Annotated in this window: 49 protein-coding genes and 1 riboswitch (2 of these 50 running past the window's edge); of the genes, 32 read left to right on the top strand and 17 right to left on the bottom strand. The window is 71.9% G+C overall.

What is annotated here, in order from left to right; all coding sequences use genetic code 11:
• Together J1M46_RS06855 and J1M46_RS06850 are read right to left on the bottom strand one after the other, a co-directional pair.
• Window positions 1-2,726: the 5' portion of an AAA family ATPase gene (locus J1M46_RS06855; protein ID WP_206447138.1), read on the bottom strand. It extends 277 nt beyond the left edge of the window; 2,726 of the gene's 3,003 nt are visible here — the first part of the coding sequence; the start codon lies at window positions 2,724-2,726; the stop codon falls past the left edge of the window.
• Window positions 2,723-3,877: an exonuclease SbcCD subunit D gene (locus tag J1M46_RS06850; RefSeq protein ID WP_206447137.1), complete on the bottom strand. Its 1,155-nt coding sequence runs from the start codon at window positions 3,875-3,877 to the stop codon at window positions 2,723-2,725. Before J1M46_RS06850 ends, J1M46_RS06855 begins: the two co-directional genes overlap by 4 nt.
• 110 nt (window positions 3,878-3,987) lie before the next feature.
• Between J1M46_RS06850 and J1M46_RS06845 the strand changes: the two genes are divergently transcribed.
• The 9 genes from J1M46_RS06845 (at window position 3,988) to gcvP (ending at window position 14,610) form a co-directional block, all read left to right on the top strand.
• The gene (locus tag J1M46_RS06845; protein ID WP_206447136.1) at window positions 3,988-6,816 is read left to right on the top strand and encodes a Na+/H+ antiporter subunit A; all 2,829 of its coding nucleotides are present in this window, start codon (window positions 3,988-3,990) and stop codon (window positions 6,814-6,816) included.
• A complete protein-coding gene (locus J1M46_RS06840; protein ID WP_206447135.1) occupies window positions 6,813-7,301 on the top strand; it encodes a Na(+)/H(+) antiporter subunit C in 489 nt (162 codons plus the stop codon). The genes J1M46_RS06845 and J1M46_RS06840 overlap by 4 nt, the downstream gene beginning before the upstream one ends.
• On the top strand, window positions 7,301-8,809 hold the full coding sequence (locus J1M46_RS06835) for a Na+/H+ antiporter subunit D (protein ID WP_206447134.1): 1,509 nt from the start codon (window positions 7,301-7,303) through the stop codon (window positions 8,807-8,809). The genes J1M46_RS06840 and J1M46_RS06835 overlap by 1 nt, the downstream gene beginning before the upstream one ends.
• Window positions 8,806-9,336 carry a Na+/H+ antiporter subunit E gene (locus J1M46_RS06830; RefSeq protein WP_206447133.1) on the top strand — a complete coding sequence of 177 codons (531 nt, stop codon included), beginning with the start codon at window positions 8,806-8,808 and terminating at the stop codon, window positions 9,334-9,336. The genes J1M46_RS06835 and J1M46_RS06830 overlap by 4 nt, the downstream gene beginning before the upstream one ends.
• Complete coding sequence (locus J1M46_RS06825; RefSeq protein ID WP_206447132.1) at window positions 9,336-9,710, top strand: monovalent cation/H+ antiporter complex subunit F; 375 nt, start codon at window positions 9,336-9,338, stop codon at window positions 9,708-9,710. Before J1M46_RS06830 ends, J1M46_RS06825 begins: the two co-directional genes overlap by 1 nt.
• Window positions 9,707-10,090, top strand: a complete 384-nt coding sequence (gene mnhG / locus J1M46_RS06820) for a monovalent cation/H(+) antiporter subunit G (protein ID WP_206447131.1) — start codon at window positions 9,707-9,709, stop codon at window positions 10,088-10,090. The genes J1M46_RS06825 and mnhG overlap by 4 nt, the downstream gene beginning before the upstream one ends.
• A gap of 29 nt (window positions 10,091-10,119) precedes the next feature.
• Window positions 10,120-10,206, top strand: a riboswitch (glycine riboswitch).
• 62 nt (window positions 10,207-10,268) lie between these two features.
• Entirely contained in the window at window positions 10,269-11,396 is a 1,128-nt protein-coding gene (gene gcvT, locus J1M46_RS06815) for a glycine cleavage system aminomethyltransferase GcvT (protein WP_206447130.1), read from the top strand.
• A gap of 2 nt (window positions 11,397-11,398) precedes the next feature.
• Window positions 11,399-11,758, top strand: a complete 360-nt coding sequence (gcvH, locus tag J1M46_RS06810) for a glycine cleavage system protein GcvH (protein WP_206447129.1) — start codon at window positions 11,399-11,401, stop codon at window positions 11,756-11,758.
• The gene (gcvP, locus tag J1M46_RS06805; protein ID WP_206447128.1) at window positions 11,758-14,610 is read left to right on the top strand and encodes an aminomethyl-transferring glycine dehydrogenase; all 2,853 of its coding nucleotides are present in this window, start codon (window positions 11,758-11,760) and stop codon (window positions 14,608-14,610) included. The genes gcvH and gcvP overlap by 1 nt, the downstream gene beginning before the upstream one ends.
• Window positions 14,611-14,676: 66 nt before the next feature.
• On the opposite strand, the gene J1M46_RS06800 is transcribed toward gcvP, so the two are convergent.
• Window positions 14,677-15,447, bottom strand: a complete 771-nt coding sequence (locus J1M46_RS06800; protein ID WP_206447127.1) for a CPBP family glutamic-type intramembrane protease — start codon at window positions 15,445-15,447, stop codon at window positions 14,677-14,679.
• 176 nt (window positions 15,448-15,623) lie between these two features.
• On the opposite strand from J1M46_RS06800, the gene J1M46_RS06795 reads away from it, so the two are divergent.
• The 3 genes from J1M46_RS06795 to J1M46_RS06785 all read left to right on the top strand — a co-directional run bounded on the left by J1M46_RS06795 (window position 15,624) and on the right by J1M46_RS06785 (window position 20,102).
• A complete protein-coding gene (locus J1M46_RS06795; protein ID WP_206448619.1) occupies window positions 15,624-17,429 on the top strand; it encodes an ABC transporter family substrate-binding protein in 1,806 nt (601 codons plus the stop codon).
• A gap of 142 nt (window positions 17,430-17,571) precedes the next feature.
• Window positions 17,572-19,113 carry an ABC transporter permease gene (locus J1M46_RS06790; protein WP_206447126.1) on the top strand — a complete coding sequence of 514 codons (1,542 nt, stop codon included), beginning with the start codon at window positions 17,572-17,574 and terminating at the stop codon, window positions 19,111-19,113.
• Window positions 19,110-20,102: an ABC transporter permease gene (locus tag J1M46_RS06785; protein WP_342384305.1), complete on the top strand. Its 993-nt coding sequence runs from the start codon at window positions 19,110-19,112 to the stop codon at window positions 20,100-20,102. Before J1M46_RS06790 ends, J1M46_RS06785 begins: the two co-directional genes overlap by 4 nt.
• 14 nt (window positions 20,103-20,116) lie before the next feature.
• On the opposite strand, the gene J1M46_RS06780 is transcribed toward J1M46_RS06785, so the two are convergent.
• Window positions 20,117-20,734 (bottom strand): PH domain-containing protein, encoded by a 618-nt coding sequence (locus J1M46_RS06780; RefSeq protein WP_177220343.1) that lies wholly within the window; start codon window positions 20,732-20,734, stop codon window positions 20,117-20,119.
• Window positions 20,735-20,796: 62 nt separating this feature from the next.
• Here J1M46_RS06780 and J1M46_RS06775 point away from each other — a divergent pair, with 62 nt between their 5' ends.
• Complete coding sequence (locus J1M46_RS06775; RefSeq protein ID WP_206447125.1) at window positions 20,797-22,695, top strand: ABC transporter ATP-binding protein; 1,899 nt, start codon at window positions 20,797-20,799, stop codon at window positions 22,693-22,695.
• An 84-nt stretch (window positions 22,696-22,779) separates the two neighbouring features.
• On the top strand, window positions 22,780-24,681 hold the full coding sequence (typA, locus tag J1M46_RS06770; protein WP_206447124.1) for a translational GTPase TypA: 1,902 nt from the start codon (window positions 22,780-22,782) through the stop codon (window positions 24,679-24,681).
• Window positions 24,682-24,776: 95 nt separating this feature from the next.
• Here typA and J1M46_RS06765 read toward each other — a convergent pair whose 3' ends face one another.
• A complete protein-coding gene (locus tag J1M46_RS06765) occupies window positions 24,777-26,174 on the bottom strand; it encodes an LLM class flavin-dependent oxidoreductase (RefSeq protein ID WP_206447123.1) in 1,398 nt (465 codons plus the stop codon).
• A gap of 121 nt (window positions 26,175-26,295) precedes the next feature.
• On the opposite strand from J1M46_RS06765, the gene msuE reads away from it, so the two are divergent.
• From msuE to J1M46_RS15610, 7 genes are all read left to right on the top strand, one after another.
• Window positions 26,296-26,898, top strand: a complete 603-nt coding sequence (msuE, locus tag J1M46_RS06760) for an FMN reductase (RefSeq protein WP_206447122.1) — start codon at window positions 26,296-26,298, stop codon at window positions 26,896-26,898.
• A gap of 79 nt (window positions 26,899-26,977) precedes the next feature.
• Entirely contained in the window at window positions 26,978-28,072 is a 1,095-nt protein-coding gene (locus J1M46_RS06755; protein ID WP_206447121.1) for a PIG-L family deacetylase, read from the top strand.
• A complete protein-coding gene (fdxA, locus tag J1M46_RS06750) occupies window positions 28,069-28,392 on the top strand; it encodes a ferredoxin (RefSeq protein ID WP_092918435.1) in 324 nt (107 codons plus the stop codon). Before J1M46_RS06755 ends, fdxA begins: the two co-directional genes overlap by 4 nt.
• Window positions 28,392-29,465, top strand: a complete 1,074-nt coding sequence (gene dapC, locus J1M46_RS06745) for a succinyldiaminopimelate transaminase (protein ID WP_241249045.1) — start codon at window positions 28,392-28,394, stop codon at window positions 29,463-29,465. Before fdxA ends, dapC begins: the two co-directional genes overlap by 1 nt.
• 100 nt (window positions 29,466-29,565) lie before the next feature.
• On the top strand, window positions 29,566-30,822 hold the full coding sequence (locus J1M46_RS06740) for a citrate synthase (protein WP_342384409.1): 1,257 nt from the start codon (window positions 29,566-29,568) through the stop codon (window positions 30,820-30,822).
• Between the two features lie 97 nt (window positions 30,823-30,919).
• A complete protein-coding gene (locus tag J1M46_RS06735) occupies window positions 30,920-32,371 on the top strand; it encodes an NCS2 family permease (protein ID WP_206447120.1) in 1,452 nt (483 codons plus the stop codon).
• A gap of 141 nt (window positions 32,372-32,512) precedes the next feature.
• Window positions 32,513-33,745: a DUF4143 domain-containing protein gene (locus tag J1M46_RS15610; protein ID WP_206447119.1), complete on the top strand. Its 1,233-nt coding sequence runs from the start codon at window positions 32,513-32,515 to the stop codon at window positions 33,743-33,745.
• Between the two features lie 52 nt (window positions 33,746-33,797).
• On the opposite strand, the gene J1M46_RS06725 is transcribed toward J1M46_RS15610, so the two are convergent.
• The 3 genes from J1M46_RS06725 to J1M46_RS06715 are packed head-to-tail and all read right to left on the bottom strand — an operon-like array spanning window position 33,798 to window position 37,157.
• On the bottom strand, window positions 33,798-35,420 hold the full coding sequence (locus J1M46_RS06725) for a hypothetical protein (protein WP_206447118.1): 1,623 nt from the start codon (window positions 35,418-35,420) through the stop codon (window positions 33,798-33,800).
• Window positions 35,402-36,178 carry an ATP-binding cassette domain-containing protein gene (locus J1M46_RS06720; RefSeq protein ID WP_206447117.1) on the bottom strand — a complete coding sequence of 259 codons (777 nt, stop codon included), beginning with the start codon at window positions 36,176-36,178 and terminating at the stop codon, window positions 35,402-35,404. The genes J1M46_RS06725 and J1M46_RS06720 overlap by 19 nt, the downstream gene beginning before the upstream one ends.
• A gap of 58 nt (window positions 36,179-36,236) precedes the next feature.
• The gene (locus tag J1M46_RS06715; protein ID WP_206447116.1) at window positions 36,237-37,157 is read right to left on the bottom strand and encodes a tetrahydrodipicolinate N-succinyltransferase N-terminal domain-containing protein; all 921 of its coding nucleotides are present in this window, start codon (window positions 37,155-37,157) and stop codon (window positions 36,237-36,239) included.
• A 23-nt stretch (window positions 37,158-37,180) separates the two neighbouring features.
• Between J1M46_RS06715 and dapE the strand changes: the two genes are divergently transcribed.
• The 3 genes from dapE to J1M46_RS06700 all read left to right on the top strand — a co-directional run bounded on the left by dapE (window position 37,181) and on the right by J1M46_RS06700 (window position 39,717).
• A complete protein-coding gene (gene dapE, locus J1M46_RS06710) occupies window positions 37,181-38,293 on the top strand; it encodes a succinyl-diaminopimelate desuccinylase (RefSeq protein ID WP_206447115.1) in 1,113 nt (370 codons plus the stop codon).
• Entirely contained in the window at window positions 38,275-39,459 is a 1,185-nt protein-coding gene (locus J1M46_RS06705) for a hypothetical protein (RefSeq protein WP_206447114.1), read from the top strand. Before dapE ends, J1M46_RS06705 begins: the two co-directional genes overlap by 19 nt.
• 84 nt (window positions 39,460-39,543) lie before the next feature.
• On the top strand, window positions 39,544-39,717 hold the full coding sequence (locus J1M46_RS06700; protein ID WP_092918451.1) for a DUF3117 domain-containing protein: 174 nt from the start codon (window positions 39,544-39,546) through the stop codon (window positions 39,715-39,717).
• Window positions 39,718-39,786: 69 nt separating this feature from the next.
• Here J1M46_RS06700 and J1M46_RS06695 read toward each other — a convergent pair whose 3' ends face one another.
• Window positions 39,787-40,425 (bottom strand): O-methyltransferase, encoded by a 639-nt coding sequence (locus J1M46_RS06695; RefSeq protein ID WP_342384304.1) that lies wholly within the window; start codon window positions 40,423-40,425, stop codon window positions 39,787-39,789.
• 105 nt (window positions 40,426-40,530) lie between these two features.
• Between J1M46_RS06695 and J1M46_RS06690 the strand changes: the two genes are divergently transcribed.
• Window positions 40,531-40,902, top strand: a complete 372-nt coding sequence (locus tag J1M46_RS06690; RefSeq protein WP_446698567.1) for a Sec-independent protein translocase TatB — start codon at window positions 40,531-40,533, stop codon at window positions 40,900-40,902.
• 295 nt (window positions 40,903-41,197) lie between these two features.
• Here the strand turns inward: J1M46_RS06690 and J1M46_RS06685 are convergent, their stop codons facing one another.
• The 3 genes from J1M46_RS06685 to J1M46_RS06675 are packed head-to-tail and all read right to left on the bottom strand — an operon-like array spanning window position 41,198 to window position 44,019.
• Window positions 41,198-42,289, bottom strand: coding sequence for an Mrp/NBP35 family ATP-binding protein (locus J1M46_RS06685; RefSeq protein WP_206447112.1), 1,092 nt, complete (start codon window positions 42,287-42,289; stop codon window positions 41,198-41,200).
• A gap of 7 nt (window positions 42,290-42,296) precedes the next feature.
• Window positions 42,297-42,791 (bottom strand): DUF1003 domain-containing protein, encoded by a 495-nt coding sequence (locus J1M46_RS06680; protein ID WP_206447111.1) that lies wholly within the window; start codon window positions 42,789-42,791, stop codon window positions 42,297-42,299.
• Window positions 42,784-44,019 carry a magnesium transporter MgtE N-terminal domain-containing protein gene (locus J1M46_RS06675; RefSeq protein ID WP_206447110.1) on the bottom strand — a complete coding sequence of 412 codons (1,236 nt, stop codon included), beginning with the start codon at window positions 44,017-44,019 and terminating at the stop codon, window positions 42,784-42,786. Before J1M46_RS06675 ends, J1M46_RS06680 begins: the two co-directional genes overlap by 8 nt.
• A gap of 87 nt (window positions 44,020-44,106) precedes the next feature.
• Between J1M46_RS06675 and J1M46_RS06670 the strand changes: the two genes are divergently transcribed.
• On the top strand, window positions 44,107-44,883 hold the full coding sequence (locus J1M46_RS06670; RefSeq protein ID WP_342384408.1) for a general stress protein: 777 nt from the start codon (window positions 44,107-44,109) through the stop codon (window positions 44,881-44,883).
• On the opposite strand, the gene J1M46_RS06665 is transcribed toward J1M46_RS06670, so the two are convergent.
• Window positions 44,884-45,780: a LysR family transcriptional regulator ArgP gene (locus J1M46_RS06665; RefSeq protein WP_206447108.1), complete on the bottom strand. Its 897-nt coding sequence runs from the start codon at window positions 45,778-45,780 to the stop codon at window positions 44,884-44,886.
• Window positions 45,781-45,865: 85 nt separating this feature from the next.
• On the opposite strand from J1M46_RS06665, the gene J1M46_RS06660 reads away from it, so the two are divergent.
• On the top strand, window positions 45,866-46,519 hold the full coding sequence (locus tag J1M46_RS06660) for a LysE/ArgO family amino acid transporter (protein ID WP_206447107.1): 654 nt from the start codon (window positions 45,866-45,868) through the stop codon (window positions 46,517-46,519).
• 158 nt (window positions 46,520-46,677) lie between these two features.
• On the opposite strand, the gene J1M46_RS06655 is transcribed toward J1M46_RS06660, so the two are convergent.
• Window positions 46,678-48,162 carry an aminopeptidase P family protein gene (locus J1M46_RS06655; RefSeq protein WP_206447106.1) on the bottom strand — a complete coding sequence of 495 codons (1,485 nt, stop codon included), beginning with the start codon at window positions 48,160-48,162 and terminating at the stop codon, window positions 46,678-46,680.
• Window positions 48,163-48,231: 69 nt separating this feature from the next.
• The gene (locus J1M46_RS06650) at window positions 48,232-48,810 is read right to left on the bottom strand and encodes an ArsR/SmtB family transcription factor (RefSeq protein ID WP_206447105.1); all 579 of its coding nucleotides are present in this window, start codon (window positions 48,808-48,810) and stop codon (window positions 48,232-48,234) included.
• A 59-nt stretch (window positions 48,811-48,869) separates the two neighbouring features.
• Between J1M46_RS06650 and J1M46_RS06645 the strand changes: the two genes are divergently transcribed.
• The 3 genes from J1M46_RS06645 to J1M46_RS06635 all read left to right on the top strand — a co-directional run bounded on the left by J1M46_RS06645 (window position 48,870) and on the right by J1M46_RS06635 (window position 51,898).
• A complete protein-coding gene (locus tag J1M46_RS06645; RefSeq protein WP_206447104.1) occupies window positions 48,870-50,201 on the top strand; it encodes an MFS transporter in 1,332 nt (443 codons plus the stop codon).
• A gap of 177 nt (window positions 50,202-50,378) precedes the next feature.
• Entirely contained in the window at window positions 50,379-51,197 is an 819-nt protein-coding gene (locus J1M46_RS06640) for an alpha/beta fold hydrolase (protein ID WP_206447103.1), read from the top strand.
• Window positions 51,194-51,898 carry an esterase/lipase family protein gene (locus J1M46_RS06635; RefSeq protein WP_206447102.1) on the top strand — a complete coding sequence of 235 codons (705 nt, stop codon included), beginning with the start codon at window positions 51,194-51,196 and terminating at the stop codon, window positions 51,896-51,898. The genes J1M46_RS06640 and J1M46_RS06635 overlap by 4 nt, the downstream gene beginning before the upstream one ends.
• A gap of 122 nt (window positions 51,899-52,020) precedes the next feature.
• Here the strand turns inward: J1M46_RS06635 and J1M46_RS06630 are convergent, their stop codons facing one another.
• Complete coding sequence (locus tag J1M46_RS06630) at window positions 52,021-53,043, bottom strand: endonuclease/exonuclease/phosphatase family protein (RefSeq protein WP_206447101.1); 1,023 nt, start codon at window positions 53,041-53,043, stop codon at window positions 52,021-52,023.
• A gap of 133 nt (window positions 53,044-53,176) precedes the next feature.
• Between J1M46_RS06630 and J1M46_RS06625 the strand changes: the two genes are divergently transcribed.
• Window positions 53,177-54,088, top strand: a complete 912-nt coding sequence (locus tag J1M46_RS06625) for a PHP domain-containing protein (RefSeq protein WP_206447100.1) — start codon at window positions 53,177-53,179, stop codon at window positions 54,086-54,088.
• A 95-nt stretch (window positions 54,089-54,183) separates the two neighbouring features.
• Here the strand turns inward: J1M46_RS06625 and J1M46_RS06620 are convergent, their stop codons facing one another.
• Window positions 54,184-55,806, bottom strand: a complete 1,623-nt coding sequence (locus J1M46_RS06620) for a DEAD/DEAH box helicase (RefSeq protein ID WP_446698566.1) — start codon at window positions 55,804-55,806, stop codon at window positions 54,184-54,186.
• 38 nt (window positions 55,807-55,844) lie between these two features.
• Here J1M46_RS06620 and J1M46_RS06615 point away from each other — a divergent pair, with 38 nt between their 5' ends.
• On the top strand, window positions 55,845-56,547 hold the 5' portion of the coding sequence (locus J1M46_RS06615) for a ferritin-like fold-containing protein (protein ID WP_206447098.1). Its footprint extends 23 nt past the window's final position; the window shows 703 of its 726 coding nt (coding positions 1-703); its start codon is at window positions 55,845-55,847; the stop codon falls past the right edge of the window.

Here is a 56,547-nt window from a genome sequence, read left to right as displayed (position 1 = left end):
AGCGCGAGCGAGGCGAGGAAGGTCTCGCCGCCGGAGAGCGACCTGGTGGTGCGGGCGACGCCGGTGTGCGCGTCGAGCACCTCGATGCCGAGCCCGCTGGCGCGCCCGTGCGAGGCGCGCCCCTCGTCGTGCACGAGCGTGAACCTGCCGTCGGTCATCGCCGCCAGCCGCAGGTTCGCGGCGTCGATGATCGTCGCGAGCCGTGTCGCCAGCACATACGTCTCGATGTCCTGCGCGCGCTCGTTCTTGCCGTCGAGCGCGCGGGCCAGCGAGCGCACCGTCTCGGCGTGCTCCGCGCCTTCGGCGAGCGAGCGGATGGCGTCCCGCGCCGCGGCGAGGTCCCTGGCGGCATGGTCTCGGGTCGTCTCGCCCGCCGCTGCCGCTCTGGCCGCCTCGGCGGCGGCCGTCGCGGCGGCGCGCAGCGCCTCCTCGAGCGGCGCGAGCTCCGGCCGCTCACCCAGATCGGCGAGGTCCGGCTGCGCGAGCACGCCCTGTGCGCTCGCGACCGCGCGGTCCTGCGCGGCGATGCGGTCGCGGAGCGCATCGCGCGCGGCCGGATCGGCGCGCATGGCGAGCGTCGCCGCGCGATCCGGCAGGCCGTGCTCGGCCAGTGCCTCGGCGCCGGCGGCTGCCGCCGCGGTCTGCTCGGCGAGCGCCTTCTCCGCTTCGGCGTCGGCGTCGAGCCAGCGGCGGAGCGCATCCCGCCGGCGGGTGGCGGTGCGCAGCAGCGCCGCGGCGTCGACGTGCTCGCCGAGCGCGTCCGCGAGCTGTGCGCGGGCATCGTCGCGCCGGGCTGCCGCGGTCGCTGTCGCGGTGCTCGCCACGGCCGCGCGCGCCTCGAGCGCCGCCACCTCCGCCTCGAGCAGAGCGGCGTGCTCGTCGTGCTCCTGCAGCGCGCGCACGGCGGCGTCGCGGGCGAGCTCGGCGTCGGCGGCCGCCGTCTGCGCGGCCTGCGCGCTCGCCAGCTCGGTCTCGAGCACCGTGCGGTCGTCGCTGCCCGCACGCCCCTCGTGCGCGGCGAGCCGCTGCTCCAGCTCGGCGAGCGCGTCGTTCGCGGCGCTCGCTGTCTCGAGCGCGCGCCGGCTGCGATCGAGCGCCGCGGTGACGTCCTCCGCAGTGACGGCCTCCGACGCGGGCGGGTGGGGCGCCGGGTGCTCGGCCGCGCCGCACACCGGGCAGGGCTCGCCGTCGCTCAGCTCGCTCGCCAGCTCGCCCGCCATGCCGTCGATGCGCGCTGCCTGCAGGCGGTGCAGCTCGTCGGCGGTGCGTCGCTGCGCCGCCGCGGTCTGCGACGCCGACTCCCGCGCCGCGGCCAGCGGCTCGGCGAGCGCGTCGGCCTCGTCGCGGGCGGTCAGCCGCGCGGTCGCATCGACGACGCGGCGAGCAGCCGCCTCCGCGCCCGCGGCGGTCGCCGTCGCGGCCTCCCGCGCGTCGACCAGCTGCGAGCGCGCGGCAGGCGCGTCCGCCATGCGCTGCTTCGCCGCACCGACCGCTGCTGCTGCAGCCTGCGCACCCGTCGCCGCCGCCTTCGCCGCGCGCTCGAGCCCCGGGATCGAGGCTTCGAGCTGCTGGGTCGCCGTGGCGCGCGCGGCATCGTCGACCGCGGCCGCGTGCTGGGCGAGCACGGCGTCGCGCACCGTCTCGAGGTCGCCGCGGTCGAGGGCGCCGAGCTCGAGGTCGTCCGCCAGCGCAGCGCCGGCCGTTGCGAGCGTGTCCGCGGCCCTGGCGGCCTGGCCGTCTGCACGGCTCCAGCGGTCGAGGGGCGCAGCGGCCTCCGCCGCCCGCAGCGCGTCGGCGAACCGGGCGCGGTCGGCGTCGATCGCCTCGGCGGCCGCGTCGAGCCGCTCGAGCGCGGCAAGCGCCGCATCGCGACGGTCGATACGCGCGACCAGCGTCGCGGCCGCGTCGCGCGCCTTGCGCGCCTCGCGCTCCGCCCCGGCCGCGCTCGCGCTCCGGCCGGCAGCGTGCTCGACGTGCGCCGCGATGCGGGCCTCGAGCATCGCCAGCGTCGCCTCGTCGAGGTCGCCCTCCGCCGGCGCCCCGGCATCCTCGGCCGGCAGCGACAGCGCGGCGTCGCGCACGCGCTCGCCGCGATCGTCGCGGGTGCGCTCCAGCGAGGCGCGCTCGGCATCGACGGCCTTCGCGTCGGCGACCAGCAGCTCGCGCAGCTGGCGCAGGCTCCCGGTGCCGAAGAGCCGCTCGAGCAGCACCTTCCGCGCCTTGCTCTCGGCGAGCAGGAACTCGGCGAAGCCGCCCTGGGCGAGCAGGATCACGGTCAGGAACTCGTCCTTGCGGAGGCCCAGCAGTCGGGCGACCTCTGTACTGGCCTCGTCGGTGCGGGTCGCCAGGGTCTCCCACGCGTCGCCCTGCCGCATCCACAGCGTCGCCGTCGCGCGCTCCCTCGTGAACCCGGTGCCGCGCAGCTTCGGCCGCTCGTACTCGGGCGTGCGCCGCACCTTCAGCACCTGCTCGCCGAGCGCGAACTCGAGTTCCACCCAGGTGAGGTCGCCGGGGCCTGCCAGGTCGCTGCGCACGTGCGGCGCGCCGTCGTAGCGCGGCGCGCTGCCGTACAGCGCGTAGGCGACGGCGTCGAGGATGGTCGACTTGCCGGCGCCCGTCGGCCCGGCGATCAGGTACAGCCCGTCGGCGTCGAAGGACGCGAAGTCGATCTCGAAGCGGTCGCGGAAGGGACCGAACGCCGACAGCTCAAGGCGCAGCAGCCTCACTGCGCGATCTCCGCGGCCGCGACGCGAGCGAGGCCGTCGCGCACGAGCGCCGCCTCGGCCTCGCTCGGCCCGACGCCTGCCCGCACGTGCTCGAGGAAGTCGCCGATCACCTCGGCCTCGCTGCGTCGCGCGAGCCGTGCGCGCAGCTCGGCCGCGGGCGCATCCTGCCCGCCGGTCCACTGCACCTCGGCCGCGTGCGGCCAGCGCTCCTGCAGGCGCCGCATCGCGTCGATCGGCCGCAGCCGGTCGGTGAGCAGCGCCCGCACCCAGTCGTCCTCGGTGCCGGCGAGCGTCTCGTCGGCCAACAGCGCGTCGAGCTCGCCCTCGATCGTGGTGAGCGCCCTCGGCACCGGCAGGTCGACCCACGCGACGTGTGCCAACCCATCCGCATCGAGATCGACGAGCCAGCCGCCGCGCTGCGGCGAGCGCTCCCTGAACGAGTAGTGCAGGGGCGCGCCGGAGTAGCGCACCGAGGGCGCGAGCTCCTGCCGCGAGTGGAGGTGGCCGAGCGCGACGTAGTCGATGCCGGCGAAGCGCGCCAGCGGCACGACGTCGAGGCCGCCGGCGGTGATGTCGCGCGGGGCGTCGTCCTCGGGCTCCGCGACGCCCGCGGCGAAGCAGTGCGCGAGCACCACCGAGCGCGCGGGAGACGCGGCGAGCGACGCGCGCACGGCGCCCATCGCCCAGCCGATGGCGTCGGCCTGGTTCGCGATGCCGGCCTCGGGCAGCGACGAGCGCATCGCGACCGGCTCGAGGTAGGGGAGCGCGAAGACGTGCACCGGCCCGTGGTCGTCGGCCAGCTCGATGCGCCACGAGTCGGGCTCGAGGGCGCGGGTGCTCAGGTGCAGGCCGCCGGCGCTCGCGAAGCCGGCGTTGGCGCCCAGCCGCGCCGCCGCGTCGTGGTTGCCGCTCGAGAGCACGATCTGTGCGCCCGCGGCGCGGATCTCCTGCAGCGCCCGGGTGAGCGCCTCGACGTGGCGGCCCGAGGGCATCGCCGAGTCGTAGACGTCGCCCGCGACCAGCACGACGTCGACCCCGTGCTCCCGCACGATCCGCGCGATGGCACCCAGCGCATCCGTCAGCGCATCGAGGGTGTCGGCACCATGGAAGGTGCGCCCGACGTGCCAGTCGGAGGTGTGCAGCAGCCGCATGCCTCCACGCTACGGGCGGCCACCGACGCACTTCGACGCCATGCCGCGCCGGTAGAGTGGACGCAGCCCCTGCCCGTGCTCGAAAGGGACTCCGCCGCGTGCTGCTCACTGTGTCGATACTCGCCGTACTCGGCGTGGTCGCCAGCGCGCTCAGCAGTCGCCTGGGGCGGTTCGTCTTCCTGCTGCCGGCCGCGGCCAGCATCGCGGCCGCTGTCTGGTTCGGGATGCAGGGCCCTGCGGTCGCCGCGGGCGAGATCCTGCAGGAGCGCATCGAGTGGATGCCGGCGCTCGACATCGCGATCGACCTGCGGCTCGGCGCGCTGCAGTGGCTGCTCGCCATGGTCGTGCTCGGCGTCGGCGGACTGATCTTCGTCTACTGCGCCTGGTACTTCGAGTCGCACACGCTCGCCTCCCGCACCGTCGGCCTGCTGACCGGGTTCGCCGCCTCGATGCTGCTGCTGGTGCTCTCGGACGACCTCATCGTGCTGATGGTCGGGTGGGAGCTGACGACCATCTTCAGCTACCTGCTGGTCGGCCTCAACCATCGCTCAGCCAGCAATCGGCGGGCGGCGCAGACCGCGCTCATCGTCACCACCATCGGCGGGCTCACCATGCTCACCGGCATCATGCTGCTGAAGGCCGAGACCGGCACCTTCTCGCTCGCTGCCACGCTCGCCGAGCCACCGCAGACGACCGCCGCCGCCTGGGCCGCGGCGCTGATGGTCGTTGGCGCGCTGTCGAAGTCGGCGATCGTGCCCTTCCAGTACTGGCTGCCCGGCGCGATGGCGGCACCGACGCCGGTCTCGGCATTCCTGCACGCCGCCGCGATGGTGAAGGCCGGCATCTTCCTGATCGCGGCGCTGAGCCCGGCCTTCGTCGAGCTGCCTTGGTGGCGCTGGGGTCTCGTCAGCCTCGGCATCGTCACGATGCTGCTCGGCGCGGTGCGCGCGATGCGCCAGCTCGACATCAAGGTGCTGCTGGCGCACGGCACGGTGAGCCAGCTCGGCCTGCTGGTGACGGTGCTGGGCATCGGCACGCACGCCTCAATGCAGGCAGGGCTCACGCTGCTCGCGGCGCATGCCGTCTTCAAGGCGGCGCTGTTCATGGTCGTCGGTGTCGTCGACAAGTCGACGGGCACGCGCGACCTGCGCGAGCTCGGTGGCCTGGCACGACGGATGCCCGTGGCCGCGGGCGCCGCGATCCTCTCTGCCGCGTCGATGGCCGGCATCCCGCCCGCGCTTGGCTTCCTCGGCAAGGAAGCGGCCCTCGACGCCGCGCTCCGCGACGCCGAGGGAGGGATGCTGGCGATCGGCTGGCTCGCGTTCCTCGGCATCGCGGTGGGGGCTGCGCTCACCGTCGCCTACTCGCTGCGGTTCGTGGTGGGCACCTTCTTCGGCGCCCTCGTGACCGAGCCGAAGCGGCGCTCGCGCATCCTCGTCATCGCTCCGGTGCTGCTCGCGCTGATCGGACTCGTCGGCGGCTTCAGCGGCGAGCTCATCTCGCAGCTGCTCGAACCGCAGGTCGAGGCGGTGCCTGCCGGAGAGGACGCCCCGCAACTGGCGCTCTGGCACGGCTTCACGCCCGCGCTGGTCTCCTCGATGATCGCCTGGCTGCTCGGCGCGCTGGTGCACCGCTCCTTCGGTGGCCGCCGTCGCGCACCGCACGGGCAGGATCCGCTCGAGCGGGGGTACCACGCAGGGATGCGTGCGCTGGACCGCCTCGCTGTCGAGGTGACCGGACGCACGCAGACCGGTTCGCTGCCGATGCACCTCACCACCATCCTGCTCGTGGTGGTCGCCTTCCCCGGCATCGCGCTGCTCCTGTCGGGCGCGCTCACGAGCGACGTGCGGCTGTACGACTCCGCGGGCCAGGTGGCGACCGCGGTGATCGTGAGCATCGCGGCCATCATCGCCACCACCACCCGCGGCCGCCTCAAGGCCTTCATGCTGCTCTCGGTCGTCGGCTACGGGGTCGCGCTGCTGTTCCTGCTGCACGGTGGGCCGGATCTGGCGCTCGTCCAGGCGCTCACCGAGACCGTCTTCCTCGTCATCCTCGTGCTCGTGCTGCGGCGGCTGCCGAAGTACTTCACCGACCGCCCGCTGCGCGCCGCCCGGTACATACGCGCGGCGCTCGGCATCGCGGTCGGCACCTTCGCGGCACTCGCCTCGCTGGCGGCGCTCCAGTCGCGCACGGCCGAGCCCATCTCCGACGGCTTCTACCGCTGGGCCTACGAGTTCGGCCACGGCGCGAACATCGTCAACGTCACGCTCGTCGACATCCGCGCCTGGGACACCCTGGGCGAGGTCGCCGTCGTGCTCGCCGCGGCGACGGGCGTGGCGAGCCTCATCTTCGTGCGGCGGCCCACTGCGGGCGCGCTGCGGCGCTCGCCCTCCGCGACCGGGCGCCGCACCTGGCTGCGCGGCGCGTTCACCTCCGAGCAGCTCGCCTCGCCGGTGCTGGAGATGATGACGCGACTGCTGTTCCCCGTGATGATGACCGTCTCGATCTACCTGCTGGCCGTCGGCCACAACGCGCCGGGTGGCGGGTTCGCCGGCGGACTGGTCGCGGGCATCGCGCTCGCCGTGCGCTACCTGGCAGGCGGTGGGCAGGAGCTGCTCGAGGCGGTGCCCTTCGACGCGGGCAAGCTCCTCGGCGGCGGCATGGCCGTCGTGGTGCTGAGCGTCATCTGGCCGGTGCTGATCGGCGGCCGGATCGGCGAGTCCTACGCGATCGAGGCGACGCTGCCGCTGCTGGGCGATCAGAAGCTCGTCACGACGCTCTTCTTCGACATCGGCGTCTGGCTGATCGTGATCGGCGCGATGCTCGACTTCGTCCGCTCGCTCGGCGCGGGCATCGACCTGCACAGCGAGCAGAACGTGGCGCCGCGCCCCCAGTGGCGCTCGGATCGCTCGCTGCCGGGCGAGGGGGTGCGGCGATGACCCCCACGCTCATCCTCGCGATCGCCGGCGGCGTGCTGATCGCGGCAGGCGTCTACCTGCTGCTCGAGCGCAGCCTCATGCGCATCCTCGCGGGCGTGATGCTCGCGGGCAACGGCGTCAACCTGCTGTTCCTGGTCTCCGCCGGTCCCGCAGGAGATGCGGCGCTCGTCGGCGCGGATCCTGAGACCATCGCCGATCCGCTGCCGCAGGCGATGGTGCTCACGGCGATCGTCATCACCCTTGCGACGAGCGCATTCCTGCTCGCGATGTCCTACCGCTCCTTCCAGCTGGAGGGCCACGACGAGGTCGCCGACGACGTCGAGGATGCCATCGTCCGCCGGCGCGCAGAGGCCGACCTCTCCAGCGAGGCCTACGTCGACATCTCCGACAGCGACTCCGAGTCCGGCGGCAGGGACGACTCCGAGTCCGGCGGCAGGTTCGAGCGGGAGACCGGCAGCCGCGCCGAGGATGAGGAGGCGCGCTGATGGATCTCTCGAACCTCGTGCCGATCCCCGTGCTGCTGCCGCTGCTGGCGGCCGGCATCACGCTCATCCTCGCCCGCCATCCCGCGTGGCAGAAGATCGTCTCCGGCACCACGCTCGGCCTGGTGGCGGTGTTCGCCCTGATCCTGTGCCTCGCGGCGGATGCGCAGGGTCCGATCGTGCTGTGGGTCGGGGCCTGGCCGGACGGGCTGGGCATTGTGCTGGTCGCCGACCGGCTCTCGTCGCTGATGGTGCTGGTCTCGAGCATCGTCACGGCGATCGTCGTGATCTTCCCCTCGAGGCGGGATGTCTCCGACAGCGCGGACGGCGCGCCGGTCTCCGTCTTCCACCCGACCTTCCTGGTGCTGACCGCCGGCGTCTCGAACGCCTTCCTCGCCGGCGACCTGTTCAACCTGTTCGTCGGCTTCGAGATCCTGCTGTTCTCGTCCTACGTGCTGATCATGCTCGGCGCGACCAGGGAGCGCGTGCGCGCGGGCTCCACCTATGTGGTCGTCAGCGTGCTGTCGTCGACGCTGTTCCTGCTCGCCATCTCGATCGTCTACGGCGCGACCGGCACCGTCAGCTTCGCGCAGCTGCCCGAGCGGCTCGCGGCGCTCGATCCGGGGCTGCAGCTGGTGATCCAGCTGCTCCTGCTGGTGGTGTTCGGCATCAAGGCGGCCATCTTCCCGCTGCAGTCGTGGCTGCCCGACTCCTACCCGACGGCCCCCGCGAGCGTCACGGCCGTCTTCGCCGGCCTGCTGACCAAGGTCGGCGTCTTCGCGATCATCCGCATGCAGACGCTGCTCTTCCCCGACAGCCCGCTGACCGACCTGCTGCTGGTGGTCGCGATCCTCACCATGCTGCTCGGCATCCTGGGCGCGCTCGCGCAGGGCGAGATCAAGCGTCTGCTCTCGTTCACCCTGGTGAGCCACATCGGCTACATGCTGCTGGGCATCGCGCTGGGCACGGTGGCGGGGCTGGGCGCCTCGATCTTCTACATCGTGCACCACATCCTGGTGCAGACCGCGCTGTTCATCGTGGTGGGGCTCATCGAGCGCGTGGGCGGCTCGACGAGCCTCGCGCGCCTCGGCGGGCTGGCCTCCGTGCCGCTGCTGGCGGTGCTGTACCTGGTGCCGGCACTCAATCTGGGCGGCATCCCGCCGTTCTCGGGCTTCCTCGGCAAGGTGGCGCTGATGGATGCGGCGCTCGCGACCGAGACACCGCTCGCGCTGCTCGCGGTCATCGCGGGCGTCGCGACCAGCCTGCTGACGCTCATCGCGGTCATCCGCGTCTGGCAGCGCGCGTTCTGGCAGGATCGCGGCGAGGACGACGACCGCGTGCACTCGCTGCGCGTGCTGCCGCGCATCTGGGTCGTCGCGGCCTCCGGCCTGGTCGGCATCACCGTGCTGCTGACGGTGATCGCCGGACCGCTGACCGACTTCGCCTACCGCGCCGCCGTCGACATCCAGGGCGGGGCATACACGGTCGCCGTCGAGGAGGCGCTGCCATGAAGCGGCCGAAGCTGCGCTACCGGGTCTCGCTCGTCGCGACGATCGGCCTCGCCGTCGTATGGGTCATGCTGTGGGGCGAGTTCACGCTCGGCGCCGCCGTCTGGGGGCTGCTGATCGCGCTGCTCATCCAGGTGCTGTTCCCGCTGCCGGACGTGCCGGAGCTCGAGTCGTTCCGGCCCATCGGCTTCGCCCGGCTCGTGCTGGTGACACTGTGGGGGTTGACGGTGTCGAGCTTCCAGGTCGCGGCGAAGGTGCTGGCGTTCTGGCGGCCGACCAAGAACGCCATCATCGAGGTGCGGCTGCGCAGCGGCTCCGCCTTCATCACCGCCATCACCGCGGAGCTCGTGACGCTGGTTCCCGGCTCGGTGGCGCTCGACGCAGGGGAGCGCTGGTTGCTCGTGCACGTGTTCGATGCCTCGACGCCGGCAGCCGTCGAGCGCGCGCGGGCCAACGTGCTGCGCACCGAGGCGACCGCGCTGCGCGCCTTCGGCACAGCGGCCGACCGAGCGCTCCTGGAGGTGGACTGATGGATGTCGTGCTCGCCATCGCGGGCGTGATGCTGGTGGTCGCGGCCTCGCTCACGCTCATCCGCATCGTCCGCGGGCCCGGGCCCGCCGACCGCGTGGTCGCCACCGATGTGCTCATCACCACCGTGGCCGGCTCGCTGACCGTTGCCGCGGCGATCAACCACGATGGGTCGACGCTCGCCGTCATCGTCGTGCTGTCGCTGCTCGCCTTCGCCGGGACGGTCTCGATGGCGCGCTTCGTCGCCGGCCGTGGCGGCGTCGTCGGGCCGGGGCCGGCTGCGGCCCCGGCCTCACCCGGCCCCGTCGACGGCGACCCGACCGAAGGCGATGCGCCCGGCGACGCTTCCGCCGATGACGAGGAGGCGCGGCCATGACGCTCGACGCTGTCCTCGACGTGCTCGGCTCCGTCCTGATCCTGATCGGCGCGGGGTTCACCCTCACCGCGGCGATCGGCCTCGTGCGGCTGCCGGATGTGCTCAATAGGATGCACGCCGCGTCCAAGCCGCAGACGCTCGGGTTCCTGCTGCTGTGCTCGGGGCTCGCGATCGTGCTGCGCGACCCGGGTGCCACGACGATGCTCATCCTGGCCGCCGGCATGCAGCTGGTGACCGCTCCGGTGGCGACGCAGATGATGGGGAAGGCCGCCTACCGAACGGGCCAGTTCCGCGCTGACATCGTGGTGGTCGACGACCGCACGCCGGAGGATGAGCCCGACGACGATGATGAGCCTGACGAGGAGCGGCAGACCGGGTAGGATCGGCAGCAACACACAGCCGGCCGCTGCACGCCCGGGCGGGAGAGCCCCTCAGGGGGCACCGAAGGAGCAAGCCTCCCCGCCAAACTCTCAGGTCCTAGAACCGCTCGGGAAGGCCACACTGGAGTTGATCCGCGCGATCGGCGACAGTGGGGGAGTCCAGACCGATGGAGGACTCATGACCGCAACGGATGCGACCGCGACCGGAGGCGCAGCCCCGGCGACGCCGCTGCTCGCCGTGCACGAGGATGCCGGAGCGCAGCTGATCGACTTCGCCGGCTGGCAGATGCCGGTGCGCTACGGCTCAGATCTCGCCGAGCACGAGGCCGTGCGCCAGCGCGCGGGCCTGTTCGACCTGAGCCACATGGCAGAGCTGCGCGTCAGCGGCGGCGGCGCCGCGGAGTTCCTCGACTTCGCGCTCGCCGGCCGGCTCTCCGCCATCGAGCTGTGGCAGGCGAAGTACTCGCTGCTGCTGGCCGAGCACGGCGGCATCATCGACGACCTGATCGTGTACCGCACGAGCGAGACGGAGTACCTGGTCGTCGCCAACGCATCCAACCGCCACGCGGCCCTCGACGCGCTCACGACTCGCTCTGCGGGCTTCGACGCGCAGATCGTCGACGAGACCGAGCAGACGGGCCTCGTCGCCGTGCAGGGCCCCGCCGCCCTCGCGATCGTCAGCGCCATCGGGCTCGAGTCCGAGCCGCTCGAGCCGCTGCGGTACTACCGCGCCCTGCCGGGCATCTTCGAGGGCGAGGACGTGCTGATCGCCCGCACCGGCTACACCGGCGAGGACGGCTTCGAGCTGTACATCGCAGCCCACGCCGCCGAGGACCTCTGGCGTGCGCTCGTGCTCGCCGGCGAGACGCACGGCCTGACCCCCTGCGGCCTCGCCGCCCGCGACACGCTGCGGCTCGAGGCCGGCATGCCGCTGTACGGCCACGAGCTCTCGCTCGACGTGCTGCCGGTGCAGGTGGGCCTGGGCCGCGTCGTGGCGCTGAAGACCAAGGGCGACTTCGTCGGCCGCGCCGCCGTCGAGGCCGGCCCCGCCGACGACGCCCCGGTGCTCATCGGCCTCACCGCCGACGGCCGCCGCGCACCCCGCGCCGGCTACCCGGTGCTCGACGGCGACCGCGTGGTCGGCGCCGTCACCAGTGGCGCGCTCGCGCCCACGCTCGGCCACCCGATCGCGATGGCCCTGGTCGAGCCCGGCTCGGCGACCTCCGATTCCCTGACCGTCGACGTGCGCGGCACGCAGCTGCCCGCGCGTCACACCCAGCTGCCGTTCTACAAGCGAGAGGCCTGAGCATGAGCGAGACCAAGTACACCAAGGACCACGAGTGGATCCGCACCGAGGGCGACGTCGCCACGGTCGGCATCACCGACTTCGCGCAGGCGCAGCTCGGCGACGTCGTCTACGTCGAGCTGCCCGGCGTCGGCCGCACCTTCGCCGCCGGCGAGTCGCTCGGCGAGATCGAGTCGACGAAGTCGGTGGGCGAGCTCATCGCCCCCGCCGCCGGCGAGGTCGTCGAGGTCAACGACGCGGTCGCGGGCGACCCCTCGCTCGTCAACAGCGGCGCCGAGGGCGACGGCTGGCTCGTGAAGCTGCGCTTCAGCGAGCAGGCCGAGCTGCTCGACGAGGCCGCATACCGCGAGCTCACCGCCTGATGCGGCCGTTCGTCGACCGCCACATCGGCACGGATGCGGCGGCGCAGCAGGTGATGCTCGAAGCGGTCGGCTTCGACTCGCTCGAGGCGCTCATGGATGCCGCCGTGCCCGCGGGCATCCGCACCGCCGGCAGCGACATCGGCGAGGCCGCCTCCGAGACCGCCGCGCTCGCCGAGCTGCGCGAGCTCGCGGGCCGCAACCGGGTGCGCCACAGCGCCATCGGCCTCGGCTACCACGGCACCGTGACGCCCGCGCCGATCAAGCGACTCATCCTCGAGAACCCCTCCTGGTACACCGCCTACACGCCCTACCAGCCCGAGATCAGCCAGGGCCGCCTCGAGGCGCTCATCAACTTCCAGACCATGGTCGCCGACCTCACCGGCCTCGACATCGCGAACGCGTCGATGCTCGACGAGGGCACCGCCGTCGTCGAGGCCATGCTGCTGGCGCGCCGCGCCTCGAAGTCGGCCTCCAGCGTCTTCGTCGTCGACACCGACCTGCTGCCGCAGTCGAAGGCGCTCCTGCGCCATCGCGCGCACGCGACCGGCATCGAGCTGGTCGAGCTGCCGCTCGCCCGGACGGCCCCGGCCGACCTCCCCGAGTCCTTCGGCGTCGTCGCACAGCTGCCCGGCGCATCCGGCCTCGTCTGGGATGCCAGCGGCATCTTCGCCGCCTCCACCGAGATGGGCGGCGTGCCCGTCGCGGCGGCCGACCTGCTCTCGCTCGCCCTGATCGAGGCGCCGGGCACCCAGGGCGCCCGCATCGCCGTCGGCTCGTCGCAGCGCTTCGGCGTGCCGATGGGCTTCGGCGGCCCCCACGCCGGCTTCATGGCCGTCGCCGAGCAGCTCACCCGCCAGCTGCCCGGCCGCCTGGTCGGGGTCTCCGTCGACGCCGACGGCTACCCGGCCTACCGCCTGACGCTGCAGACGCGCGAGCAGCACATCCGCCGCGAGAAGGCCACCAGCAACATCTGCACCGCGCAGGTGCTGCTGGCCGTCATGGCCTCGATGTACGGCGTCTACCACGGCCCCGACGGCATCACCGCGATCGCCGAGGGCGTGCACTCGGTGGCCACCCGGTTCGCCCGCTCGGCGCGGGCGGCCGGCGCCGAGCTGGTGCACGAGGCCTTCTTCGACACAGTGCGGATGCGTGTGCCGGGCCGGGCGCGCGAGCTGCAGTCCCGCGCGGGCGCGGCCGGCATCCTCGTGCACGTCGTCGACGACGACACCCTGCACGTCTCCTTCGACGAGACCTGGGCCGAGATCGGCACGGGCGTGCCGCTCGAGCGCCTGCTCGAGGCGCTCGAGTTCGAGGACACCTCGGCGGTCGGCTCCGAGCCGCGCGCGATCCCCTCCTCGCTCGTGCGCACGAGCGAGTTCATGACGCACGAGGTGTTCCGCGCGCACCGCTCCGAGACGCAGCTGATGCGCTACGCGAAGCGGCTCTCCGATCGCGACTACGCGCTCGACCGCGGCATGATCCCGCTGGGCTCCTGCACGATGAAGCTCAACGCCGCTGCCGAGATGGAGGCCATCACCTGGCCCGAGTTCTCGCAGCTGCACCCGTACGGGCCGATCGAGGACGCGTCAGGGTCGCTCGCGCTGATCGATCAGCTGGGGGAGTGGCTCGCGCGCATCACCGGCTACGACACCGTCTCGCTGCAGCCGAACGCCGGCGCGCAGGGCGAGCTCGCCGGCCTGATGGCCATCCGCGGCTACCATCGCTCGCGCGGCGAGCAGCACCGCGACGTCGTGCTCATCCCCGCCTCGGCGCACGGCACGAACGCGGCCAGCGCCGTGCTGGCCGGCTGCCGCGTCGTGGTCGTCGCCACCAGCACGAACGGCGACGTCGACCTCGACGACCTGGAGGCGAAGATCGCGGCGCACGCCGACGATCTCGCGGGCCTGATGATCACCTACCCGTCGACGCACGGCGTGTACGAGTCGGAGATCCGGCGCGTGTGCGACGCGGTGCACGAGGCGGGCGGCCAGGTCTACATCGACGGCGCCAACCTCAACGCCCTGCTCGGTCACGCCACGTTCGGCGACATGGGCGGCGACGTGTCGCACCTGAACCTGCACAAGACCTTCTGCATCCCGCACGGCGGCGGCGGTCCCGGCGTCGGCCCGGTGGCGGCGAAGGCGCACCTGGCGCCCTTCCTGCCGCGCGACCCGCGCGAGGAGTCGGAGCTGATCGACGGCGTGCGCGTGGGCGCGAACCCGCTCTCGGCCGCTCCGTGGGGCTCGGCGTCGATCCTGCCGATCTCATGGGCGTACGTGCGCATGATGGGCCTCGAGGGCCTGACGAAGGCGACCGCGAGCGCGGTGCTGGCAGCCAATTACGTCGCCGCCCGCCTGCAGGAGCACTTCCCTGTGCTCTACACGGGTGAGCACGGGCTGGTCGCGCACGAGTGCATCCTCGACCTGCGCCCGCTCAAGGAGGCGACCGGCGTCAGCAACGACGACGTCGCCAAGCGGCTGGTCGACTACGGCTTCCACGCCCCGACCATGTCGTTCCCGGTCGCCGGCACGCTGATGGTCGAGCCGACCGAGTCGGAGGACCTGGCCGAGATCGACCGCTTCATCGACGCCATGATCGCGATCAAGGCGGAGGCCGATGCGATCGGCCGAGGCGAGGTGGCGCTGGCCGATAGCGCGCTGCGCGGCGCGCCGCACACCGCCGGCTCGATCGTCCACGGCGACTGGGATCGCGTCTACACGCGCGAGCAGGCGGTCTTCCCGGTGCCGGGCGTCGAGCGCGCCAAGTACTGGCCGCCGGTCTCCCGCATCGACCAGCCCTATGGCGATCGCAACATCGTCTGCAGCTGCCCGCCGGTGGAGGCCTTCGCCTGACGCCCTGCGCAGGCGCGGGGACCGCAGTCGCACCGCGGTCCCCGCGCCTGCATCCGCGTGCGCCGATCAGCCCGCGCCGAAGAGCCCCGGGAACGTCGCGTACGCCCACGGATAGCCGGCGAACACCGCGATGTCGATGAGCACGTGCGCCACGATCAGCGGCACGAGCCTGCCGGTGCGGGCGTAGAGCCAGCCGAACAGCACACCCATCGCGAAGTTGCCGATCAGCGCCGGGACGCCCTGGTACAGGTGATAGGTGCCGCGCAGCGCCGCGGTCGACAGGATGATCTGCCACGTCCCCCAGCCCAGCCGCCGCAGCCGCTCGAACAGGTAGCCGATCACGATCACCTCTTCGGTGAGCCCCGCGCGCAGCGCCGACAGCAGCAGCACCGGAATGGTGAACCAGTACGCGTCGAGCGGCGAAGGCACGACATCGACCGTGAGACCGAGCGCCCGCCCTGCGAAGTACAGCGCCAAGCCGGGCACGCCGACGATGAGCACGAGGGCGATGCCGGATGCGCTGTCGCGCCACGGGCGGGTGCCGTCCAGTCCCAGCGCGCTCAGGTGGGGCCGCTGGGTGCGCCACAGCAGCCAGATGACGAGCGCCATCGGGACCAGGTCGAGGAAGATGCCGGTCAGCTGGTAGGCGAGGTCGAGCCATGCCCGGTCGGAGCGGCTCGGGTTGAGCGCGACCTGTTGCTCGCCGATCGGGGTGGGTCGCGTCGAGACGTCGACGAACTGCAGCACCGCCCAGATGGCGCTCGCGCCCAGGGACAGCAGCAGCACCAGTGCGATCTCGGTCGCGAGCCGGCGCCGGGTGGGAAGAGTGGCAGACACCCCTCAACGCTAGCGCCGTCGCACCTCAGGGTTGTGTAAGCACCAACTTGGTAACGATCACGTCACCTGGCCGTTCCGCCCGCATCGGCGTGCATAGACTGCCCGTATCTCAACGAGCACTGCGGCTCTTGCGGCCGTGCGCTCACCCTGCACAGGAGGAAACACCAGTGACACACATGATGAGGCGTCGCGGTCGCGCGCTCGCCGGGCTGGCCATCGGCACTGCCGCTATGGTCGCGCTCGCGGGCTGCACCACGACCACCCCCGAGCCCGGCGCGTCCGGCGACAGCGGTGAAGCCACCACGGGCGGCACGATCAGCATCGCTCAGACCAACGCGGTCACGGCGCTGACGTCGGCGACACCCGATGCCAACCTGAACACCAACGGCATGGTCGACTACCTGATGGGCAACGCCACGGGCCCCGGCTCGATGTTCTACGTCGACAGCGAGTTCAACGTCGTCCCCGACGAGACCAATGCCACCGTCGAGCTCGTCAGCGAAGACCCGCTGGTCGTCACCTACACGCTCGACCCCGAGGCCGTCTGGTCCGACGGCACGGCCATGTCGACCACCGACATGCTGCTGTCGTGGGCGATCGGCTCGGGCTGGTTCGACGACGCGACCTACGCCGAGGACGGCACCGTCGCCGAGGGCAACCAGTACTTCCAGCTCGCAGGCTCGACCACCGGGCTCGACACCACCGAGTTCCCGGAGATCGACGCTGAGGCCGGCACGCTGACGCTCACCTATGGCGAGCCGTACGTCGACTGGAACCTGGTCAACCTGATCGGCAAGCCGGCGCATGTCTTCGCCGAGCAGGCCGGCTTCGAGTCGGTGGAGGCGCTCGCGACCTTCCTCGAGGAGACGCCTGCTGGTGACCCCGAGGCTCCGGCCGAGGCGAACGAGCAGCTCACGGCGCTCGCCGAGCTCTGGAACACGGGCTACAACATCACGTCGATGCCGACGGACGAGAGCCTGCTGGTCAGCGCCGGCATGTGGGTCCCGAAGGACTTCCAGGCTGACGACGGTGGCTTCATCTCCTTCGAGCCGAACCCCGAGTGGCGCGGCGAGAACCAGCCGACGTTCGACGAGCTGATCATCCGCTTCATCGGTGACCCGAACGCGCAGATCACCGCTCTCCAGAACGGTGAGGTCGACATCATCGAGCCGCAGCCCTCGGCTGACACGCTCGCTGCTATCGAGGCCTTCGGCGGCACCCTGATCCAGGGTTCGCAGCTGTCCTACGACCACCTCGACCTGACGATGAACTCCGAGGTCTTCTCCGACCCGGCCGTGCGTGAGGCGTTCCTGCTCACCATCCCGCGTCAGCAGATCCTCGACTCGATCGTCACGCCGGTGCAGGCGGATGCAGAGGTGCTGAACTCGCAGATGTTCGTCACCAACCAGCCGCAGTACGCCGACGCCATCGCGTCGAACGGCTACAGCGACTTCGCGGAGCCCGACATCGAGCGCGCCACCGAGCTGCTCGCCGGCGCCACGCCGACGGTCAGCATCCTCTACAACATCAACAACCCCAACCGCGTCGACGCCTTCCAGCTGATCCAGGCGAGCGCGGCTGAAGCTGGGTTCGTGGTCGAGGACGCCGGTTCGGCCGACTGGGGCTCGCTGCTCGGCAGCGGCAGCTACGACGCCTCCATCTTCGGCTGGATCTCGTCGGGTGTCGGCTACGCCGGCCTTCCGCAGATCTGGCAGACCGGTGGCGGTGGCAACTACAACGGCTACTCCAACGCCGAGGTGGACGCCCTGGTCGACGAGTCGCAGACGATCATCGGCGACGAGGCTCGCATCGACGAGATCATGGTCGAGATGGATGGCCTGACGCGTCAGGACTTCTACGGCCTGCCGCTCTTCCAGGTCCCCGGCCTGGTCGCGACGAACGGCACCGTCGACGGTGTCGTCTACAACGGCGGCCAGACGGGCGCCATCTGGAACACCTGGGAGTGGTCGCTCGTCGGCTGACGCTGACGGGAGATAGTATTCCCAGCTAGTCCTATCCGGCCGTGGCTGCCGGGACCCAGGTCCCGGCAGCCACGGCCAACCCGTGTCCGTCCTCGATCGCGCGAGATCCGCGCGGTCGCGAGAGATCGGAGCTGCAGAGCACATGCTCAGCTTCATAGTGAGGCGCATCCTTGCCTCGATCCTGACGCTCGTCGTGGCGTCCTTCATCATGTACATCCTGACGGCGTACTCCGGCGATCCACTGATGGATCTCCGCGGATCCAACGCCCCGAACGCACAGCTGCTCATCGGCCAGCGCATCGAGCGCCTCAACCTCGATGTGCCGCCTCCACTGCGGTTCTTCGGCTGGCTCGCAGGCGCTGCCGGGTGCTTGACGCCCTTCACGCCCTGTGACCTCGGCACCGACCTGAACTACACCGCGGTCACCCAGCTCCTGCCGAACGCGGCAGCCGCAACGGTGCGGCTCGTCTCCGCCGCCACGATCCTCGCGATCATCTTCGGCATCATCACGGGCATCGTCTCGGCCCTCCGCCAGTACTCGGCGTTCGACCTGGGCATGACCTTCGTCAGCTTCCTGCTCTACTCGCTGCCGTCGTTCCTCGCCGCCGTGCTCCTGAAGGAGTTCGTCGCGATCGACTTCAACAACTGGATCTCCAGCGGCGATTCCAGTATCGGCTTCATCCCCACGCTCGTGGTCGCCCTCATCGTCGGCGCGATCATGCAGGCGCTCGTCGCCGGCTCCGCTCGCAACCGGGTGATCGCGTTCGCGATCTCCGGCGGTGCCACCTTCGGCCTGCTGTACTTCCTCGACGCGATCGACTGGTTCCAGAACCCGGGCCTGGGCTGGGGCGGCATACTGCTGCTCATCGTCGGCATCGTCGTCGGTGTGACCGCGGTGCTGGCAGGGTTCGGCAACCGCCGGGCGCTGCTGGGTGCGGGCATCGCAGGTGTGCTGGCATACGCTGCGTTCTTCGCGCTGCAGGGGCTCTTCGCCATCTCCACCATCTGGACGATCGGCATCCTCGGCCTCGCGACCCTCGCGGTGTGCTTCGTCATCGGCTGGGTGATCGGCGGCCCCGACCGGGGCCAGGTCATCCGGGTGACGATGCTCGTCGGCTTCCTCAGCTCGCTGCTCGTGGTCGCCGACCGCTACCTGCAGTCCTGGCCCGCGTACCTCGCGAGCCCGCGCATCAACAACCGTCCCATCGCGACGGTCGGCGAGCAGACGGTGGGCCTCTCGGGCGACATGTGGCTGATGGGCCTCGACACCTTCACCCACTTCCTGCTGCCGACCATCTCGCTCACGCTCATCTCGTTCGCGGGCTATACGCGCTACGCGCGCGCCGGGCTGCTGGAGGTGATGAACCAGGACTACATCCGCACCGCCCGCGCCAAGGGCCTCTCCGAGCGCGTCGTGATCACGCGGCACGCGTTCCGCAACATGCTCATCCCGATCACGACGATCGTCGCCGCTGACATCGGCGTGCTGCTCGGCGGCGCGCTCATCACCGAGCGCGTCTTCGCGATCAGCGGCATGGGCGCGCTGTTCAACATCTCGCTCAACCGCGTGGATGTGAATCCGGTGATGGGGTACTTCATCGTGATCGCCATCACCGCCATCCTGTTCAACTTCCTGGCCGACCTGAGCTACGCGCTCCTCGACCCGAGAGTGAGGGTCAAGTGACGAACACCGCAATCTCCGACGCGGAGGTCGGTCAGAGCCAGGCTCGGCTGATCTTCCGGCGCTTCGTCACGAACAAGACCGCGATGGTCTCGTTCGTGCTGCTCATCGCCATCTTCGGGTTCTCGATCTCCGCGATCGGGCTGGGCCCGATCCCGGGCTGGTGGCACTACAACTTCTACGCCCCCATGCCCACCGCCGACGAGGGCAGGCCCACGCTCTCGATCATCCCTGAGTGGCTGGGGGGCAGCGGCATCTCGCTCGGTGATCACCCCTTCGGGCAGACCCGCATCGGCGTCGACTACTTCGCCGCCACCATGCGCGGGGTGCAGAACTCGTTCGTCGTGATCGTGCTGCTCGCCGGTGTCGCCACCGTGCTCGGCACCGTCGTGGGCGCCATCGCGGGCTACTACCGCGGCTGGGTCGACGCCATCCTGATGCGCATCACCGACGTCTTCATCGTCATCCCGACGATCGTCGTCGGCGCGGTGGTCGGCCGCATGACCGGCGGCCTCGGTGTCTCGTTCCTCGCCATCGCCCTCGGGCTCGTGGCGTGGATGGGCATCGCCCGTCTCGTGCGCGCCGAGTTCCTGTCGCTGCGCGAGCGCGAGTTCGTGGAGGCGGCGCGCGTCGCCGGCGCGAGCGACGCTCGCATCATCTTCAAGCACATCCTGCCGAACGCGATGGGCGTGGTGATCGTCGCGGCCTCGCTGATCGCCGCCGCGGCGATCCTGCTCGAGACGGCGCTGAGCTACCTGGGCTACGGCATCCACGCACCCGAGCGCTCGCTCGGGCTGCTGGTCTCCGAGAACCAGTCGGCCTTCTCCACCCGGCCGTGGCTGTTCTGGTACCCGGCGTTCTTCACCGTCGCACCGGCGCTGCTGATCAACTTCATCGGCGACGGCCTGCGCGACGCGTTCGACCCGCGCCAGAAGCGGTTCTCGATCCGCCGCACCAAGGAGCTGCCTGAGACCACGGAGCAGCGATCGTGACCCGCGGCGCTGCCTCAGAGCAGCAGCGGCACGGTGGCCGCGAGCACGGGCCCGCCCACCAGTGCGGCCACACGGCCCCAGTGCACCGTGACGGGCACGGCGACGTCGTCGGCGTCGACGCGACTGGCGGGGCGCTGCTCCCAGCGCTGGCGCACGAGCGCCGCAGCATCGCCCGACTCGGTGCCGGGCAGGTCGCCGACGGGGATGCCGCTGTCGAGCGCGCTGCGGGGGTCGCGCGGGTCGCGGTCGTCGCGCACGCGCTTGGCGGCTCGGCGCGCGGCGAGCGCGCTCGCCTGCGGCGCGCACCAGACGGGCCACGCCCGTCCGGGCGTGTGCAGCGTGAGGGAGTACTTCGTGTCGACGTGGATGAGCGCATCCCAGGAGACCGAGATGGTGCGCAGCGGGTTGCGGATCTGAGCACCGCGCGCACCCACCTCGAGCGCCGGCGCCCACAGCCCGGCGTACGCGGCGTACGCCAACCACGCGACCACGATGGCGGTCGCGACCACGCCCTGCAGCTGCGACTGCAGCGCGAGCAGCACGCCGAGCACCGCGAGCAGCGCCCACGAGGCGATCGCGAAGCCGCGGTTGACGCGGGAATGGACGGTCACAGCACGCAGATCGTCGTTCACAGCCTTATCGTCGCAGGCGCCACCGCGCCCGGCGAATCCGACACCCCGCTGCAGGAGGCGGCATGACATCCCAGACTGACACCATCCAGCACGCCGCCGGTGACGTGCCCGTGCTCCACATCTCGGGCCTCAACGTCGCCTTCGCGGTCGACGGCTACTGGGTCCCGGCTGCGAAGGACGTCTCGTTCGAGATCGGTCGCGGCGAGGTCGTCGCCGTCGTCGGCGAGTCCGGCTCCGGCAAGAGCGTCTCGTCGATGGCGATCCTCGATCTGCTGCCGAAGAACGCTCGCATCAGCGGCGACATCAAGCTCTCGGGCGACAGCCTGCGCGGCATGTCGCCGGGTGCCATGCGCGAGGTGCGCGGCAATCGTGTCGCCGCGATCTTCCAGGAGCCGATGACGGCACTGAACCCGGTCTTCACGGTCGGGTTCCAGATCATGGAATCGCTGCGCCTCCACCGCGGCATGACGCCGAGCCAGGCTGAGGTCCGTGCGCTCGAGATGCTCGGCCTGGTCGAGCTGCCCGACCCGACGAAGGCGTTCAAGTCGTACCCGCACCAGCTCTCTGGCGGGCAGCGGCAGCGCGCCATGATCGCGATGGCGCTCTCGCTCGATCCGGAGCTGCTGATCGCCGACGAGCCGACCACGGCGCTCGACGTCACGGTGCAGGCGGAGATCCTCGAGCTCATGCGCTCACTGAAGGACCGGCTGGGCTCAGCGGTGCTGCTGATCACGCACGACATGGGCGTCGTCGCCGACCTCGCCGACTGGGTCGTCGTGATGGAGAAGGGCGTCATCGTCGAGCAGGGCCCGGTGAAGGAGATCTTCGCGGCGCCGAAGGAGCAGTACACGCAGATGCTCCTCTCATCCGTGCCGCGGCTGGGCGAAGGCGCCGACAAGGAAGACGCGATCGATCTGACCGCTGCCCTGGCACTGGCAGCCCACGACGACAGCGACGCGGAGCTGCAGCAGCGTGTGGAGGCCAACGCCCGCGTCGCGGAAGCTGCCCGTCGGGACGAGAAGGTGCACGAGGGCGCACCCGTGCTGGTGCTCGACAACGTCGCGATCGAGTACGGCAGCAAGGGCAAGCTGGGTGCGTTCCGCGCCGTCGACGGCGCCTCGCTGCAGATCCACGCCGGCGAGATCCTCGGCCTCGTGGGCGAGTCGGGCTCCGGCAAGTCGACGATCGGCCGAGCTGCGATCGGCCTGCAGCCGATCGCAGAGGGACGGCTCGAGGTCGCCGGCGTCGACATCTCGCGCATCGATCGCAAGATCGCGCGCAGCCTCAACCGCAAGGTCGGCATCGTCTTCCAGGATCCGTCGTCGTCGCTGAACCCGCGGCTCCCCATCGGCGAGTCCATCGGCGAGCCGATGTACCTGGCGAAGATCCACCGCGGTGCTGCGCTCGACAAGCGCGTCGAGGAGCTGCTCGACGCCGTGCGCCTGCCGAAGAACTACCGCAACCGCTTCCCGCATGAGCTCTCGGGCGGGCAGAAGCAGCGCGTCGGCATCGCGCGCGCACTGTCGATGAGCCCCGAGCTGCTGGTGGCCGACGAGCCGACGAGCGCGCTCGACGTCTCGGTGCAGGCGACGGTGCTCGAGCTGCTGCAGGAGCTGCAGCGCGAGCAGGGCTTCGCGTGCCTGTTCATCAGCCACGACCTCGCGGTGGTCGACATCATGAGCGACCGCATCGCCGTGATGCATCACGGCAAGATCGTGGAGCAGGGATCCCGCGACGCGATCCTGCGCGCACCGCAGGAAGCGTACACGCAGCGTCTCATCGCGGCCATCCCGGTGCCCGACCCCGACAAGCAGCGCGCGCGCCGCGAGCTGCGGCAGCAGGTGCTCGCCCGCACCTCCGAGGAGTCCGGCGAGCAGGACGCCGGCGACGTCATCAACGTCGACACGATGGTGGACGGCCGCAAGACCGAGACGGCGATCGAGGAGGAGCGCAACGTCTGAGTCGCGCTGCACGGCCGCGGTCGCCCGCTAGGATGGGCGATCGCGGCCGTTCGTCGCAGATTCCTCACACCGGAAGGCACCCGCATGCCGATCGCCTCGCGATCAGACCTCCGCAACGTGGCGATCGTCGCCCACGTCGACCACGGCAAGACCACCCTCGTCGACGCGATGCTTCGCCAGACCGGATCCTTCACCGCGCACCAGGCGGTCGACGAACGCGTCATGGACTCCGGTGACCTGGAGCGCGAGAAGGGCATCACGATCCTCGCGAAGAACACCGCCATTCGGTACGCGGGCGAGCACACCGATGAGCCCGTGACCATCAACGTCATCGACACCCCGGGTCACGCCGACTTCGGCGGCGAGGTCGAGCGCGGCCTGTCGATGGTCGACGGCGTCGTGCTGCTCGTCGACGCTTCCGAGGGCCCGCTCCCGCAGACCCGCTTCGTGCTGCGCAAGGCACTCGAGGCCAAGCTGCCCGTGATCCTGCTGGTGAACAAGACCGACCGCGGCGACGCGCGCATCGACGCCGTCGTGGAGGAGAGCCAGGACCTGCTGCTCGGCCTCGCCTCCGATCTCGCGGACGACGTGCCCGACCTCGACCTCGACGCCGTCCTCGACGTTCCGGTGGTCTACGCATCCGGCAAGGCCGGCCGCGCCTCCACGGTCAAGCCCGCCAACGGCGAGCTGCCCGAGAGCGAGAACCTCGAGCCGCTGTTCGCCGCGATCCTCGAGCACATCCCCGCGCCCACGTACGACGACGAGGCGCCGCTGCAGGCGCACGTGACGAACCTGGATGCATCCCCCTTCCTCGGCCGCATCGCGCTGCTGCGCATCAAGGCGGGCACGCTCAAGAAGGGCCAGACGGTCGCCTGGGTGCGGCACGACGGCGAGGTGCAGAACGTGCGCATCACCGAGCTGCTGGAGACCAAGGCACTCGAGCGGGTGCCCGCCGAGAGCGCCGGGCCCGGCGACATCGCCGCCGTCGCGGGCATCGCCGACATCACGATCGGCGAGACGCTCGCCGATCCCGACGACGTGCGCCCGCTGCCGACCATCACGGTCGACGAGCCGGCCATCTCGATGACGATCGGCACGAACACGTCGCCGCTCGCCGGCAAGATCAAGGGCGCGAAGCTCACCGCCCGCATGGTGAAGGACCGCCTCGACCGCGAGCTGATCGGCAACGTCTCGCTGCGCGTGGTCGACATCGGCCGCCCCGACGCGTGGGAGGTGCAGGGCCGCGGCGAGCTGGCGCTGGCGATCCTCGTCGAGCAGATGCGACGCGAGGGCTTCGAGCTCACCGTCGGCAAGCCGCAGGTGGTCACGCGCAGGATCGACGGCGTCCTGCACGAGCCCTTCGAGCACCTCACGATCGACGCGCCGGAGGAGTACCTCGGCGCCGTCACCCAGCTGCTCGCCGCGCGCAAGGGCGTCATGGACGGCATGCAGAACCACGGCACCGGCTGGGTGCGCATGGAGTTCGTGGTGCCCTCGCGCGGCCTGATCGGCTTCCGCACCGAGTTCATGACCATCACGCGCGGCACCGGCATCGCGAACGCCATCTCGCACGGCACCCGGCCCTGGGCCGGCACCATCACGACGCGCAACAACGGCGCGCTGGTCGCCGACCGCAGCGGCGTGTCGACGCCGTTCGCGATCATGGCGCTGCAGGAGCGCGGCGTCTTCTTCATCCAGCCCGGCGACGACGTCTACGAGGGCATGGTGGTGGGCGAGAACTCGCGCGCCGACGACATGGACGTCAACATCACCAAGGAGAAGAAGCTCAACAACATCCGGTCCTCGACCGGTGAGGAGCTCGAGCGCCTGACGCCGCCACGGCAGCTCTCGCTCGAGGAGTGCCTCGAGTGGGCGCGCGACGACGAGTGCGTCGAGGTGACGCCCAACAACGTGCGCATCCGCAAGGTGAACCTCGACGCCGTCACGCGCGGCCGCGAGGCGAGCCGCCTCAAGAAGCAGGCCTAGCCAGCGCCAGCGCGGACCCCTTCCGCCTCCATGGACCCGACGCCCGGATCCGTGACGGCAGAAGGGGTCCGACTGCGTCGTGCCGGCGCCTGCGCTCAGGAGGCCGGGACGCCTGCGGCAGCAGAGGAGCGGATGCGGTGCCCGGCACCGCGGTGCTCGTCCGGCAGGCGATCCCCGCGGCCGTGCAGCTTCTGCCGCAGCGTGCCGGGCTCGTACTCCGAGGGGTAGACGCCGCGCTCCCGCAGCACCGGGATGACGTGCTCGATGACGTCCTCCCAGGTGCCGGGCGTGACGGCGTAGGCGAGGTTGAACCCGTCGACGTCTGTCTCCGCGACCCACGACTGCAGCGCATCCGCCACCGCTTCGCCGCTGCCGACGATGGTCGGGCCGAGGCCGCCGATCGCCGAGTGGCGGCCGAGATCGCCCACCGACCACTCGCGGCCCAGGTCGGCCTCCGCCTGCAGGTTGTGCAGCACCGACTGCACGGCGTTCGACTCCACGTCGCCCACCGGGTCGGCGGGGTCGTAGGCGGCGAGGTCGATGCCCATCCAGCCAGAGAGGAAGACCAGTGCGCCCTCCTCGCTGGCATAGGAGCGGTACTCGGCCTCCTTCGCCAGCGCCTCCTCGTCGGTGGCGGCGGTGATGAGCGTGACGAGCGTGTAGATGCGGGCCGAGTAGCGGTCGCGTCCGGCCGCTTCGAGGCCGTCGCGGATGCGCCGCACGGTGCCGGCGAGCACCTCCTTCGAGGGCGCGGCGACGAAGATCGCCTCGGCGTGCTCTGCCGCGAAGGCGACGCCGCGGGGCGAGGCGCCCGCCTGGTAGATCACCGGCGTGCGCTGCGGGGAGGGCTCCGAGATGTGGGCGCCGGGCACCGAGAAGAAGCGCCCCTCGTGGCCGATGTCGTGCACCTTGGCCGGGTCGGCGAAGACGCCGCGCTCGCGGTCCTCGACCACGGCGTCGTCCTCCCACGAGCCCTCCCACAGCTTGTAGAGCACCTCGAGGTACTCGTCGGCATGGTCGTAGCGGTCGTCGTGCGCGAGCTGGTCGGCCTGCCCCATGTTGCGGGCGGCGCTGGGCAGGTAGCCGGTGACGACGTTCCAGCCCACCCTGCCGTTCGTCATGTGGTCGAGGGTCGTCATGCGGCGCGCGAAGGGGTAGGGGTGCTCGAAGGCGGTGCCGGCGGTGATGCCGAACCCGAGGTGCTCGGTGACGGCGGCCATGGCGCTCACGAGCAGGATCGGGTCGTTGACCGGCACCTGCGCGCCGTTGCGCACGGCCGCGGTGCGGTCGCCGCCGTAGACGTCGTAGGTGCCGAGCACGTCGGCGATGAAGAGGCCGTCGAAGTGGCCGCGCTCGAGCAGCTGGGCCAGCTCGGTCCAGTAGCCGATCGTGTTGTACTGCCGTGAGCGGTCGTCGGGGTGGCGCCACAGCCCGGAGGACTGGTGCGCGACGCAGTTCATGTCGAAGGCGTTGAAGCGGATCTCTCGTGTCATGCCCGGCATCGTCGCGTCCTCTCGCGGCCGGTGGCAACGGCTCCGCGTTGCGCGAGGTCACGGACCGTCACGTTCCGTCACAGTCGCCCTGGCGCCGCCGCCGGCGCCTACGGTGGCGGCCATGACGCATCACGCTTCTCTCGCGCAGGTTCCGCTCGTCGCCGAGCCGCTGCGCATCGTCGCGGTGAGCGGCAGCCTGCATCGGCCGTCGTCGACCACGGCGCTCGTCGCCGCGCTCGCGGATGCCGTGGCCGCCCGCATCGATGCGCAGATCGAGGTGGTTGAGCTCGCCCAGGTCGGCCCGCATCTCGCCGGTGCGCTCGAGCGCGCGGCGCTGCCGGTCGGCGCTGAGCAGGCGATCGAGGCGATCGAGGCCGCCGACCTGCTGGTGGTCGGCAGCCCGGTCTACCGGGCGAGCTTCACCGGGCTGTTCAAGCACCTCTTCGATTTCGTCGACCAGCGCGCGCTGATCGACACCCCGGTGCTGCTGGCCGCCACCGGTGGCTCGCACCGACACGCGCTGACCATCGAGCACCAGCTGCGCCCGCTGTTCGCCTTCTTCCAGGCGCTCACGCTGCCGGTGGGCGTCTACGCATCGAGCGCGGAGTTCGAGGGCGAGCGGGTGCGGTGCCCGGAGGTGCTCGAGCGCATCGAGGCCGCCGCCGACCGGGCGCTGCCCTACCTGGCCCGGCGCCCGGCGCCCGTGCGTCCCACCGCCTGGTAGCCGCCCACCGCTCGGCAGCGGCGCCGCGTCGTGCACGCGCGTCCGAGCGCGAGCGTGGGGGGTGGTTGGATGGGAGGCAATGGATCCCCGCCTCGAGCGCGTGATGTTCGTGCACGCCCACCCAGACGACGAGACGCTCTCGACCGGTGCCGCGATCGCGTCCGTCGCCGCGGGCGGCGGCGATGCGGTCGTGGTCACCTTCACGCTCGGCGAGCGCGGCGAGATCCGCGCCGAGGCGCAGGCGGCGGTCGACGAGATCGGCATCGGCGAGGTGCGCCGCGCCGAGCTCGAAGCGGCGCTGCGCGCGCTCGGGGCACGCGGCCGCCGCATCCACGGCTGGGACGACTCCGGCATGGCCTGGCATCGCAGCGGCAAGGCACAGGCAGCGCCCGATGCGCCCCCGACCTCGCTGAGCCGCGCCGATGTCGACGACCTGGCGGATGCGCTGGGCTTCGTCGTCGAGGAGATCGACCCGACCGCGCTCGTCACCTACGACGCCGACGGCGGCTACGGCCACCCCGATCACGTCGCCGCCCACCATGCCGCCGTGATCGTCGCTCGGCGCTACGACCTGCCGCTCTACGTGCGCGCGAAGTCCGCCGCCGACGTCTCCTTCCCGCTCGCGCCGGTGAAGGACCGGGTGCTTGATGCGCTCGCGCAGCACCGCTCCCAGCTGACGGTGGAGGGCGACGACGTGGTGCACGTCGGCGGCCAGCGACGGCCGATCGACACGGTCGAGCACTACCGGCTGATCGAGACCCGGCCGGAGCGCCGCACCCGATGGTCGCTGCGCGTGGGGGCGCTCGTCGCCGGCGCGGTGGTCGGCGTCGTCGGCACCTTCTCGCACCAGCAGCTGCCGTGGGGCCTCGGCCTCTCGCTCATCGCGGCCGTGGGGCTGATCACCGGCATCCGCGCCGCGAGCGGCTCCCGGCCGATGACGTTCGCGGCGGTCATCGGCCTGGTCGGGGTGGTCGCCGTCATAGCGATCGACCCGCTCGGGCGCGGCGCCTGGGGCACCGAGCGCTCCCTCGTGCCCTCCAACCTCCCAGGCTGGCTCTGGTCGCTCGTGCCCGCCGCGGCATCGCTGTTCGCGCTGGCGTGGCCGGATGCCGAAGCGCGGCGGCGGATTAGGATGGCATCGAAGCAGAGGACGGAAGGGGAGATGGACCGATGACCTACGTGATCGCGCTTCCGTGCGTCGACCTCAAGGATCGCGCGTGCGTCGACGAGTGCCCGGTGGACTGCATCTACGAGGGTGAGCGGATGCTCTACATCCACCCCGACGAGTGCGTCGACTGCGGTGCGTGCGAGCCGGTGTGCCCGGTCGAGGCGATCTTCTACGAGGACGACACGCCTGAGGAGTGGGCCGAGTACTACGAGGCCAACGTGCACTTCTTCGACGAGATCGGCTCGCCCGGCGGCGCCGCCAAGGTCGGCGTGATCAAGCACGATCACCCGATCGTCGCCGCGCTGCCGCCGCAGCAGCACGACTGATGCTGCTGCCGGAGTTCCCGTGGGACACGCTCGCGGGCGCCAAGGCCCGCGCTGCGCTGCACCCCGGCGGCCTCATCGACCTGAGCGTCGGCTCGCCGGTCGATCCGACGCCGGCGCTCATCCAGGCGGCCCTGCGCGAGGCGACCGACGCGCACGCCTATCCGACCAACCACGGCACCGCTGAGGCGCGCGCCGCGATCGCCGAGTGGTTCGCGCGCGTGCGCGGCGTGCCGGGCATCGGCGACGAGCAGCTGCTCGTGACGATCGGCTCCAAGGAGCTCGTCGCGGGCTTGCCGCTGCAGTTGGGGCTGGGCGCGGGCGACGTGGTCGTGCACCCCGCCGTCGCCTACCCCACCTACGACATCGGGGCGCGCATCGCGGGCGCCGAGCCCGTGCGCGCCGACGATCCCGACGACTGGCCGGCGGCCACCCGCCTCGTCTGGCTGAACTCGCCGTCGAACCCCACCGGCGAGGTGCTGGGGGTGGATGCGCTGCGGCGCGTCGTGCACGCCGCCCGCGAGCGGGGGATCGTGGTCGCGAGTGACGAGTGCTACGCCCTGCTGCCCTGGGAGGTCGACGAGGCGCCCTCCATCCTCGATCCGCGCGTGACGGACGGCGACCTGACCGGGCTCGTGGCCGTGTACTCGCTCAGCAAGCAGTCGAACCTCGCCGGCTACCGCGCGGCCTTCATCGCCGGCGACCCCCGGGTCGTGCAGCGCGCGCTCGCCGTGCGCAAGCACCTGGGCCTGATGGCTCCGAGCCCCGTGCAGCACGCGCTCGCGGTGGCGCTCGGCGACGCGGCGCACGTGGCCGAGCAGCGCGAGCGCTACCGCGCCCGCCGCGCGCTGCTGCTGTCGGCGATGCGCGAGCACGGCTTCGACGTCTCCTCCGACGCGGGACTGTACCTGTGGGCCACCGACGGCACGGATGCGCTCGTGCAGCTCGACACGCTGTCGCGGCTGGGCATCCTGGTCGCGCCCGGCTCGTTCTACGGCGACCGCACCCGGGTGCGGGTCGCGCTCACCGCATCCGATGCGCACATCTCGGAGGCCGCGGCGCGCCTGCGCGGGTGACGGGGAGCGCTGTGAGATGCGGCCGTCCGACGACCGGTAGTCTGTTTTCGTGACGACCGAGGACACCGCACCGCCCATTGCCCGCGAGACGGATCGATTCGTGACGCTCCAGCACGATGGGGGATCGACCCGGCTGCAGGTGCTGGAGGCGACCGACGGCCGCTCGGCGATCGATGCATCGAAGCTGACGCGCCAGACCGGCTACACGACGCTCGACTACGGCTTCGTGAACACGGCGAGCGCTCGCAGCGCCATCACCTACATCGACGGCGACGAGGGCATCCTGCGGTACCGCGGCTACCCGATCGAGGAGCTGGCCGAGCAGAAGACCTTCCTCGACGTCGCGCACCTGCTGATCTACGGCGAGCTGCCGAGCGAGGACGCGCTGGCCACCTTCGACCAGCGCGTGCGCCGGCACACGCTGCTGCACGAGGACCTGCGCCGCTTCTTCGACGCGCTGCCGCGCGACGCGCACCCGATGAGCGCCCTCTCGAGCGCCGTGAGCGCCCTCTCGACCTACTACGAGCACGACCACGATCCGCGCGACGCCGAGAAGGTCGACAAGCAGACGATCCGGCTGCTGGCCAAGATGCCGGTCATCGCCGCCTACGCCCACAAGAAGTCGATCGGGCAGGCCTTCCTCTACCCGGACAACGGGCTCAGCTTCGTCGAGAACTACCTGAAGCTCAACTTCGGCATCCAGGCCGAGGAGTACATCCAGAACCCGGTGATGGTGCGGGCGCTCGAGCGCCTGCTCATCCTGCACGCCGACCACGAGCAGAACGCTTCGACCTCGACCGTGCGCATGGTGGGCTCGACCGATGCGAACCTGTTCGCCTCGGTCTCGGCGGGCATCCACGCGCTCTCCGGGCCGCTGCACGGCGGTGCCAACGAGGCGGTGCTGACGATGCTGCGCGGCATCCGCGACTCCGGCGAGAGCGTCGAGCGCTTCGTCGAGCGCGTCAAGCGCAAGGAGCAGGGCGTGAAGCTGATGGGCTTCGGGCACCGCGTCTACAAGAACTACGACCCGCGCGCGAAGCTCGTCAAGTCGTCGGCCGAAGAGGTGCTCGCGCAGCTCGGCGTGCGCGACCCGCTGCTCGACATCGCGCAGGAGCTCGAGCAGGTGGCGCTGGCCGACGACTACTTCAAGGAGCGCAAGCTCTACCCGAACGTCGACTTCTACACCGGCGTGATCTACAAGGCGATGGGCTTCCCGGAGCGCATGTTCACCGTGCTGTTCGCCATCGGCCGGCTGCCGGGCTGGATCGCGCACTGGCGCGAGATGATGCTCGACCCGCAGACGAAGATCGGCCGCCCGCAGCAGCTCTACGTGGGCCCCACCGAGCGCCACATCTGATCGTTCCCGGCACCGCCGGCCGCACGACCCCCACCCAGCACGACAGCGTGCCGCCGGGGCGGCACGGTGCCGCCCCGGCGTTCGACCCGGAGCACCCATGACCACCACCACGCAGGCCGCGCCCAAGAGCGCCCTCGACCGCTTCTTCAAGATCTCCGAGCGCGGCTCGTCCGTCACGCAGGAGGTGCGAGGCGGTCTCGTCACGTTCTTCGCGATGGCCTACATCATCGTGCTGAACCCGCTCATCATCGGCGGGTTCTCGGCCGATCAGGCGGCGGTGGACGTCGAGGGCGGCTGGCTGCCCAACCACCAGGTGGCGGCGGTCACCGCGCTCGTGGGCGGGCTGATGACCCTCGCGATGGGCCTGATCGCCAACGTGCCCTTCGGCCTCGCCGCCGGCCTGGGCATCAACTCGTTCCTCGCCTTCGGCCTGGTGGGCGAGCTCACCTGGGCGGAGGCCATGGGCCTGGTGGTCATCAACGGCATCATCATCGTGGTGCTGGGCCTGACGGGCCTGCGTCGCATGATCTTCGACGCCGTGCCTGCACCGCTGAAGGCGGCGATCACGGTCGGCATCGGCCTGTTCATCGCCTTCATCGGCTTCGTCGACGCCGGTTTCGTGCGCACGACCGGCATCACCGCGCCCCCGGTGCAGCTCGGCGACGGCGGTTCCATCACCTCGCTGCCGACGGTGGTGTTCATCATCGCGCTGGCGCTGATGGGCTCGCTGCTGGCGCTGCGGGTCAAGGGCGCGCTGCTGATCGGCATCGTGGCGGCCACGGTGGTCGCGATCATCCTCGAGGCGATCTTCAAGGTCGGCCCCTCGCTGGGCACGAACCCCGACGCCTGGAACCTCAACCCGCCCGCGCTGCCGACCGCGATCTTCTCGCTGCCCGACTTCTCACTCATCGGCCAGTTCTCGTTCGGCTCCTTCGAGCGCATCGGCATCCTCGCCACCACCATGTTCATCTTCACGCTGGTGTTCATGAACTTCTTCGACGCCATCGGCTCGATGACCGGGCTGGCGAAGCAGGCGGGCATCTCCTACCCGAACGGCCAGTTCCCCGGCCTCAAGCGCGCGCTCGTGGTCGAGGGCGTCGGCGCGGTGGCCGGTGGTGGCGCGAGCGCCTCCTCGAACACCGTCTTCATCGACTCGGCCGCCGGCATCGGCGACGGCGCCCGCACGGGCCTCGCCTCGGTCGTCACCGGCCTGCTCTTCCTGGCCGCGATGTTCCTGACCCCGCTCACCTCCGTGGTGCCGCTGGAGGTGGCTGCCGCGACGCTCGTGGTCGTGGGCGCGCTGATGATGGCGCAGATCACCGAGATCGACTTCACCGACTTCCGCATCGCGCTGCCGGCGTTCCTCACCATCGTCGTGATGCCGATGACCTACAACATCGCCAACGGCATCGGCGTGGGCTTCATCGCCTGGGTGCTCGTCAACGCGGTCTCCGGCAAGTTCAAGCAGATCTCGCCGCTGCTGTGGATCGTCGCGATCCTGTTCGTGGTCTTCTTCGCGCGAGGCCCCATCGAGGCGCTGCTCGCGTGAGCCCGATGCTCCGCGCCGTTCGAACTGACGACAGTCTGGGCGGCAAATTGACGACTGATACGCTTTCAATCTGACGACTGGTTTGCTGCTGAATTGACGACCGAGATCGTCGCAGTGTGACGGCGGTGGTGAGGTGAAGCTGTGGAGTACATCGAACGTGTCGCCGATCACGAACTCGATACGGCACTGGGGCGCGCGGGTGCGGTGCTCGTCGAGGGCCCGAAGGCGTGCGGCAAGACCGCGACGGCCTCGCGCCACGTCTCCAGCATCGTTCGGGTCGACACTGATCCGACGGTCGCGGGCCAGGTCCAGGCGGATCCTGCATTGGTGCTCGAGGGGGCAAGGCCCCGGTTGCTCGACGAATGGCAGGTCCATCCTGAGCTGTGGAACGCAGTACGGCGAGCGGTCGACGATGCGCCCGAGCGGGGGCAGTTCGTGCTCACCGGATCGACTGCACCAGCATCCGACGCGGTCAGGCACTCCGGGGCAGGCAGGTTCGCGCGGCTGCGGATGCGCACGATGTCGTTGTTCGAGAGCGGAGACTCGGACGCCACGGTGTCTGTCGCTGACCTGCTGAACGGATCGGCACCGCGCGCGTCGACCGCCGAGCTCGACTTCGATGCGCTGCTCGCTCGGATCGCACGAGGCGGTTGGCCTGGGTTCGTCGGACTGCCTGACTCCGCCGTGCATGCAAACCTGCGCGACTACGCCGACACGGTCGCCTCGGTCGACATCCGCACCGCAGGCAAGGACCGCGATCCCGGGCGCGTGCATCGGCTCATGGTCGCCCTGGCGCGTTCGATAGCCACCGAGGCGACTGTCTCGACGCTCGCCCGAGATGAGACCTCACTCTCGCGCGATGTCGTTCGCGAGTACCTCGACGCGCTCTCCCGCATCTTCGTCGTCGAGGACCAGCCGGCGTGGTCAGCGCACCTGCGCTCGACGGCGACGCTGCGGAAGGAGCCGAAGAGACAACTCTGCGACCCGTCGCTTGCATTGGCGTTGGTCGGAGGCAATGCGACCGCGCTTCGGCGGGATCCGGGATTCGCCGGCCAACTCTTTGAGTCGCTCGTGGTTCATGACCTGCGGGTGCTGACGCAGCCGCTCGGCGGTTCGGTGTATCACGCGCGTGACTCCGCCGGCCGCGAGGTTGACGCGATCGTGCAGCTCCCGAGCGGGCAGTGGTCGGCATTCGAAGTGAAGCTGGGCGCGGGCGAGGCGCCGGTGGAGATGGCGGCTGCATCACTGAAGGCGTTCGCCGAGAATGTCGACGAGCGCGACGCTCCGGTGCTGACCGTCGTCACGGGTACCGGGGCGTCCTATCGTCGAGCCGATGGAGTGAACGTCGTAGCGATCGGCGCACTCTCGCCATGAAGCACCTGGGCGAGCCCGGTGTCGCGCTGGGGATGCGTCTCGGCGCTGCCCGTCAGTGCTCGCGGGTGACGGCCGCGAGCACCTCCGGCCAGCGCCGGTCGAGCGCCCTGCCGCCGAGCCGAACGCCCAGCCAGATCGCGAGGGCGCCGAGGCCGAGCCCGATGGCGAGGCTGACCCAGCCGAGCAATGGGAACCAGGCCGCGGCGAGCGCGGTGCCGATCGCCGGCGCACCGGCTGTCAGGATCACCAGCAGCATCAGCAGCGCACCCAGCAGCGCCTGCGCGCCGCCGGATGATCCGGTGCCGAACGGGCTCGCCTCGGGGGCGGGCGTCTGCCCGGGCATCCACGGGCTGATCGCGCTGCCCGCGCCGATCACGAGCGCCGCGGTGCCCAGCGTCGCCCCGAGCGACGCCGGCAGCAGCTCCCAGCGCCCGGAGATCGCCGTGGTGACGACAGCCGTCACGGTCAGCAGCGGGCCGAACAGCACGATCATGCCCAGCGCTCTGCCCGCACGGTCGGCGGTGCCGGAGACGCCCGTGAGCACGTGCGCCGCGAGCGCAGAGCTGTCGTACGCGGTGTCGAGCTGCCCGACCGACATCAGCACGATGGCTCCCAGCAGCGGCAGCAGCATCGGGCCCACGTCGCCGAACGCCCCCAGATCGGCGACGCCCTCGCCCAGCTCGACCTCGACCGTGGTGCCCATCACGACGTTCAGGCCTAGGATCAGCAGCGGCAGCAGCACGACGCCGATCACGTTCACGAGGTGCCGCGGGTCGCGCAGGCGGTAGCGCAGGCCGCGGGCGGCGATCGCGCCGACGGGCGTCGCCGGCAGCAGCCGGTCGATCCAGGCGCCGCTGCGCACCCGGCCGCCGCCACCGGAGACGATCGGCGCGGTGAGCCGGCTGCGGAAGTCGTGCGCCCACACGAGCCACAGCAGCGCGGCCGTCGCGAGCGCGACCAGCAGCTGCGCCGCAGCCGGCAGCAGCGCACCGTCGGCGACGGCACGAGGCACGCCCCACGCGGCGCCGATCGGGGTCCAGGCGAGCGTGCCGGCGACCGCGCCCAGCAGCGAGTCGGTCGACCCGAGCGCCCGCACCCCCTCGGCGACCACCACCACGACGATGCCGGCGGAGATGCCCAGCACGCTGCCGATGACGACGATCAGGTCGCGCCCGCTGCGCTTGGCGAGCTGCCGCGCGAGCGCGGCAGCGAGCGCCCGGCCCGCGAGCAGGCAGGTCAGCAGCTGCAGCGGCAGGAGCAGCGCGGCGGCGAGCAGCGCCGGCCAGGTGATGCTCCAGCCGATCAGGGTCAGCAGCAGCGCCAATAGCGTCCCGATGCCGCCGACGCCGATCGCGCCGCCGAGCAGCACGCCCGGCAGCAGCCGCCGCGCGGGCACCGGCAGCATGGCGAAGCGCTCGGGGGCGAGCGCGTCGTCGGCCGAGATGAGCACGCTCGCGATCGCCCACCCGACGACCAGCGTGCTGCCCAGCACCACCACCGCATCCGGACCCGTCTGCGGCAGCGTGACGCGCAGCAGCACCATGGTCGTCGCGACCAGGCCGAGGGCGCCGAGCGCGCCCAGCACCGCGAGCACGAGCGTGACGATCGCCCAGGGGCTGCGCGTGAGCGTGCGGCCGTACTGCCGCAGCTGCAGGCCTACGAGGAGCGCAGCCATGACAGGCTCTCGGCGTCGAGCGCCTGCGTGCCGACCAGTTCGAGGAAGCGGCGCTGCAGCGGCTGCCCCTGCCGCACCTCGTCGAGCGTGCCGGCGGCGAGCATGCGGCCCTGCGCGACGATCGCGACCCGGTCGCAGAGCGACTCGACCAGCTCCATGACGTGGCTCGAGAGCACGACGGTGCCGCCGGAGGCGACGAAGCCGCGCAGGATCTCGCGGATGGTCTCGCCGGAGACCGGGTCGACGGCCTCGAAGGGCTCGTCGAGCAGCAGCAGTCGCGGCGCGTGGATGAGCGCGCAGGCGAGCCCGATCTTCTTGCGCATGCCTGCCGAGTAGTCGATCACGAGGGTGGAGGCGGCCTCGGCGAGGCCGAGCGCCGCGAGCAGCTCGCCGGCGCGGGCGGTGACATCGGCCTCGGGCATGCCGCGCAGCAGCCCGTGGTAGCGCAGCAGCTCCGCACCGGTGAGCCGGTCGAACAGCCGCACGCCGTCGGGCAGCACGCCCATGCGCGCCTTCGCCGCCGGCGGGTCGGCCCAGACGTCGGCGCCGTCGACGACGGCGGTGCCGGCATCGGGCCGCAGCAGGCCGGTCGCCATCGACAGCGTCGTGGTCTTGCCGGCGCCGTTGGGGCCGAGCAGGCCGAACAGGCTGCCGCGCGGCACGTCGAGCGAGAGCCGATCGACCGCGAGCGTCTGGCCGAAGCGCTTGCTCAGCTCGCGCAGCGAGAGGATCGGGGGAGCGGTCGCATCGGGAAGCACGCTCTGATTCTGCCCTGCTGCGACGGCGGGCTCCTGCGCGCCGTGCCGCGCGGTGGGATCAGTGCAATGCGGCGTTCAGCTCGACACCCCTGCCGTCGCGGGCGACGACCTCGACGGCGCCCGAGACCGAGTTGCGGCGGAACAGCAGGCCCGGCCTGCCGGAGAGCTCGAGTGCCTTCACCTGCTCGCCGCCGGGCACGAGCGTCACCTTCGTGCCGGCGGTGACGTAGAGCCCGGCCTCGACGACCGAGTCGTCGCCGATCGAGATGCCCACGCCCGCATTGGCGCCCAGCAGCACCCGCTCGCCGAGCGCGACGCGCTCCTTGCCGCCGCCCGAGAGGGTGCCCATGATCGAGGCGCCCCCGCCGATGTCGGTGCCGTCGCCGACGACCACGCCTTGCGAGATGCGCCCCTCGACCATCGAGGCGCCGAGAGTGCCTGCGTTGAAGTTGACGAAGCCTTCGTGCATGACCACGGTGCCGGGCGAGAGGTGCGCGCCGAGCCGCACGCGGCTGGCGTCGCCGATGCGCACGCCCGCGGGGATGACGAAGTCGGTCATGCGCGGGAAGCGGTCGACGACCTGCACCTGCAGGCCGGCGCGCTGCAGCTCGACGCGGCGCTCGTTCGCCCAGTCGGGGTCGACGGCGCCGCCGTTGGTCCACGCGACCACCGGCAGCGCGCCGAAGATCCCGTCGAGGTTGATCGAGTTCGGCTGCACCAGCCGGTGGCTGAGCAGATGCAGCCGCAGGTAGGCGTCCTCGACGGAGGCGGGGGCCTCGTCGAGGTCGATCTCGACGTGCCGCAGCTCCATCACGACGCCGCGCGCGGGCACCGGGCCGGTGAGCTCGTCGAGGTGGCCGCCGCCGATCCACTGCGCATCTCCTGCGGCCGAGCCGAGCACCGGGGCCGGGAACCACGCGTCGAGCGCCCGCCCCTCGAAGACGGTGACGAGTGCATGTCCGTGTGCGGGGCGAGCCATGCCTCAAGTCTAGGCTGGTGGCCATGACGGACCCCTCGCCGCTGCCCGCCGCACTCCAGCCCGCCGTGCTCGACCCGCGCGCCACCTCGGTCGAGCTCACGCGGCAGCTGTGCGACATCGAGTCCGTCTCCGACAACGAGGCGACGATCGCTGATGCGATCGAGGCTGCGGCCCGCACGGCACCCCATCTCGAGGTGACGCGCGTGGGTGACACCGTGGTCGCGCGCACGAACCTGGGCCGAGCGCGCCGCGTCGTGCTGGCCGGCCACATCGACACCGTGCCGGTCAACGGCAACCTGCCGACGCATCCGCTCGTCGTCGACGGCGAGGAGCACCTCTGGGGCCGTGGCACCGTCGACATGAAGGCCGGCGTCGCCGTGCAGCTGAAGCTCGCGGTGGAGCTCGCCGCGCCTGTCTTCGACGTGACCTGGCTCTGGTACGACCACGAGGAGGTGGGGGAGGAGCACAACGGCCTGCGCACGCTCGCCCTCACGCGCCCCGAGCTGATGGAGGCCGACTTCGCCATCCTGGGCGAGCCCTCGAACGGCCAGATCGAGGGCGGCTGCAACGGCACGCTGCGCGCCGAGATCCGCACCCGCGGCGTGCGCGCGCACTCGGCCAGGGCCTGGATGGGGCACAACGCCATCCACGACGCCGCCGAGATCCTGCAGGTGCTGCAGTCGTACCGCCCGCGCGAGATCGACGTGGACGGGCTGCGCTACCGCGAGGGCCTCAACGCCGTGGCGATCTCGGGCGGCGTCGCCGGCAACATCATCCCTGACGAGTGCGTCGTGCAGGTCAACTACCGGTTCGCGCCCTCGCGCTCGCTCGAGGAGGCCACCGCGCACGTGGTCGAGCTCTTCGAGGGCTTCGACGTGCAGGTGGTGGATGCCGCGGCCGGTGCCCGGCCCGGGCTGGACGCCCCGCTGGCGCAGGAGTTCATCGCCGCGGTCGGCGCGACGCCGCAGCCGAAGTACGGCTGGACGGACGTCGCCCGCTTCTCGGCGCTGGGCATCCCCGCGGTGAACTTCGGCCCCGGCGACCCCTCGAAGGCGCACGCCGACGACGAGTCGGTGCCGATCGCGCAGATCGTCGCGGCCGAGGAGAGCCTGCGCACGTGGCTCTCGCGAGCCTGACGGAGCCGCGCGCGCGGACGCGCGAGCGCTGGTGGCTGTGGCCACTCGCGCTCTGGGCGGTGTCGCGGCTGGTGAGCACCGCGTTCCTCGGCGCGTTCGCCGGGCGGCAGGAGCTGAGCGCCTGGACCCCCGCGCGCCCTGACCTGCTCGACTACTCGACCATGTGGGACGCCCACTGGTACTTCATCGTCGCCATGTCGGGCTACCCGACCGAGCTGCCGCTCGACGAGTCCGGCCACGTGGGCGAGAACGCCTGGGCGTTCATGCCGGTCTACCCGATGCTCGCCAGGGTGCTGATGCTCGTGGGGCTGCCCTGGGAGGGTGCCGCCGTGCTGCTGTCGGTGGCGGCCTCGCTCGCGTTCGCGCTCGTCGCCTACCGGCTCTTCGCCGAGCTGGCGCCCGGGAGGGAGCGCTTCGCCCTCGCGCTCGTGCTGCTCTCGCCGCTGGCGCCGGTCTTCCAGCTCGGCTATGCCGAGTCGCTGTTCCTCCTGCTGCTCGCCGGCGCGCTGCTGGCCTGGCGGCTGCGCGCCTGGGAGTGGCTGTGGGTGCTCATCCCGATCATGTCGCTCACCCGGCCCGGCGGGCTCGCCTTCGCGCTCGCGCTCGGGCTCTGGTTCCTGATGCGCTGGTTCCGCGACCGGGACGGCTTCCCGGTCGCGGAGCGGCGGATGCTCGTGGGGCTCGGGGCGTGGAGCGCACTCTGGGGCTTCGGCTGGCTGATCGTCTGCACGATCGCGACCGGCAGTCTCACCTCGTACCTCGAGACGGAGCTGAGCTGGCGCTCGGCGTACATCGGCAGGCAGGAGCTGGTGCCGCTCACGCCCTGGCCGATCGGGCTCGAGTGGTGGTTCGGCGCCTGGTGGCCGCTCTGGCTGGCCGGGATCGTGCTCGCCGCCGTGCTGCTGCTGGCAGGCCCGTGGGCGCGTGGCGTCGGCATCGAGGGCAGGCTGTGGGTGATCGCCTACCTGCTCTACCTCGCCGCGGTGTGGTTCCCGCAGTCGTCCACCTGGCGCCTCCTCATGCCCATATTCCCGGCGGCGGCCATCCTCGCAGCCGTGCGGCCCGCCTGGGCGAGAGCCATGCTGCTCGCGGCATGCATCATGCTGCAGCCGGTGTGGATCTGGTTCTGCTGGCACGTGGACGGTCGGGACTGGACGGTTCCCTAGCACACGCGCCAGAGGGCCGACACGGGATCTTGCGTCACCGAGACGTGAGAGAATGGCGGCACCGGATCTGAAGGGGGAGCCGCAATGGCCGCCATGAAACCACGCACAGGCGATGGACCGCTCGAAGCCGTCAAGGAGGGCAGGGTCATCGTCGTGCGCGTCCCGCTCGAGGGCGGGGGACGCCTCGTCGTCTCCGTGAACGACGAAGAGGCTGCTGCGCTGCACAAGGCGCTCGGCGAGGTCGTCGTCACCGCGTGAGACGAAACCGGCCGACGATGGCCGCAGCAGAAGGGGTCGATCCGCAGAGGATCGGCCCCTTCGCGCGTCTCAGGCGGGTTCCGGCAGCCGCACGATCTGCAGCAGGCCGTCGCCGACCGGCGTGACGGCGGCGCGCACCGCGTCCGAGGTCGAGAGCTCCTTCAGCAGCGCCCGCAGGTCGGCGACCTCGTCCCCGCGCTGCGCGGGGTCGGCGACCCGGCCGCCCATCAGGGCGTGGGCGACGAGCACCGAGCCGCCGATGCGCACGAGCGCGAGCGCGTGCTCGACGTACTCGAGCACGCTGGCGGTGTCGGCATCGAGGAAGACGATGTCGTAGCTCGACTCGTTCATGCGCGGCAGCACGTCGCGCGCCTTGCCGGTGATGAGGCGGGCGCGGGTGACCGGGATGCCAGCCTTGCCGAACGCCGCACGGGCGTGCTGCTGGTGGTCGAGCTCGGTGTCGATCGAGGTGAGGGTCGCTCCCGGCGCGCCCCGCAGCAGCCACAGGCCGCTGACGCCGGCACCGGTGCCGACCTCGAGGATGGCGGTCGCCTGGGTGGCCGCGGCGACGGCGGCGAGCTGCGCGCCGACGGCGGGCTCGACGGGCGCGATGCCCAGCTCCTCGGAGGCATCGCGCGCCCCGGTGAGCACGTCGTCCTCCGCGGCGAGGTCGTCGAGGTACTTGGCGATGAGCGGTGATGTCTGCACGGTTCCTCCGGCCTCGAGCGTACGGCCCCCGCGCATCCGCCTGTCTCAGGCTCGCCGCGAGGGCCGGCGCCATGCTGGTCGGCACGGCTCGACTACCCTAGTGGGGTGTCACTGGCAGGCATCACGCTCGACAAGCTGCTGATCATCGCGATCCTCGCGGCCGTCCTCATCGGCCCCGAGCGGCTGCCCGCGCTCGCGGAACGGCTGGGCTCGCTCGTGCGCGGGCTGCGCGACCTCGCCGGCGGCGCCAAGGCCCGCATGCGCGAGGAGATGGGGCCGGAGTTCGACGAGGTCGACTGGAAGAAGCTCGACCCGCGCCAGTACGATCCCCGGCGCATCGTCGCCGACGCGCTGCGCGACGAGCCGGCGCCCACGCCCGACTTCGCCTCGGCGGCGGCCGGCTCGGCGGTCGCGACGGTCAGCGCGCTGCCGCGCCGCGACGAAGGCCCCATGCGCTTCGACGACGAGGCCACCTGACCCGAGCCGCGCGCTCGCGCCCCCGCACGACCGGTACGACCGGCACGACCGGCACGACCGGTACGACCGGTACGACATGGTCGCTTCGGGCGCGGCAAAGTGACCATCCAGTACCGGTCCTCGGGTGCGACCGGGGTGCGGGGTCACGTCGGGGTGCGTGACCGGCGTGACGGGTCACGTCGGGTGCGCCCGGGGTGAGGGGTCACGTCGGGGTGCGTGACCGGGGTGAGTGGTCACCTCGGGGTGCGTGACCGGGGTGAGGGGTCACGTCGGGCGTGCGGCAGGGGCGGATGGGTCAGGCCGGGCTGATCGGCAGGGCCCGGCCCTGCAGGCGGCGCGTGCCGCGCAGCGACTCGGCGAGCGCGATGATCGCGGCCGCTGCCGGGTCGCCGGGCTCGGCAGCCACCACCGGCTCGCCCGCGTCGCCGCCCTCGCGCAGCGCCACCGACAGCGGGATGCGCGCCAGCAGCGGCACCTCGAGCCGTCGCGCGGCCTCGTCGCCGCCGCCGGAGCCGAACAGCTCGAGCAGGCTGCCGTCGGGCTGTGGGAGACCGGCCATGTTCTCGACCACGCCCAGCACCCGCTGCCCGGTCTGCCGCGCCACCTCGGCGGCGCGCTCGGCGACGTCGGCGGCCGCCTTCTGCGGCGTGGTGACGACGAGCACCTCCGCGTGCGGCAGCAGCTGCCCGAGCGAGATGGCGACGTCGCCCGTGCCCGGCGGCATGTCGATCAGCAGCACGTCGAGATCGCCCCACCAGACGTCGGTGACGAACTGGTTGAGCGTGCGGTGCAGCATCGGGCCGCGCCAGGAGACCGAGCGGTTGCCGTCGACGAACATGCCGATCGAGACCAGCCGCACCCCGTGCGCCTCGGGAGGCATCATCATGTCGCCGACCCGGGTGGGCTTCGCCGCGGTGCCCAGCAGCGCCGGGATGGAATAGCCGTGCACGTCGGCGTCGATCACGCCCACCGCCAGCCCGCGGGCGGCGAGCGCGACGGCGAGGTTGGCGGTCACGGTCGACTTGCCGACGCCGCCCTTGCCACTGGCGACGGCGATGATGCGGGTGAGCGTGTCGGCGCCGAACTGCTGCGGGCGCGAGCCGCGCAGCCGCTCGACGAGGGCCTGCCGGGTGGCGGGGTCCATGACGGCGACGTCGATCTCCACGCGCTCGACGCCGGCGACCGACGCGGCCGCCAGGCGCACATCCGCCTCGATCCTGTCTGCGGCGGGGCACGCGGCCACCGTGAGCTCGAGGCGGATGCGCGCGACGCCCGCGTCGAGGGTCGCGGCCGGGATCATGTCGAGCTCGACCAGCGGCCGGTGGATCTCGGGGTCGATGACAGTCGCGAGGGCGCGCTGCAGCGCCGGGTCGATCGGGGAAGTCATGGGCGGCTCACGTGGCGTCGCGCTCGCGCCGCTCGTCGAGCTCGTCGACGAACGACTTCAGCTCGGCGCGGATGAACTCGCGCGTGGCCATGTCGCGCATGGCCATGCGCAGCGCGACGACCTCACGCGCGAGGTACTCGGTGTCGTTGAGGTTGCGCTCGGCACGCAGGCGGTCCTGCTCGATCTGCACCCGGTCGCGGTCGTCCTGGCGGTTCTGCGCGAGCAGCAGCAGGGGGGCGGCGTAGGAGGCCTGCAGGCTGAGCACGAGCGTGAGCAGCGGGAAGCCCTGATCCTGCGGATCGAACTGCGCCTCGGCGGGCGCGATCGAGTTGTAGCCGAGCCAGAAGGTGACGAAGACCGTCATGCCGATCAGGAAGGCGGGGGTGCCCATCGCTCGCGCGAACGCCTCGGTGAAGCGGCCGAAGCGATCCCTCGACTCGGGCAGCCGGATGCGGCGGCGCGCGGCCTTCGGCTGCGAGAAGCGGTCGTCGCGCTCAGCCATGCGCGCCCTCCTCCTGCTCCTGGGCCCGCCAGTCCTCGGGCAGGATGTGGTCGAGCACGTCGTCGATCGTGACCACGCCGACCAGGCGACCGGCCTCGTCCACCACCGGCACCGAGACGAGGTTGTAGGCGGCGAGCTGGCGGGTGACCTCGGCGGCGGTGTCGCTGGCGAGCACCGGTTCGATCTGCTCGTCGAGCAGGGTGCCGACGCGCTCGTTCGGCGGGTAGCGCAGCAGCCGCTGGAAGTGCACCATGCCGAGGAAGCGGCCGGTGGGGGCCTCGTACGGCGGCAGCGTGACGCAGATGGCGGCGGCCAGCGCCGGCGCGACCTCGTGGCGGCGCATGAGCGCCAGCGCCTCGGCCACGGTGGAGTCGGAGGCCAGGATGATCGGCTCGGTGGTCATCAGGCCGCCGGCGGTGTCGGCGCCGAACGAGAGCAGCATGCGCACGTCCTCGGCCTCATCCGGGTCCATCAGGTCGAGCAGCGTCTCGCCGCGCTCTGCCGGCATGTGGCCGATGAGGTCGGCCGCGTCGTCGGGCTCCATCTGATCGAGCACGTCGGCGACGCGGGCGTCGGTGAGCGAGGCCAGGATCTCGACCTGGCGATCCTCGTGCATCTCCTCGAGGATGTCGGCGAGCCGGTCGTCGGAGAGGTCCTCGGCGACCTCCATCATGCGTCGCTGCGGCAGGTCGAGCATCGCCGAGGCGGCGTCTGCGGCGGGCAGCTCCTCGAGCGAGGCGAGCAGGTGCTCGGTGTCGTGCTCGGCATCGCGGTCCTGCAGCACGTCGTGCCACTGCGCCAGGGTCGTCGGACCCTTGCCGAACGGGCCGGTCTTCGGCTTGCGGAGGAAGAGCTCGTCGACCTCCCACTCGCCGGGACCCCGCTCGGCGATCGAGAGATCCTCGACCGTCGCGCGGGTGCCGTCCTGCAGCGTGACCGGACGGCCCAGGATGTCGGCCAGCAGCAGCCGCTCGCTGCCGCGCTGGCTGAACCGCCGGTCGCTGATGGTGGCGGCGATCAGCTGGCCGCCGCCGATCGAGAGCACCCGGCCGATCGAGAGGAACACGCGCTGGCGGCCGCGATCCTCGACCACCAGGCCGACCACGCGCGGCGGGGCGTCCTGCCGCGGCACGGTGACCACGTCGCGCACCTTGCCGATGCGCTCACCCGCGGGGTCGAACACGCCCGCACCCGCGAGGCGGGCGACGAAGACGGTGGGTGCGCTCATGCCGACCAAGGTACCGCGCGAGCCTCACGCCCTGAGCGAACCGGCCCGGGGCGCGGCGGGCTCGCGTGGGAGACTGGCGCGGTGAGCATGTTCCAGCGTTCGTCCACCGGCGACCAGCACCTGCCGCACGGTGTGGTCGTCGCCTCGTTCGAGACCTACGCGCAGGCGCAGGCCGCGGTCGCGAAGGTCTCGGGCTCCGACACCGACGTCGCGGGGCTCGCGATCATCGGCAACGACCTCAAGCTCGTCGAGCGTATCGTCGGCCGCCTCACCTGGGGCAAGGTGGCCATGCGCGGCGCCATCCGCGGGCTCGGCTTCGGCGCCTTCATGGGCCTGCTGTTCCTGCTGTTCGTGCCGGAGGCTGTGAGCTCGGTGCTGGTGTTCCCGCTGCTGGGCCTCGCGTTCGGCATCCTGCTGTCGGTCGTGCAGCACTCGCTCGTGCGGCGCAAGCGCGACTTCGCCTCGACGCAGCAGGTGCTGGCCGCCCGCTACGACGTGGTCGCACCGCAGGAGAGCGCCGGCAAGGCGATGCAGGTGATCGGCCAGCGCGACGGGGCGGCCGCGCCGACCGAGGCGCAGCTGCAGGCGGCCCCGCCGCCCGTGCCGCCCGCGCAGCCCGACGCCTCCGCGCAGCCCGGCGCCTCCGCGCAGCCCGGCGCCTCCGCGCAGCCCGGCGCACCCGAGCAGCCCGGCGCCTCCGCGCAGCCCGGCGCCTCCGCGCAGCCCGGCGCACCCGAGCAGCCCGGCGCACCCGAGCAGCCCGGCGCCTCCGCGCCGGCGGGCGCACCCGAGCAGCCATCGGGCGCACCGGTGCCCTCGAGCGGCCCGGCTCCGCAGGGGCGTCAGGACCCGCCCGCCTCCTGATCAGGCGATCGCATCGGACGCACGCGCCGCATCCGCGACCGCGTCGCTGACGAGATCGAGCAGCGGCGAGACCAGATTCCAGCGCTGCCACCACAGCGGCACCTCGATCGTGTCGTGTGCGAGCACGACCAGTGAGCCGTCGGCCACCCCCGCCTCGAACTGACCGGGCAGCAGCATGCCCCAGCCGAGCCCCATGCGGATCGCCTGCGCGAACTCGGCGGATGCGCTGATGATGTGCCGTGGAGCTCGGTCGCGTGCGCCGTGACGGCCTGCGAAGCGTGACTGCAGCGTGTCGTGGGCGTCGAAGTCGACGAGCGGAGCGGCCTCGAGCGCGGTCCGCGTCAAGCCTTCGGGGAACCAACGTGCGGCGAAGCCGCGTTCGGCGATGGGCACGTAGCGCATGCTTCCCAATGGGGTGGCGACGCAGCCGGACACGGGCTCCCGCTGCGCGGTGACGGCGGCCATGACGGTGCCGTCTTGCAGCAGCTGCGCCGTGCGTTCCTCATCTTCGCGGTGCAGTTCGAAGGTGGCGGGCAGCTGAGCGACGACGGTGGCGAGCGCGGGCATGAACCAGGTGATGAGGGAGTCGGCGTTCACCGCCAGCGGGATGCGCGGACCGCCAGCATGCTCGCTCGTGCCCGGTTCGCCGAGAGCGGCGAGCGCGTCGTGCTCGAGCAGCGCGAGCTGGCGAGCCATGCGCACGAGCGCTTCGCCTGCGTCGGTGGGGCGGACCGGCTTGGTGCGTTGAAGCACAATGCGGCCGATGCGCTGCTCGAGCGCGCGGATGCGTTGGCTCACGGCACTCGGCGTGACGCCCAGCACGGTGGCGGCCCGCTCGAGGGTGCCACCGTCGATGACCGCGACGAGGGTGCGCAGGTGGTCCAGCGGCAACTCCATGTCGACATGCTAGATGAAGCAATGCTTATGTTGCGACAGAAACCTTCGCTGGACTGCATGCGATTGTCGCCGTAGCGTCGTGACCATGGATCTGGGAATCGTCGCGCTGCTGTCAGGCTTCGCGCTGTGCCTGGGCCTGATCCTCTCGATCGGGGCGCAGAACGCCGTCGTGCTGCGGCAGGGACTGCGTCGCGAGCACGTCGGCATCGTGGTGCTGGTGTGCGTCGTGAGCGATGCGATCCTGCAGACCATCGGCGTCGCGGGCGTCGCCACGCTCGTCACCGCGCAGCCATGGCTGGAGACGCTCGCGCGCTGGGCGGGCGCCGCCTTCATCATCGGCTTCGCCCTGCTGAGCGCGCGTCGCGCCTGGCGCGGCGGCGGCTCGCTCGAGGCCGCGCCCGATCCCGCAGCGGCGGCAGCGGTTGCCAGCGGAGTGACCACGCGGGTGCGCAGCAGCAGGATGACGACGTTCCTCACGATCCTCGCCGTCACCTGGCTCAACCCCCACGCGCTCGTCGAGACGACGGTGGTGCTGGGTTCGGTCGCGGGCACGCACGGCGACGCGCGCTGGTGGTTCCTGGCGGGCGGCATCGCCGCGAGCACGCTCTGGTTCGTCGGCTTCGGCTACGGCGCCCGCTACCTGGCGCCGCTGCTGCGCACCGAGCGTGCCTGGCGCATCCTCGACGGCACGATCGCCGCGGTGATGCTCGTGATCGCCGTCACCCTCGTCGCCGGCTGATCGGCACGTTCCGCCCACCGCCCCGGCACGCGCAGGTATAGGGCGTGTCGCTCGTGCGACTCATCCGCAGGAGCAACACGCCGTATACCTGCGCAGGGCGTGGGTGGCAGGGCGAGGGCGGCAGGGCGGTGCGAGGGCGGCGGCAGGAGCGCGCGCCGTCAGCGCGCCCGCACCTCGCGCATCCAGGCCTCGACCTCGTCGGCGGTGCGCGGGATCGCGCTCGAGAGGTTCACGGCGCCGTCGGCGGTGACCAGGATGTCGTCCTCGATGCGGATTCCGATGCCGCGCAGCTCCTCGGGCACCGTGAGGTCGTCGGCCTGGAAGTAGAGGCCGGGCTCGATCGTGAACACCATCCCCTCGCGAACGACGCCGTCGTGGTAGAAGTCGCGACGCGCCTGCGCGCAGTCGTGGACGTCGAGGCCCAGGTGGTGGCTGGTGCCGTGCACCATCCAACGGCGGTGCAGCTGCTGGTCGGGCTCGAGCGAGACCTCAGCCGAGACCGGCAGCACGCCCCACTCGGCGGTCTTCCGCGCGATGACCGCCATGGCGGCCGCGTGCACCTCCTTGAAGATGATGCCGGGCTTCACGATCGCGAACGCCGCGTCGGCCGCCTCGACCACCGCGTCGTAGATGCGGCGCTGCACCTCGGTGAACTCACCCGAGATCGGCAGGGTGCGGGTGATGTCGGCGGTGTAGAGGCTGTCGACCTCGACGCCGGCGTCGAGCAGGATGACGTCGCCCTCGCGCACGGCGCCGTCGTTGCGGGTCCAGTGCAGGTAGCAGGCGTGGTGGCCCGACGCCGCGATGGTGTCGTAGCCCACGGCGTTGCCGTCGAGCCGCGCGCGGCGGTGGAAGGCGCCCTCGACGACGCGCTCGCCCCGCTCGTGCTGCGTCGCTTCGGTCAGGTCGGCGATCACGTCGTCGAAGCCGCGCGCGGTCGCGTCGACCGCAGCCTGGATCTCGGCGATCTCGTGCTCGTCCTTCACGAGCCGCTGCTCACTCAGGTCGCGCGCGAGCACATCGCCGTCGGGATTCGCGGCGGGCAGCTGCGCCTCGACCTCCGGGTCGGCGCCGGTGACGATGAGCGTCTCGCCCGCGCCGGCGAGCGAGGCGCCGAGCTCCGCCAGGTCAGCCACGGCCAACCCCAGGTCGGCCGCCACGTGCTCGAGCGAGGGGCGCGGGCCCACCCAGAACTCGCCGATCGCCGGGTTGGCGTAGAACTCCGTGGTGCCCCGGCCGGCGGGGCCGCGGAAGTACAGCGTCGCGGCGTGCCCGGCGCCACCATCGACGGGCTCGAGCACGAGCACCGAGTCGGCCTCCGCATCCGCACCCCACCCGGTCAGGTAGGTGAAGTCGGGGTGCGCGCGGAACGGGTAGTCGGTGTCGTTCGAGCGCACCTTCAGCCCGCCGGCGGGGATCACCAGGCGCACGCCCGGGTGCAGCGCCGAGATCGCGGCGCGGCGCTGCGCGGCGAATCCGGCGGCGGCGCGGGCCTGCGGCAGCGGCGCCTCGCGCTCCGCCCAGCCCGACTGGATGTGCTCGGTGAAGGCCGAAGAGGTGGGGGTCGTCGAGCGGTTGGTGTTCTCAGGGGTGGCCGACGCGGGGTGCTGCGTCGTGGTGGCTTCGCTGGTCATGCGCACCATCCTCCCACCCCCGCGGCGGGCCGGTACGGGTGTGTCCGGCGCCGTGCGAGGGTGTGGTGAGCGGATGCGTCAGGCCGGCCGCGCGGGCGGGTTGTCGTCGGCGTAGAGGGCGGTGAAGAGCCCGAGCGTCTCGCCGTCGGGGTCTGGCCCGCGCTCCTTGAACTCGTTCATCAGCTCGTAGAGCCGCTGCTGCAGCTCCTCGCGGTGCTCGGCGTTGACCTTGAGGCCCATCCAGGACACGTCGAGCTCGTCGGGCGCAAGGCCGTCGATCTGCTGCAGGAAGGTCTCCACCAGCACCGGGGAGCCGCCCGGAATCGAGGTGCGCCAGGAGAGCCCGGTGGCCCGGTACGGCACCTCACGCGCCCCGCCGGCGCCGGCGCGCTCGGGCTCGGCGGCGAGGAAGCCGGTCTGCACGAGCGTGCGCACGTGGTGCAGCATCGTGCCGGGATTGACGCGCAGCAGGCCAGCGAGCTCCTTGTTGGTGCGCGCCTCGAACGCGCACAGCCGCAGCACGCGCAGCCGCAGCGGCGAGCTGAGCGCCCGCGCCATCGCCTGCTGCTCGGCGTCGTCGCTGGCGTGCAGGGTGATGCGATCCTCGCCGGGCGCCGCATCGCGCACGACGGCCGCGCGCTCGCTCTCCTCGGTCATGGCTCCCATCGTAGTCAAAGCGATTGACAGTTCTCAATCATGCGCGCATACTGATTGGCATGTCCCAATCACCCGACTCGACGGCAGAGGTCCCGCAGCCCTCCGACGACAGCTCCGTCGAGGCCGCCGCGCCGACCGCGGTGCGCGACGCGCCGAAGGGCTCGCTGTGGCGCGACGGCAACTTCCTCACCATGTGGTCGGGGCAGGCCCTCGCGCAGGTCGGCTCGCAGGTGACCGAGCTCGCCATCCCGGTGCTCGCGGTGCTGCTGCTGCACGCGACCGAGTTCGAGGTCGGCCTGCTGAACGCCGCGGGCGTCGCCGCCTTCCTGGTCGTGGGCCTGCCCGCCGGCGCCTGGATCGACCGGATGCGCAAGCGCCGCGTGATGATCTGGGCGGATGCGGTGCGTGCGGCCGCGCTCGCCGCCCTGCCACTGCTGTGGTGGGCCGGCGTGCTCGAGATGTGGCACCTCTACGCCGTCGCGCTCGTGGTCGGGGTCGCGACGGTCTTCTTCGACGTGTCGTACCAGTCGATCATCCCCTCGCTCGTGCGGCCGAGCCAGATCGCCGAGGCCAACGGCAAGCTCGAGGCCACGCGCGAGCTCGCCAACATCGGCGGCCCTGCCATCGGCGGCTGGCTGATCGGCATCATCACCGCGCCCTTCGCGATCCTCGCGACCGTCGGCACCTACCTCGCGTCCTTCATCGCCCTGCTGCTCACCCGCGATCACGAGCAGCCGCGCGCGGCCGACGACCACGAGCCGATCCTGCGCGAGATCGGGGAGGGGCTGCGCTGGGTGCTCGGCAACCCGCTGCTGCGGCGCATCGTCGGCACCACCGGCATCTCCAACTTCTTCAGCACCCTCTCCTTCACGCTGCTGCCGATCTTCCTGCTGCGCGAGCTGGGCCTGACTCCGGCCGCGATGGGCGTCATCTTCTCGCTCGGCTCGATCGGCGGCCTCGCCGGTGCCGCGGCCACCCCGCACATCGTGCGCTGGATCGGCGAGGGGCGCGCGATCCCCGTCAGCGCGATCGGCTTCGGCGTGGTCGCGTGCTTCCTGCCGCTCGCGGCCACCTTCCCGGCGGTCGCCTTCCCGCTGCTGGTCGCGCAGATGTTCGTCGGCAGCTTCACCGTGCTGCTCTACAACATCACCCAGGTCACCTTCCGGCAGCGCATCACGCCGCCCCGCCTGCTCGGCCGCATGAACGCATCCGTGCGCTTCTGCGTGTGGGGCGTGATGCCGATCGCGGCGCTGCTCGCCGGTGTGCTCGGCACCTGGATCGGCGTCGTGCCCACCATGTGGATCGGCGCGGTCGGGCAGCTGCTCGCCGCCCTGTGCGTCGTGATCGGGCCGTTCTGGACGATGCGGGAGCTGCCCGACGCGGAGCACTGATCGGTAGTCGGCACTGATCGGTCGCGCAGCCCTGATCGGTCGCGCAGCCCTGATCGGTCGCGCAGCCCTGATCGGTCGCGCAGCCCTGATCGGTCGCGCAGCCCTGATCGGGAGGGGGCACTGATCGGGAGCGGGGCACTGATCGGATGTGTCGCTGCGCCGCCCTACGCTGGCAGGATGCGCAATCAGCGTGCCGCGGGGGCGCCCCCGCCCAGGCCGACCAGCCTCGCCGAGTGGCGCGAGGCGGCTGACGGCTCGGCGGGCTCCGTCACCTCCACGCATGCGGAGGGCGACCACGTCGTGGTCGTGCATCGCTGGCGGAAGCCCGGAGCGCCGAGGGTGGTGCTGGTGCACGGCATCGGCATGGGGCAGCAGTACTTCGGCCTGCTGCGCGCCGAGCTCGCGGATGCCTTCGACGTCGTGGCGCTCGATCTGCCCGGCTTCGGCGAGTCGCCCGAGCCTGCCGAGTCGCTGCCGATGGCGGCGCTTGCCGACCTCGTGGCCGCGGCGCTCGAGGCGCATGTGACGATGCCGTGCATCGCGGTCGGCCACTCGATGGGCACGCAGGTGGTGGCCGAGCTCGCGGTGCGGCACCCGGCGCTCGTCGAGCGGCTCGTGCTCATCGCCCCGACCGTGAACTCGCGCGAGCGCTCAGGCTGGAAGCAGGCGCTGCGGCTGCTGCAGGATCTCGCCAACGATCCGCTCATCGTCGCCGCCGTCGGCGCCCGGCTCTACCTGCAGGCCGGGCCGCGCTGGTACCTGCGCAAGCTGCGCACCATGCTCGACCACGACATCCGCCCCCTGCTGCCGCGCATCGCGCAGCCGACGCTGGTGATCCGGGGCGAAGAGGACCGCGTCTCGCCGCGCGGCTGGGTCGAGCAGGTCGCGGCGCTGCTGCCCGACGGCCGGCTGCGCACCGCGGAGGGCAAGGGTCACGAGGCGATGATCACCGGTGCCGAGCCGGTCTCGCGCATGATCGAGGAGTTCGCGCGATGACGATCACTGCCCGCGAGGTGGCCGTCTGGGCGCGCGACTACGCGTTCGCGGCGCGCAAGCACCTGCGCTCGACGCTCGACCCCCGGCCGCCGAGGGTGACCGGGATGCCCGGGGCGCGGGTGCACTGCGTGCTCATCCCCGGCGTCGTGGAGCGCTGGCGGTTCATGGAGCCGCTCGGCAAGCGGCTCGTGGCGGCTGGTCACGCGGTGCACTTCCTGCCGGAGCTCGGCCGCCACCTGATGCCGGTGCGCGAGGCCGCCGCGCTCCTGGCGGCCGCCGTCGACCGGGTCGCCGCGACGCATCCGCAGGCGCAGATCGTGCTCGTCGGCCACTCGAAGGGCGGGCTGACCGGCAAGCGGCTGCTGATCGACCGGGCCCTGCGGCCCGGGCTGCCGCAGCCGGCGGGGCTGGTGGCGCTCGCGACGCCGTTCGCGGGCTCCAGCCGGGCGCGGCTGATGCGCGCCGCCGCGATCCGCGAGTTCGACCCGACGAACGCGCGCCTGCTCGCCCTGGCGGCCGAGCGCGGCGCCGATCTGCGCATCCGGGTGGTGCTGCCTGAGATCGACCCGCACATCCCTGGCAATCAGATCCCCGAGGGCGTCACCGGTGTGCGGCTGCGCGCGAACGGCCACTTCCGGCCGCTCGCGACCGCTGAGGCCGCCCGCGCGGTGCTCGCCGCGATCGACGACCTCACCCGCTGACCCGACGGCGCCATCGCCCGCCGCAGCCGAGGAATGAGGCCTCGGTGCAGGAGTGATGCGTCACTCCTGCATGAACCCCTCAATCGGCTGATGGACGGCAGCGGGGGCGAGCGCGGCGCGCGTCAGCCGGTGCGGCGCAGCTGCACCAGCACCGGGCGGTGGTCGGTGCCCGAGTCGTCGAGGCCCGTGAGCACGCGCGCCGCGACGGGCGTCCAGTCGGGGGTCGCCACCACATGGTCGATGGTGGCGCCCAGCCACGGCGGCGCCCAGGTCGGCCACGTGCCGACCGCGCCGGCGCCCACCGCCGAGGCCGCATCGCGGCAGACGCCCAGATCGCCCATGCCGCCGTCGTCGAGCTCGGTGCGGAACTGCCACCAGTGGTCGACGGTCGAGTTGAAGTCGCCAGCCATCACCACCGAGTCGGAGCCGTCGCACAGCCCGGCGACGAACTCGAGATCGGCGCGCCAGTTGCGCATCTGCTGCGGCACCGGCGCCACCGGGTGCGTCGAGACCAGCACCGGACCGTCGCCGTCGACCGGCCGGGCGATCACGGTCGGGAGCGTGCGCGTGCCGCCCACCGTCTCGTCAGCGCGGTACTCGCCGAGCGCGCTCGAGACGAGCAGGGTGGTGTTGAGCGCGCCGTAGCTGGGGGAGTAGCCGTTCGTCAGCACCCAGAAGGGATTGCCGCGCTCGCGGAGGCGCTCGGCGACCCCGACGCCCAGCGCCTGCGTCGTCTCGGGCAGCATCACCGCATCCGCCCCCGTCTCGTCGATGATGCGGGCGATCTCGTCGGCGCCGGGCTCGTCGCCGAGGGTGTTCCAGGTGAGCACGATGAGGTCGTCGGTCTCGCCGTCGATGCGCTGGGAGGTGTCGAGGCCGCGCGCGACGTGGATGCCGCCGGAGACCAGGCTGAACACGAGCAGCAGCGCGACGACGCCGAGCACGAACGGGCGCACCCGCTTCCACCCGACGAAGCAGAGGAACAGCACGAGCAGCACCAGTGCGATGCCGACCACGCCGACGCGCATCGAGACCACCTGCGCGACGACCGGGGCCTGCTCGAGACCGAACGCCTGTGGCCACGCGGCGACCGTCAGGCACGCCGCGATGACGAGGGCGAGCAGCCAGCCGAGGATCGCGAGCACCCTGCGAGCGTAGGCGATGCGCTCGGGGCCGCGCCGAGGGCTCGCGAGCGCAGGCGAGACGCCCCTGGGCGGTGACCGGTGGCGGGGATCGGTAGCGGGGATCGGTGCCGGCGCGCGAGCGTAGGCTGACGGCATGGAGCGAGACGGTCTGGCGAGTGCCGGCGAGGCGGGCCCAGCGGCCTTCGACTGGGCTGCCGCCGGCCCGGCAGACCTGCACGTGCACTCGCGCGAGTCCGACGGCACGGATGCGCCGGGTGACGTCGTGCGCGCCGCCGTGGCCGCGGGGCTCGGCGTCGTCGCGCTCACCGACCACGACACCGTCTCCGGCTGGGTCGAGGCGACCGCGGCTGCGCACGCCTGCGGCATCGCGCTGCTGCCCGGGGTCGAGTTCTCCTCCCAGATCGGTCCGGCGAGCGTGCACGTGCTCGGCTACCTGCTCGACCCGGAGTCGGCCGCGTTCATGGGCGAGCGCGAGCGCATCCGCGCCGAGCGCATCACCCGCGCGGAGCGCATGGTGCACGCGATCGGCCGCGACTACCCGCTCACCTGGCACCACGTCGAGCAGCACTCGGCGCCGGGGGCGACGATCGGCCGACCGCACATCGCCGACGCGCTCGTCTCGCTCGGCATCGTCACCGATCGCTCGGCGGCATTCGAGGGCATCCTGCACTGGCAGGGCGGCTACTACCAGCCGCACCGCGCCCCTGCGCCCGAGGAGGCGATCGCCATCATCCGCAATGCCGGCGGCGTGTCGGTGCTGGCGCACCCGGGCGGCAGGGGCAGGCCGGTGCTGCGGATGGGTGCGCTCGGCGACCTGGTCGCGGCCGGCTTGGACGGGGTCGAGGTGTGGCACCGCGACAACGACGAGCGCGACCGTCGGCGGCTGCTCGCCGATGCCGAGCGGCTCGATCTGCTGGTGACCGGCTCCAGCGACTACCACGGCTCGGGGAAGCCGAACCGGCTGGGGGAGCACACCACCGATGCGGCGGTGGTCGCCGAGATCGTGCGCCGCGCGACCGGCTGGGCGCCCGTGCTGCCGGTCTGAGGGGGCCGCCAGTCACATGCGGGGCCGCACGCACGGGCGGGATGCAGAACGGCCGCCCCGCTGCTGCGGGACGGCCGTTCGATGCTCGCTGGACGTCAGGCCTGCGGAGCCTGGGGCGCGTTCGCGCCGCCACCGCCGCCGGAGCGGCGGCGTCGGCGGCGCCGCGGCGCCGCGTTACCGTCGTGGTGCTCGCTGCCGCCGCCGTCGTGCGTGCCACGGCCCTCGACCTGTGCGCCGCTCTCGCCACCGGACTGCTGGTCGCGCGACTGCGTCGACGCATCCGTCTGCTGGCCCTCGCCGCTGCCGGAGCGACCGCGGCCGCCGCGACTGCGCCGACGCCGGCCCTCGCCCTCGGTGCGCTCGCTGCTGCCGCTGCGCTCACCGCTGCGCTGGCCGTCGCGGCTGCTGCGCTCGCCACCGCGACCGCCGCGCTCGCTGCGGGCGCCGGGAGCGACGCCCTCGCGCTTGGCCTCCTTGTTGGGCGGGGTCGTCGTGAGACGGCCCTTGACGCCCTGGGGGATGTTCAGGTCGCTGTAGAGGTGCGGGCTCGATGAGTAGGTCTCGACCGGCTCGGGCCTGTTGAACTCGAGCGCGCGGTCGATCAGCGCCCACTTGTGCAGGTCGTCCCAGTCGACGAAGGTGACGGCGATGCCGGTGCGGCCGGCGCGACCCGTGCGGCCCACGCGGTGCAGGTAGGCCTTCTCGTCCTCGGGGAGCGTGTGGTTGATGACGTGCGAGATGTCGTCGACGTCGATGCCGCGCGCGGCGACGTCGGTGGCGACCAGCACATCCTTCTTGCCGGCCTTGAACTGCGCCATCGCGCGCTCGCGCGCCTCCTGGCTCATGTCGCCGTGCACGGCGGTGGCGTTGAAGCCGCGGTCGATGAGCTCCTCGGTGAGCCGCGAGGCAGCGCGCTTGGTGCGCGTGAACACGACGATCTTGCCGCGCCCCTCGGCCTGCAGGATGCGCGAGACGACCTCGTCCTTGTCGAGCGAGTGCGCGCGGTAGACGATGTGCTCGATGTTCGCCTGCGCGATGGTCTCGTCGACGCCGGCGGCACGGATGTGCAGCGGGCGCGACATGAAGCGGCGCGCGAGCGCCACGATCGCACCCGGCATGGTGGCCGAGAACAGCATCGTGTGCCGCACCTCCGGCACCTTGGAGAAGAGCTTCTCGACGTCGGGCAGGAAGCCCAGGTCGAGCATGCGGTCGGCCTCGTCGAGCACCATCACCTTGACCTTGGAGAGGTCGAGGATGCGCTGCTGCACGAGGTCGAGGAGGCGGCCGGGAGTGCCGACCACGATTTGGGCGCCGGCCTTCAGCTGGTCGATCTGGCCCTCGTAGGCCTTGCCGCCGTAGATGGAGACGACCGTCGTCGGACGGTTGGAGGTGATGAGCTCCATGTCCTCGGTCACCTGCACGGCGAGCTCGCGCGTCGGCACGACGATGAGCGCCTGCACGCCCGGCTCGGGCGTCGGGCCCAGCCGCTGGGAGAGGGGGAGGCCGAAGGCGAAGGTCTTGCCGGTGCCGGTCTTGGCCTGGCCGATGATGTCCTGGCCGGACAGCGCGAGGGGGATCGTCTGCTGCTGGATCGGGAAGGGCTCGAGGATGCCGCGGTCGGCGAGCGCCTGGACCATGTCGGCGTCGATGTTGAGGTCTTGGAAAGTCAAAGGAGTGTTCCGCCTGTTCGTATGCTCCGACGATCCTACCGGCGGCATGCGTCGGAAGGCTCCGCCTCGCCCCTAGACTCCTGGACGTGGTGAAGTGGTTCGACCGGACGCCGCGCGACGTGACGCGCCAGCTCCTGCGGCAGCACCGGGCGCCGGTGCTCGGCGACAGGGTGCTGCTCTCCGACGTGCGGCCCGCGCTGGTGCCCTTCGTCGGCCAGGCGCTCGCGCTCGAGCTCGCCCTGGTCGCCAAGGCCGGCGGCGTGCTCGAGCAGGCGCCATCGCTCGAGGCTCGCATCGCGCTCGCCGAGGTCGTGCGCATCCACGCGAGCCGCGCAGGCGCCTTCGCGCGCATCCTGGACGGCGAGGACGTCGAGGCGGATGCGGCACTGCGGCCGTTCACGGAGTCCACCCGTGACTTCACCCGCGCGATCGACGGCGCCGACTGGTACGAGCAGCTGCTCGCCATCCACGTCGCGTCCGGCCTGCTGGAGGACTTCTTCGTCGCGATCGTGCCCGGCCTGCCGGAGGATGATCAGGACGCCATGCTGCGCGCCCTGCGCGGCGAGAGCGCCCATCCGCACATGGTGCGGCTGCTGCTCGGGGCGATCGAGGGCACGCCGCGCCTCTCCGACCGCATGGCGGTCTGGGGCCGACGGCTGGTCGGCGACGTGCTGCTGCAGATGTACCTGGCGGTGAACGGCCCGGATGCCACCGGCCGCGCGGTGCCGAGCCAGGCCAGGCTCGAGCCGGCGTTCAACGACATCGTCGCCTCGCACACCCGCCGCATGG

The organism is Agrococcus sp. KRD186 (assembly GCF_017168255.1).
Taxonomy (GTDB): domain Bacteria; phylum Actinomycetota; class Actinomycetes; order Actinomycetales; family Microbacteriaceae; genus Agrococcus.
This window is presented reverse-complemented; position numbering and strand designations above follow the sequence as displayed.

Excerpts from the sequence above, each read along its gene's own strand:
- J1M46_RS06850 (WP_206447137.1), bottom strand. The coding sequence starts at position 3,877 with ATGCGGCTGCTGCACACCTCCGACTGGCACGTCGGGCGCACCTTCCAT.
- J1M46_RS06840 (WP_206447135.1), top strand. The coding sequence starts at position 6,813 with ATGACCCCCACGCTCATCCTCGCGATCGCCGGCGGCGTGCTGATCGCG.
- J1M46_RS06835 (WP_206447134.1), top strand. The coding sequence starts at position 7,301 with ATGGATCTCTCGAACCTCGTGCCGATCCCCGTGCTGCTGCCGCTGCTG.
- J1M46_RS06830 (WP_206447133.1), top strand. The coding sequence starts at position 8,806 with ATGAAGCGGCCGAAGCTGCGCTACCGGGTCTCGCTCGTCGCGACGATC.
- J1M46_RS06825 (WP_206447132.1), top strand. The coding sequence starts at position 9,336 with ATGGATGTCGTGCTCGCCATCGCGGGCGTGATGCTGGTGGTCGCGGCC.
- mnhG (WP_206447131.1), top strand. The coding sequence starts at position 9,707 with ATGACGCTCGACGCTGTCCTCGACGTGCTCGGCTCCGTCCTGATCCTG.
- gcvT (WP_206447130.1), top strand. The coding sequence starts at position 10,269 with ATGACCGCAACGGATGCGACCGCGACCGGAGGCGCAGCCCCGGCGACG.
- gcvH (WP_206447129.1), top strand. The coding sequence starts at position 11,399 with ATGAGCGAGACCAAGTACACCAAGGACCACGAGTGGATCCGCACCGAG.
- gcvP (WP_206447128.1), top strand. The coding sequence starts at position 11,758 with ATGCGGCCGTTCGTCGACCGCCACATCGGCACGGATGCGGCGGCGCAG.
- J1M46_RS06795 (WP_206448619.1), top strand. The coding sequence starts at position 15,624 with ATGATGAGGCGTCGCGGTCGCGCGCTCGCCGGGCTGGCCATCGGCACT.
- J1M46_RS06790 (WP_206447126.1), top strand. The coding sequence starts at position 17,572 with ATGCTCAGCTTCATAGTGAGGCGCATCCTTGCCTCGATCCTGACGCTC.
- J1M46_RS06775 (WP_206447125.1), top strand. The coding sequence starts at position 20,797 with ATGACATCCCAGACTGACACCATCCAGCACGCCGCCGGTGACGTGCCC.
- typA (WP_206447124.1), top strand. The coding sequence starts at position 22,780 with ATGCCGATCGCCTCGCGATCAGACCTCCGCAACGTGGCGATCGTCGCC.
- J1M46_RS06765 (WP_206447123.1), bottom strand. The coding sequence starts at position 26,174 with ATGACACGAGAGATCCGCTTCAACGCCTTCGACATGAACTGCGTCGCG.
- msuE (WP_206447122.1), top strand. The coding sequence starts at position 26,296 with ATGACGCATCACGCTTCTCTCGCGCAGGTTCCGCTCGTCGCCGAGCCG.
- J1M46_RS06755 (WP_206447121.1), top strand. The coding sequence starts at position 26,978 with ATGGATCCCCGCCTCGAGCGCGTGATGTTCGTGCACGCCCACCCAGAC.
- fdxA (WP_092918435.1), top strand. The coding sequence starts at position 28,069 with ATGACCTACGTGATCGCGCTTCCGTGCGTCGACCTCAAGGATCGCGCG.
- dapC (WP_241249045.1), top strand. The coding sequence starts at position 28,392 with ATGCTGCTGCCGGAGTTCCCGTGGGACACGCTCGCGGGCGCCAAGGCC.
- J1M46_RS06735 (WP_206447120.1), top strand. The coding sequence starts at position 30,920 with ATGACCACCACCACGCAGGCCGCGCCCAAGAGCGCCCTCGACCGCTTC.
- J1M46_RS06725 (WP_206447118.1), bottom strand. The coding sequence starts at position 35,420 with ATGGCTGCGCTCCTCGTAGGCCTGCAGCTGCGGCAGTACGGCCGCACG.
- J1M46_RS06715 (WP_206447116.1), bottom strand. The coding sequence starts at position 37,157 with ATGGCTCGCCCCGCACACGGACATGCACTCGTCACCGTCTTCGAGGGG.
- dapE (WP_206447115.1), top strand. The coding sequence starts at position 37,181 with ATGACGGACCCCTCGCCGCTGCCCGCCGCACTCCAGCCCGCCGTGCTC.
- J1M46_RS06700 (WP_092918451.1), top strand. The coding sequence starts at position 39,544 with ATGGCCGCCATGAAACCACGCACAGGCGATGGACCGCTCGAAGCCGTC.
- J1M46_RS06685 (WP_206447112.1), bottom strand. The coding sequence starts at position 42,289 with ATGACTTCCCCGATCGACCCGGCGCTGCAGCGCGCCCTCGCGACTGTC.
- J1M46_RS06680 (WP_206447111.1), bottom strand. The coding sequence starts at position 42,791 with ATGGCTGAGCGCGACGACCGCTTCTCGCAGCCGAAGGCCGCGCGCCGC.
- J1M46_RS06675 (WP_206447110.1), bottom strand. The coding sequence starts at position 44,019 with ATGAGCGCACCCACCGTCTTCGTCGCCCGCCTCGCGGGTGCGGGCGTG.
- J1M46_RS06670 (WP_342384408.1), top strand. The coding sequence starts at position 44,107 with ATGTTCCAGCGTTCGTCCACCGGCGACCAGCACCTGCCGCACGGTGTG.
- J1M46_RS06665 (WP_206447108.1), bottom strand. The coding sequence starts at position 45,780 with ATGGAGTTGCCGCTGGACCACCTGCGCACCCTCGTCGCGGTCATCGAC.
- J1M46_RS06660 (WP_206447107.1), top strand. The coding sequence starts at position 45,866 with ATGGATCTGGGAATCGTCGCGCTGCTGTCAGGCTTCGCGCTGTGCCTG.
- J1M46_RS06655 (WP_206447106.1), bottom strand. The coding sequence starts at position 48,162 with ATGGTGCGCATGACCAGCGAAGCCACCACGACGCAGCACCCCGCGTCG.
- J1M46_RS06650 (WP_206447105.1), bottom strand. The coding sequence starts at position 48,810 with ATGACCGAGGAGAGCGAGCGCGCGGCCGTCGTGCGCGATGCGGCGCCC.
- J1M46_RS06645 (WP_206447104.1), top strand. The coding sequence starts at position 48,870 with ATGTCCCAATCACCCGACTCGACGGCAGAGGTCCCGCAGCCCTCCGAC.
- J1M46_RS06640 (WP_206447103.1), top strand. The coding sequence starts at position 50,379 with ATGCGCAATCAGCGTGCCGCGGGGGCGCCCCCGCCCAGGCCGACCAGC.
- J1M46_RS06635 (WP_206447102.1), top strand. The coding sequence starts at position 51,194 with ATGACGATCACTGCCCGCGAGGTGGCCGTCTGGGCGCGCGACTACGCG.
- J1M46_RS06625 (WP_206447100.1), top strand. The coding sequence starts at position 53,177 with ATGGAGCGAGACGGTCTGGCGAGTGCCGGCGAGGCGGGCCCAGCGGCC.
- J1M46_RS06620 (WP_446698566.1), bottom strand. The coding sequence starts at position 55,806 with ATGCCGCCGGTAGGATCGTCGGAGCATACGAACAGGCGGAACACTCCT.